Source organism: Candidatus Binatia bacterium, assembly GCA_029243485.1.
Lineage (GTDB): Bacteria > Desulfobacterota > Binatia > UBA12015 > UBA12015 > VGTG01.
Genome location: JAQWRY010000088.1, coordinates 115344 through 172504 on the forward strand (window position 1 = coordinate 115344; position 57161 = coordinate 172504).

Genomic DNA, 57161 nt, shown 5'->3' on the forward strand with positions numbered 1-57161 from the left:
CAGCCGGGACGGTATGGCCCAGACCATGAATTCCTCCCACATGCGCTTCACTCGTCCGTTTCTCGGGTTGGACGCAGGTCAGTAGCCCCTGCTCTAGGGACATCGGCCCCCGGATCCCTGGGGATGAGCGAAAACGGCGTCTTCAGGCGGGCGGGGGGAGGAGAACCCAATAGAGCTTCTTATGCCGTCCGCCTCCCGGGGGGTCGGCCTTGATGTACACGCGGGTCTTCTTCTTCAAGCGGGCGAGCTTCTTGGCTTCGGCGCGGCAGACGACGGCCACGAGCCCGGATTCGCCGACGACGAGGCCGTCGGGCGCTTCGCACTTCACCCAGGAATGCGTGGACAGGAAGGAAAGAATTCCGTTCTTGCCGCGCGACACGTCGTACGTGAGCGTCGCGTGGGCCACGAGGTCGGTCGGCGGTGAGGGGATCACGGTCGTGAGGATGTGCTGTTCGTCGGTGATCTCGCTACCCTCGGGAACACCCGCCTCGGGGTTCCATTCTGCGTTGGTCAGCGTAGCCGGCCCCTCGGTGCCGGCGGGTGCCGTCGCTACCGCGGTCAAGAGGAGGAGCCCTGCGGCGAGGGTCGTACGGATCCATCGGTTCATGTGTTCTCCAGAGGGTCTGTGATTCCGTGCACGATGAAGTGCCGGTCGCTCACGACTTCGGTCGTCAGGTTGCTGAGCCCGGCGTCGGCAAGCTGCTCGGTCACTTCGTCGACGCGGTAGGCGGCGTGCAGGGAGTTCTCGAAGTCGCGCTTCAAGATCTCAGGCTCGTCCCTCGCGTATCGTTCGACGAGATCTCGGACCGTCGCGGAATCGCGCGGCCGAAGGAGGTCCATCACGAACACCGCGCTGCCCGTGTAGGGGCCGTGTGCGAGCGTGCCCCAAAGAGCCGACGGTGCATCGAGATGGTGCAGGAGGCTGTTCGATACGATCGCGTCGAACGGACCTTCCGGTAGGTCATCGCTCGGGAGGTAGCCGGTACGAAACTCGATCCGGTCGGCCAGGCCGGCACTTCGGTTGCGTTCCCGTCCGGCGGCGATCATCGCGGGTGCACCGTCGATTCCGGAAACATGGCAGGCGGGAAACGCGCGGGCGACACGGCGAGAGATGTCACCCGGGCCGCAGCCCAGGTCCAGGATTCCTCGGGGGTGGAGATGCGGAAACCGCTTTCGGAAGAGCTCCACGAAGTGGTCGTGCGGAGCCGAGAAGTCCGCGTCGGCGTAGGCGTCCACCTGCGTCGCGTCGTTCATGATCTCCGGTTCGCGCGTTCGTTCCATCCACGCTCGTATAACCACGAAGTCAAATCGGCGCCATGCCGTCTGGTTCGTGTCGGAGCGAACCGATAGGGGAGGGCCATGGCGGCCCCGCAAGAGATGAGCGACGAATCGGTCGCCGCCGCCGGGCCGAGCGGTTCGAGTCGCCGAACGGTGGCCTGGGCGTACGCCGCCGTGGCGACGACGATCTCGATGTGGGGCTACAGCGCCGTCGCCATCAAGATGCTCTCGTCGGACGGGCTCGTCGTCGCCTTCTACCGGCTGTGGTTCGCGATTCCACTCCTCTGGCTTTCGGCGCTCGTGGTTCCGTCGATGCGTCGCCGGCTCGGCCGGAAGTGGTTCTTCGGCTGCCTGGTGGGGGGCGCGTTCTTCGGCCTGCACCAGATTCTGTTCTTCAACGCGATCAAGATGACGAGTGTCGCGAACGTGACGATCATCGGTGCCTTGCAGCCTGTGCTGGTGTTGCTGGTCGCGGGTCCGATGTTCGGAGAATACCTGCGTCGCGCGGCGGCGGGCTGGGCGGTCGTTGCGCTGGCCGGCACCGGCCTCGTGGTCGTCGGCTCGGCGGGTGCCCCGGAGGTCTCGCCGATGGGGGATCTTCTCGCCTTCGGAAACCTCTTCGCGTTCACCGGCTACTTCCTCGTGTCGCGCCGAGTGCGCGCGCATGTCGGCCCCTGGGAGTACGTGGTCGGGATGACGACCGTGTCAGGTCTGGTGATCACGACGACGGTCGCCGTCGTACAGCCGGACCTCGGCTCGCCGGCGGGGTGGGACTGGTTGGTTCTGCTGACCCTCGCGGTGTTCCCGGGGACGATCGGCCACGTGCTGACGAACTGGGCCCATGCGCACGTGGCCGCCTTCTCGATCTCGATGATGTTCCTCGCGGCGCCGATCGTCTCGTCGGCGTCGGCCTTGGCCTTTCTCGGGGAGACGGTCAACGGAATGCAGATCGTCGGGGGCCTCATCGTGTTGGTCGCGATCGGTGCGACGGTGGCCCAGGCAGGCGAGTCCACCGGGGGGGAATTGGCCGAGAGCGCGGCCGAGACCGACGCGCCTTGACTCGCCCGGCGCGGAGCCGGCCCGCCCTGAGCCGGCCCGCCCTGACCCGGCGCGCTCTGGCGTGGTATCCCTCCCGCGATCATGGCGTTTTCGCGTATCGCTCGGGGCCTGTTGCTCGTCCTCTTACCGGTGCTGGTGTTCCTCGCCCTGGGTGAGGTGGCCCTGCGGGTCTTCCTCACACAGCGAATCTTCTACGACGTCGAGATGGCGCGATACGCCCAGCTCTTGAAGATCGAGTCTCCCAACCCCCGGATCGGACACGTGCACCGCCCAAACGCATCGGCGCACCTGATGGGTGTCGACGTCGAGATCAACTCGGAAGGACTGCGGGACGACGAGCCCCGGAGCGACGACGGCGATCTCCGCCGGATCGTCTTTCTCGGCGACTCTCTCACCTTCGCGTGGGGGGTAGAGGCGCAGAGTAGCTTCGCCCACCTCCTCGAAGAGGCGCTCGACGCCGAGCGCCCGACCGAAGTGCGCAACTTCGGCACCGGAAACTACAACACGACCCAGGAAGTCGAACTCTTCATCGAGAAGGGACTCGCGCGCGCTCCGCAGAAAGTTGTCGTCTTCTACTTCATCAACGACGCGGAGCCGGTCCCGCAAAAGTCGAAGTACGCGTTCTTGGCAAATTTCCGGATCGTGACGTTCTACTGGTCACGGCTGAAGCAGCTCTCGGCTCGGCTGTTTCCGGGGCAGACCTTCCGCGGGTACTACTCCGACCTGTACGACGAGCAACAACAGGGTTGGGTCGAGACCCGCGCGGCCTTTGTGCGACTCGCCGAAATCTGCCGGGAGCGGGGGATCGCCTTGCAGGTCGTTCTCCTGCCAGAGCTGCACCGGCTGGACGAATACCCTTTCGAACGCGAATATCGTCAGGTGGCCGACTTCCTTCGTAGTCAGGACATCGAGGTCCTGGACGTCACTCCGGCATTCGCCGATGTGACGGATCCGCAATCGCTGTGGGTCTCGGCCGACGACGCACATCCGAACGCGGCCGCACATGCGCGGATCGCCGAAGCTTCGCGCGACTTCATCTCTGAAACAGGAGCCTCACGGTGATCGCTTTCCTGAAGAGGTACCGCTGGTACCTGGTCGTCTCCGTCCTCGTGTACGCCGCGGTCTCCGTGTGGCTGTTCCTGGCCACCGAGTCGCCGCAAGCGACGCCGTTCGAATACCAGATCTTCTGAGAGCGGGATCGGCAGGGATGTTCCTTAATCTCGGCTCGTTGCTCAATCGTCACTCTTGTCGCGCCTCGTCGGCGGGCGCCTTCGGTGATTCGTCCTGACCTTCGGCGCTCCCAGGCGGTTTTACTGATTTCGGCCGACAGCGACTCCCGCGCCCCGACCGTGCAGATCATCCCGCGTCTCACGAGGACCACGTGGAACCGGTTAGTGGCTCCCGCGCCCCGATCGGAGTTGCAGGGGGACTCAGGCTACGGGGATGAGCCGGCCGGCGAAGTTCCCTCGCAGCACGACCTTGCCACTGTTTACCAGCTGGGTCACCGTCGCGAGAACCTCGCTCTCGCTGTCGGTGAGGTCGGTGACCGTGTTGACGAGGTCGAGGAGGGTGGTTTCGATCTGAATCGGCATGATGAGTCTTCTCAACGCAACGGTCGTGCCACTGTGTGAGACGACCACCCTTGCGAGCCGCCAGCGCAAACCACAACGACTCGTCTGCGTCGGGTGCTGGAACGGGGAGCGTTTTGCCCGGCGTCTGCCGCATGGTGTGTGGCGAGAAGTCGACCGAGCGGGAACGCGTTCGCGCTGGCGGGGTGTGTGGCGAGTGCTCGATTGGGCTGAAAGAGCTCGAAAAAATGGGCCGTTTCGACCGCGCCCAGCAGGGGCCGGTACGCTGGAGTGAGCGAGTCTGTGAGGCGGCTGCCGCGCGGCAAGGATTTCCCGTCCGGGTACCGCACACGTCGTCTCCGATCCATGCGTTTGGGTCACACTAGCCCCGGTCCGTGCCCGGATGCGAGATATCGCGTCGCGCGCGACGCGCGCTCGCTGCCGCAAGAGCGAGCGATGCGGGAGACTGAGGGCCGCGAAGTTCACGCGGGTGACATGGCGTCGTTGCAACCGCGCGCGTTCCGCGTCTCGGCGGCTCAGCCGCGGTAACGCATCAGGCGCAGAGCGTTCGCGACGACGGCCAGAGTGCTTCCCTCGTGGAGGACGATCGCGGTGCCGATTCCGGCGATGCCCAATACCGAAGAGGGCACCAGGATCGCGACGACGCCCAGAGCAACGACCAGGTTCTGGGTGATGACCCGACGGGTCTTGCGCCCGAGCCCGATCGCGAACGGCAGAACACTCAGGTCGTCGGCCATGAGGGCGACATCCGCCGTCTCCAGCGCGACATCGGTGCCGGCGGCCCCCATGGCGATTCCGACCGAGGCCCGGGCGAGTGCCGGGGCGTCGTTCACGCCGTCACCGAGCATGCCCACGTCGCCGACTCGGGCCGTGAGTTCTTCGATGGCGGCGAGCTTGTCCTCGGGCAACAGTCCGGCGCGGTAGTCCTCGAGGCCGACCTCGGCGGCGATCGCTCCCGCGACGCGCGGATTGTCGCCGGTCAGCATCACGAGTTCGCTCACGCCGAGGCCGCGGAGGCGGTCGAGGGTCTCGCGCGCGTTCGAGCGGGGACGGTCGGCTACAGCGATGGTTCCGAGCAGTTCGGCACCTCGCCCGACCAGGATCACGGTCTTGCCCTCCGCCTCGAGGCTCTCGGCTTCGGCGATCTGGTCGGCCGACGGCCCGTTGCCGGCTTCGGCAAGTAGGGCTGGTGTGCCGACCGCGACGTGGTCCGCTCCGAGCTGAGCGCGCAGTCCCTTACCTGGAACCGTTTCGACCGCCTGCGCGGTGCCCAGCTCGAGCGCGCGCTCCCGCGCTGCGTCGACGATTGCCCGTGCAAGCGGATGCGTGGACGCTTCTTCGACCGCGGCCGCCGTGGCCAGTAGGTCGGCTTCGGTAGAGGCGGCCGTGGGTCGGATGTCGGTGACCTGCGGCGTTCCGCGCGTGATCGTTCCGGTCTTGTCGAAGGCCACGGCTTCGAGTCGTCCGAGGTTTTCGAGATGAACGCCGCCCTTGATGAGGACCCCGCGTCTCGCCGCGCACGCGATCCCCGACAGGACGGCGGCCGGCGTGGCGATGGCGAGTGCGCACGGGGAGGCCGAGACCAGGACGGCCATGGAGCGAAGGAACGCATCGGACCAGGTGAGCCAGCCGAATAGAGGAGGGACTACCCACACGATGCCGACGGTGACGAGCGTCGCCGGCACGAAGAAGCCGGCGATTCGGTCGACCGTCATCTGCGTCGGCGATTTCTGGGTCTCGGCCTCGGAGACGAGGGCGACGACGCGCGCGAGAGTCGAGTCGGACGCGAGTTTCGTCACCTCGACGTCGAGAGTGCCGTCGCCGTTCACCGAGCCGGCGTAGACGTCATCGCCGGCCGCCTTCTCTACAGGGAGACTTTCGCCGGTGAGGGCGCTTTCGTCGATGGAGGACCGCCCGGCTTGCACGGTACCGTCGACCGGGATCCGTTCTCCGGCGCGGACGACGACGATGTCGTCTCGCAGCAGCTCCTCGACGGGAACTTCCGTAGTATGCCCGCCTCGCCGTACGCGTGCGGTCTTTGGCGAAAGATCTCCGAGGGCTGTGATCGCTCCGCGCGCGCGGTCCATCGCTTCCTCTTCGAGCGAGTGCCCGAGGCTGAAGAGGAAGAGAAGCAGACCACCCTCCGCCCACTCCCCGAGAATGGCCGCTCCGCCCGCTGCGACGGTCATGAGAAGGTCGATCGTGAAGCGGCCCTTCGCGAGTGCCTTCAGTCCGTGGCGAGCGATGTCGTATCCGCCGAGGAGGTACGAGACCCCGTAGACAGGTAGCACGAGCGCCAGGCCGAGCCCGCCCTTCTCGAGGCCGAAGCCGAGCGCGAGCACGATGCCCGCCGCGACCGATCGCGCGAGCTCGGCGTGCTGTGCGAGCCACGTCTTCGGCGCTTCGGTCTCGTCGTGGACCTCGAAGCCCATCGAGGCGACGCGGGCGGAGATTTGTTCGCGCGAGACGCTCGTGGAGTCGTACTCCACGCGCATCTTTTCGGCGGCGTAGCTCACCGAAACCTGGAGGACGCCGTCCATGCGCCGCACCACGTGTTCGATGCTCTGCGCACAGTCGCCGCAATCCATGCTCGTGATGAGCAAGGCCTCGTGACGGTATCGGCGCGTGAGTTCGGCGCCGGTGTCGCGGGCGAGTCGCTCGACCTGCGCGAGGGCGACGAGGTTGGGGTCGTAGTGGAGGCAGAGACGCGCCTCCGGCTCCTCTTCGTCCAGGTGGGCGGTCGTGATGCCTCGGAGCCCTTCGAGTCGCTCGACGAGACGGCCGATACACTGGTCGTCCTGGCCGTTGACCTCGGGGAGGACGACGGGGAGTTCGAGTGAGACGCGGGGTTCACCGCGATGTGAGTCAGGGGTCTGAGGCGAGGGCATCGATGTATCCGAAATATTGTCGCAAAGCCGGATTCGTCACAAGGGCGTGCCGCCTTTCTCTCCACGGCCGTAGCGGATACGTACACGCGCGGATGTCGAAGCGGGAGAATCGCCGCGGGGAAGCGACGTGTGGTTGATGTACGCCCTCCAGGCCAGTCCGTGGAACCTGTTCGACGCGAACTCGTTCTATCCGGCGCCGTAGTCGCTGGCCTACTTCGAGTACTATCTCGGGCAAGTCCCGGCGTTCGCGCCGACCTACCTTTGGACCGGGAATCCGATCCTCGCGACCAACGTGCTGATCCTGCTCATGCACGGGCTGTCGGGGCTCGGCGTGTTTCTCCTGACGCGACGCTTCGTCTCGGCACCGGCGGCTCTCGTGGGGGGGATGCTCTACACCTTCTACCCGACCCGGGTCGAACACCCCGGCCACTACTACATGCTGGCGACGGGTTACCTTCCGCTGGCCGTCTACTTCACGGAGCGTTGGCTCGATGAAGTGCGGAACCGAGATGCCGCCCTCATCACCGTGACGTTCGGGCTGCAGCTCTTGTGATCCTTCTACCTTGCCTACGCGGCTGCGCTCGGGGTTGCGCGCACTCCGTTCCTTCTCTCGAGCCTTCCCTACCTGCTTCTGCGTCGGTGAGGACTCATCCCCGAGTACGTGGGCCTAGAAAGCAGGGGCGCCCGTGCTCGCCCCGGAGGTGACGCGAATGCACGTCCAGGCGCATCCCCTCGGAAGGGGGCTCGGCATCGCTGGTGGGGTGGTGGCGTTGCTGGCGCTGGTTCCTCCCTGGCGCGGTGAGCGCGCCCCCGCCGCTGGGGCTCACCAAGGCGGCGCAGTTCGGAGAGGACCTGGTCGTGCGGGTCGCCCGGGAGGTCGTGAGCGATCCGGAGGCGCGACTCTTCGACCCGGACGTGACCCTCGGTGGTGTGCCCCTCGAAGCCGTCGGGCCGAAATGCCCGGGGACGATCGAGCTACGGTCCGTGATTGCGCCCTTACAGCCACTCGGCGGCAAGCTTCGGTTGGAGGTGCTCGTCCAGAATCACGGGGCGTGGCGGAGCACCACGCTCTCGGATTGCGCCGGCGGGTACCACAACCACGACGGTCACCTCGTCTGTCGCTCGACCTGAGTCTTCTGGTAATCGGTGGGCCTTGGCGGGTAGGCTCCTCGGATGACTGGCCGAACCCTCCTTCTGGCTTTCGTACTGCTGGCCTCGACCACATCCGGTTTCGCGGTGGGGCCGGATCCGTATTCGACCCGTATTCAGATCACGGATGGCGCCGTGGGGGCGGGCACGTCGTTCACCTTCGCGTTCCATGGGACGCAGAAGTCGGCGAAGAAGGTCGGTGAGATCGTGATCGCGCTCCCGCCAGGCTCCGGAGTGAACGCGAGTGCGTTTCGACGCACCTGCACGCTCGAGGGAACTGGTCCGAAGTCGGGTGAGGTCTGCGGATCGAAGTTCCGCGACGCTCGGGTCGGTGAGGGCACGATGACCGTCGAGATGCTCGGCATGCACACCGTCACTGCCGACGCGTATCTCGTCGATGGAGCACCGGACGGAGCGAATCTGCTCTTCTTCTTCGGTGCGGGGCAGGTGTTCGGCGTGGGCGCGCAGTCGATCCTCGGTACGATCTCTCTTGCCGAGGCCGAGCCGGTGCGCGTGCGGATCGCCGACATCCAGGGCCAGCTCGATCTCCCGTTCGGTGCGACGGCGGAGCTCGAGAAGGGAAGTTTCACGTTCACGGGCGAGTCCGGGAAGCATGGGTTCAGGAATCCGGCGGAAGGCTCGATCTCCGACTGGATGTTCGAGATCGGGTTGTCGTGGTCCGGCGGCAAGCAATCGCAGAAGGTACGTGCGACCGCGCTGAAGTAGCGCGGCGAGCCGGGAGAAACGAATGGGAATCAAGATCGGCATCGGTTTCAGCCTCACGCGCACGAACATGGCATCGGCGGATCAGATCTGCGCTTTCGCGGACCGGGTCGAAGACCTCGGCATCGACTCCATCTGGCCGAGTGATCACACCGTCTCTCGGCAGCCGAGCATCGACGTGCACTGCCTGATGGCCTTGTTCGCCGGCCGGACGAAGCGCGTGAAGATGGGGCCGAGCGTTCTCTCGATGCCCGCGCGCGATCCGATTCACATGGCGAAGACGTACGCGTCTCTCGATCATCTCACTGGCGGGCGGCGGCGGATCATCTGCGCCGTCGGCCTAGGTGGGGACGCTCGCGAGTGCGATGTCGTCGGGATCCCGCGCAAGGAGCGCGGGGCTCGGATGCGCGAAGGCGTCGAGGTGATGCGGAAGCTCTGGTCCGGACCGAACGTCACGCACGACGGGAAGTTCTATCGCTTCGAAGACGTCTCGATCGAGCCGCGCCCCGTCGGTGGGCCACTCGACGTGTGGATCGGCGGCAACAGCGATCTCGCACTGAAGCGGGTCGCTCGCTACGGCGACGGCTGGATGCCCTCCTTCATTACTCCGGGGGAGTTCTCGGAGGGGATGACGAAGCTCGCCGGGTTCACCAAGGAGACCGGCCGCAAGGTGGATGCCGACGAAGCCGGAGTGCTGATCCTCGCGCACGTCGGCCGGGACGCTAGCGCAGCTCGTGCGGTGGCGGACCGCTTCCTCAAGCGTGCACCGATCCCGCCCGAGGCATTTCGGGAACGGTCGGCCATCGGAACCGTCACCGAGGTTCGCGAGCGTATTCAGGCGTACGTGGATGCCGGATGCGACAAGTTCGTTCTGTTCCCGGTCGCCGGCGGTGAGGAACTGCTAGAGCAGGTCGACGCGATCGGCACCCAGATCATTCCACACTTCAACTCAGGCTGCTGACCAGACCCGACTCAGGAGAATTTCATGCTCGATCTGACCCGCGAGGGCCCCGTTTTCGTACTGCGCTTCGATCACGGTGAGAACCGCTTCGATCCCGCTCTCATCTCCGAACTCGGCAAGACGCTCGACGAGATCGCCGGGAATGACGCTCCCGCCGCGCTGGTCACGACCGGCACCGGGAAGTTCTACTCCAACGGCCTGGACGTCGAGCACATGGGCGGGCTCGCACCGGCCGAGGTAGGCGAGTACGTGACGGCGGTCATGCGGCTGATCTGTCGGGTTCTCACGTTTCCGATGGCGACGGTCGCGGCCGTGAACGGTCACGCCTTCGGTGCGGGGGCACAGATTTCAGTGGCGCACGACTTCCAGATCATGCGGGCGGAGCGCGGGTACTACTGCATGCCGGAGGTCGACATGAAGGTGCCGCTACACCCGGCGATGACGGCGATCCTGCAGGCGCGGCTCCCGGTTCGGACTGTTCATCAGGTGATCGCCACGGGGAAACGGTTCGGAGGGGGCGAGGCCGCATCGCTGCAGATCGTCGACCGTGCGGTTCCCGAAGCCGAGGTCCTTCCGACGGCCATTGCCACGGCCGCCGACCTGGCGGCGAAGGCGCACCCGGCGATGGGGGTCCTGAAACGCGACATGTACCTCGGTGTGATCGAGGCGGTCGAGAAGCCTCTGCCGGGGCTCTAGTGCTCTAGGGGCTACTTCCCCATCTGGGAGAGGTACTCGATCGTGAACATATTGTCCGCCAGGTCCTCGTTGTAGTCGATGTTCTGGAGTTCGACGCGGGTGAGATAGCCGTCGGACGGGCTCTCCATCTCGACGAGAACGATCGAGGGGATGCCCTCGATGTCCTCGGTCTTCTTCACCCTCATGACCTTCAGCAGTCCGTCGCGAAAGAATTCGACGCGAACCGGAAGCAAGGTCTTCGTATCGACGAAGGTCCGGAGCCGCTCGTAGGCAAAGGTCCCTTCGTCGAGGACGCTGTCGACCACGAAGCACTCGCCCCCGTCACACGGCTTTGTGCCCTCCAGTGTGTGCGTTCCGGCGTAGTCTAGGAAGAAGACGGCGATCAGATCCTCGTAGGTGAACATGCTGCCCTGGAAGTTCTCCCTCCGGATCGACGGCGGCACCCGACGCACGCGACGCTGTCCGGGAAAGTAGACCCACAGTGAATCGGCTTCTGTCCCGTTCTGCCACGCGAGGAATCCGGTTCCTTGGAGGTCGAGCGGCGTTTCGAAGATCCACAGGACTTTCCGTGCGTCCGCGTCGTGCTTCTCGTAGCCTTGGAGGGTCTTCACCCGTTCTCCGCCGCCGGGTGCGATGACCCGCATGGTGACCTTCATCGTCTTGTCGCGAATCGGGGAGAGAACTTCTCGAGCCGCCTTCAGGACTTGATCGCCGGTCTCCGGGGCCGCCAGGCACGTCGCCGGCAGTAGGAGGAAGGGTATCAGGAGGAGGACGGCTGTCGTCGGGCCCATCGAGGGGGAACGCTATAGCAGTGGTTCACGGCAGGGAAGCGTTCCAATGACTTGACGCTCGAATGGTTCGAGCGCTCGACCGTGTCGGTTGGGCCTTACCGCCCGGTAAGGCCCCGAGGAGGCGCGTTTTGGTCAGCCGGCGGGCCCGGCCGATTCGAAGACCGTTGAGTCTTCGGATTCGTCCACCGCTGCCCGGAGGCAGCGTGCGTGCGCGGTGTAGTGGTCGAGGCCGATTTCCTCGAAGAGGGCGAGCCGGCGCTGCCGTGCTCGCGTGCGAGATCGGACTCGGGGTGTGCCGTCGCCAGTCCAGCGAGGCCCAGGGGCGAGTTCGGCAAGGTGGAGCGCTTCGGGGTGGGGGGGCTCGCCGACGGCCACCAGAGCCTCGATTATGAGATCCATGTTGATTGCGAGATCTCCACTCGTGAGGAGTCCGCGCTGCATCGCTTCGCCCAGCCCATGGCGCCCTCGGACTGTGCCCAAACGAAGTAGATGGTCGCGAGACCCGCCGTACTTCCGCACTGGGTGCAACGCGCACCCATGAGCTTGTGTCTCGGCGCGCTCTGCGTCAACTGTGGCTGCAGCGAGGGGGAGTTTGGAATGCCACGAACCTGGAAACGGATGTGGGCCGGAATCGCAGTCGTCGCGGCACTTTGCGCCGGTACGCCGGTGGCTGCAGCCGAGCGTGAGTTCAAAGTCGGGATTCTGACGCCACTCGACAACACGACGTGGGACGAGATCTCGCGCGTGTGGGCGAAGATCGAGCAGCTGGGGTTCGACAGCGCGTGGGTGAACGATCATCTGCTCGGGCCGCCGCCGGCCGCGTCCGCCGACGATCCTCAGCTCGAGGGCTGGACGACGCTCGCCGCGCTCGCTGCCGTCACGCCACGAATTGAGGTCGGAACGCTCGTGACCGGAGTGACCTATCGGAACCCCGCACTGCTCGCGAAGATGGCGACGACCGTCGACCAGATCAGCGGTGGACGCCTGGCACTCGGCATGGGTTCGGGGTGGTTTGAAGAGGAGCACGTCGACTACGGCTTCCGGTTCGGAACGGCCCGCGAGCGCGCCGAGAAGCTGGAGGAAGCCCTGCAGGTCATCTCGAAGCTCTGGAGCGGGGAAGACGAAGTCAGCTTTGATGGAAAATACTACACCCTTACGGATGCCCCCTTCGCTCCGTCGAACGTGCAGAAGCCGCGACCGCCGCTGATCGTCGGCGGTCAGGGGAAGAAGTGGATCGTTCCTCTCGTTGGCCGGTGGGCGGACGGCTGGAACGCGAGCGACAAGGTGTCACCCGAGGGCTTCCGGGAGCGGGTCGAGATCATCCAGGCAGAGTGCGCCAAGGTCGGGCGTGATCCGTGCCCGACGAGGTTCTCGAAGATGTTGGCGCTGATCGACCTGCCTCGCATTCCGGGCACGAGCGCCGTCGTGCGGTTCGGCGCGCGGTTGGTGATGGGCGACGGTGCGAGCTCGATCCTCACCGGAACGACGGACAGCATGGCCGAAGGCATTCGTGACTTTCTCGACGCCGGCGCGACCGAAGTGATCATCGCGATCCTACCCCCGTACGACGATGACACGATGGAGCTCCTCGAGACTCTGAAGAACGAAGTCCTGCCGAAGGTGGACGAAGAGAACTGAGGCGCCGTCTCAGTTCGGTTGTGTCACGCGCGCCGAGCGGATGATCAAGGCGTCTGCCTCTGCGGTGACCACGTCGCCCGTGCGAATCTCCGCGTGTACGGTGCGCTTCTTGCTCTCGTCTTCGCGGGGGTCGGCCCACGCGTGCAACACGAGACGCGTCTCGAGCGGAGTCGGTTTGCGAAAGCGGACCGTCATGTTCGCCGTGACGCCGGCGACCCCGATACTTTGACCGGCGGAGGCGAGCAGTTGGTCCATGATTCCCGCGACCACGCCGCCATGCGCCGCGCCCGGAGGCCCGATGTACGGCTTTCCGAGAGTGACGTTGCCGAAGACTTCGCTGTTCTCGAAGCGCATCTTGAGCGGCGGAGCGATGGGGTTGAAGCGCCCGGCCCACGGACTCAGCGGCACAGAGAGGCTCGGTTCCGTGTGGTCGATCGGTCCGCGGCCGAGGAGCCCCGAATAGACGCCTCCGTGCTGGTGCGCGCAGAGGCGCTCTGTGAGAGTCGCGAGGGCAGCACCGATTTCGTCGATCTCCTCGGGGTCGACGTCGCACCGGACTGTCGCATCGATCAGTTCGCGTACGCCGCCGGTGAGCTTCTCGAGCGACGCACGGCGCGCGGCACGCCTCGCGAGTCGCTCCGGGCTTGGTTCGGTTTCTCCCATCGACCAAGGCTATCCAAGCGGGCTTCCGTTGCAACTCTCAGGTCGAACTCTCGGTAGGGACGTTCGTTAGTCTCGGGGTTTTGTTTAATCGTCACCCTTGTCGCGCCGCGTCTTGAGGTGCCTTCGGTGGTGGGTCTCGATCTCCCGCGCCCTACGGTTGCCTCGGGGCCCCGGCATCGTCTCCTTCTACGGGGGGGCCTGGTTTCGGCCTGGAGGCTCCCGTGCCCCGATCGTGCACAATCAGCCCGCGTCTCGCGTTGGGGCGACCGAGTTGCAGGGGCTTGGGGCGTGGGTTCGGGCGGTCGGCCACGTCGCGCGCAGGATGCTAGTAGATCGGTCCATGTCGCGTTTTCAAGAGAAGGTCACTTTCGTCACCGGAGCTGCCTCCGGTATTGGTCGGTCCACCTGTCTTCGTCTGGGCTCCGAAGGCGCCCAGGTTTACGGCGTCGACGTCGACGCGGAGGGGCTCGCTGAGACGGCTCGTCTCGTCGCGGCTGCCGGGGGGACGGTCGAAACTTCCATCTGCAACGTGACGAACCGCGCGGGGTGTTTCGAATCAATCGCGGCGTGCGTCGCGAAGTTCGGCAAGCTCGACGTGTTGGCGAACGTCGCCGGTGTGGTCCGCTTCTCGCACGCGACGGAGACGTCGGAAGACGAGTGGAACCTGTTGCTGGCCGTCAATCTCTCGGGGCCGTTCTTCCTGAGCCAGGCGGCGATCCCGCACCTTCTCGAAACGAAGGGGAACATCGTCAACATTGCCTCGAACGCGGGCTTGATGGGCCAAGCCTACACGGTCGGTTACTGCGCGAGTAAGGCGGGACTGATCAATATGAGCAAGGCTCTCGCGATGGAGTTCGTGAAGAGCGATATCCGGATCAACTGCGTGGCGCCTTCGGGAACCGCAACGAGCCTGGTGGCGAACGTTCAGTTCCCCAGCGACCCCGATGGTTCGTTGATAGATCGCTATCGTGGCTTTCGCGCGATGAGCCAGCCGGAAGACATCGTGAACGTCGTTGCGTTCCTCGCCTCGGACGAGGCCAAGGCGGTGCACGGCGCCGTATGGGCCGCAGACCAGGCCGTCTCGGCGGGCTGAAGGGAGCACGTCATGAGCACCTCGCTCTTCGATCGTTATCAGGTCATCGACATCGACACGCATCTGACGGAGCCGGCCGACGTCTGGACGTCGCGGCTTTCCACGAAGTGGGGCGATCGGGTCCCGCACGTGCGTCGCGTCGACGGCACCGATCTCTGGTTCGCCGGGGATACGCCCGTCGGTATGCCCGGGGCGTACTCGATGGCGGGTCACGACGGCACGCCGCCGGATTTCCGGAAGAACTACGACGAGATTCCCGCTTCAATGTACGACGCGAAAGCGCGACTCGCGTTCATGGACGAAGAGAAGATCTACGCGCAGGTGCTGTACCCGAACGTTGGTGGCTTCGGTTCGGCAAACTTTCGCCGTCTGGATGACGCGGAATTGGTTCTGGACTGCGTGCGCGCCTACAACGACTTCCTTCTCGATTTTTGTGCGATCAATCCGAATCGTTTGATCCCGGTGATGGCGACGCCCTTCTGGGACGTCGCCGAATCGGTGAAGGAAATCGAGCGCTGCGCCCGCCTCGGGTACAAGGCCGTGCTGATGTGCAACACGCCGGAGGCGCACGATCAGCCCGTCCTACGCGACCGGCATTGGGACCCGATCTGGGCGGCGGCCCAGCGGAACGGCATGAACGTCAGCTTCCACGTGGGCGGCGGCGATCTCGCAGAGTTGATGAAGGACGACGCGAACATCGGTTGGAAGGCTAATTTCGCGAGGGTGTCCGTCCTCGCCTTCATCGACAACGCCCGGTGTTTGACCGAGATCGTGTTCGGCGGGGTCTGTCATCGCTTTCCGGACCTGAAGATGGTCTCCGTCGAGTCCGGTGCGAGCTGGATCCCGTTCGTGGTCGAGGCCATGGACTGGCAGTGGCACAATTCGGGGGTCCGGTCGGAGCATCCCGAGTACGACTTGCTCCCGAGTGAGTATTTCCGCCGGCAGATCTACGCGAGCTTCTGGTTCGAGGAAGACGGCATCGCGACGGCCCTGAAGAAATTTCCGGACAACATTCTCTACGAGACCGACTACCCCCACCCGACGTGTCAGGCGCCGGGGCCGGTGAGCTCGGGGACGCATCCTCGGCTGTACGCGGAGAAGGTTCTCGCGGGCCTACCCGAGGAGACGATCCGCAAGGTGCTCCATGACACCGCGGCGGAGTTATACGGCGTTCTGCCCACGAGCTGAGACCGCATCGACGCGATGAGCACTCAACCACTCCGGAGAGACGAGCACATGAGAATGAACGTGGTGACCCGTGTGGTCGGCGCGGCCTTACTGTTGGCGACGCTGGGTTGTACGGGTGTCGACCGTCTGAACAACGAGATCGAGGGCGGGTCCAGGTCGCCCGCGGCGGTCGAGGAGCAGCGCGAGCAGGTACGATCGGCGGCGACTGGCCTAGCGGGGAAGGCGGGCGCGGCTCGCCCGCTCCCCGCGAAGCAGATCCTCTTCGGCGACCTGCACGTGCACACGACCTACTCGCCGGATGCGTTCGCGTTGGCGTTGCCGGTGATGGGCGGGCAGGGCGCGCATACGCTCTCCGACGCCTGCGACTTTGCTCGCTACTGTGCAGAGCTGGATTTTTTCAGCCACAACGATCACGCCGAGGCGCTGATTCCCGCTCACTGGGCCGCGACGAAGGACGCCGTGCGTGCCTGCAACGAGCGCGCGGGAGACCCGAAGGATCAGGACCTCATGGTCTTCGCCGGATGGGAATGGACGCAGGTCGGCCTGACGCCGGAGACGCACTGGGGGCACAAGAATGTGATCTTCTTGGGCCAGGAAGAAGACGAGTTGCCCGTTCGACCCATCAACTCCCGTCCCTACGGTGCGGACATTGGTCTGTTCAAGACGACCCGGGCCGCGGCGCAGGCGCGCTTCATCGACCCGATGAATTGGAGCCAGTACAACGATCTGGAGTGGTTGGTGGATCAGGCGGAGGCCTGGCCGGAGTGTCCGATCGGCGTCGACACGCGTGAGTTGTCGCCCGACTGCCATGAGAATGCTCCGTCGCCCGACGTTCTCTACGAGAAGCTCGACCAGTGGGGCTTCGACACCCTGGTGATTCCCCACGGCACCGCGTGGGGCTCCTATACGCCGCCCGAGACCTCTTGGGACAAGGCGCTCGCAACCGAGTACCACGACGAGGACAAGGTTCGCCTGATCGAAGTGATGTCCGGGCACGGCAACAGCGAGGAGTATCGGTCGTGGCGGAACTTCCGAGAGGAAGACGGCGAGCGGATCTGTCCGGAGCCCACCGCGGACTTCTTGCCTTGCTGCTGGCAGGCGGGTGAGATCATGCGCGGTCGCTGCGGGGACCTTCCCGCCGAGGAATGTGATCGCCGAGTCAAAGAAGCCAAGCAGCTCGCGATGCGCGCGAACGTCTCTCCCGTTTACGTGTTCCCCGACACGGACGCGGAGGAGTGGCTCGACTGCGATCAGTGCCGCGACTGTTTCAAGCCTTCTTTCAACTACCGGCCGAGAGAATCCGTTCAGTACGCCATGGCGCTCACGAGCCCGACCGAGACGGATTCCGAAGGGCGCCCGCTCCGATTTCGGTTTGGCTTCATCGCGTCCACCGACGATCACACCTCCCGACCGGGAACCGGCTACAAGCAGTACGCGCGAAAGAAGATGACGTTTTCGCCGGGCCTTCAGACCGACTTCCTGACGGCTCGCTCGACGCTGCCCGACGTCGTCGATCCTCAGCGAGCGCAGGCGGTCGATGTTCCCGCGCGCGCAATGGATTCGGAACGCGTGACGAGCTTCACCTATCCGGGTGGCATCGTTGCCGTTCACGCGCCCGGTCGGACACGTGAAGCGGTTTGGAAGGCGATGAAGGATCGCGAGGTCTACGGGACGAGCGGGCCGAAGATCTTGCTGTGGTTCGATCTTCTGAACGGTCCGGGCGGGCCGGCGCCGATGGGCTCCGATGTCGATCTGTCCGAGGCGCCGCGGTTTGAGGTGCGGGCGGCCGGCTCGTTCGTGCAGAAGCCGGGCTGCCCGGAGGCGTCGCAGCAGGCGCTTTCTGCCGAGCGGCTCGAGGCTCTCTGCGCCGGAGAGTGCGACAATCCGAGCGACGTGCGGCATCCCATCGAGGCGATCGAGATCGTGCGGATCCGGCCACGTACGGCTCCGTCGGAGGATCCGGCGGATCTCATCGAGGACCCGTGGAAGCGCTTCGAGTGCGACCCGGACCCGGTGGGTTGTTCGTTTCAGTTCACGGACGACGACTTCGTGGGTACAGCGCGCGACGCGTTATACTACGCGCGGGCGATCCAGCCCCCGACCGCCGCGATCAACGGTGATTTGTTGCGGACGACATACGACGAGAACGGCAACGCCCTCTCCACGCGGCCGTGCTACGGCGACTTCCGGGTAGACCTGGACGACGACTGTCTCGCGGAAGCTCGCGAGCGCGCATGGTCTTCGCCCATCTTCGTAAACCACCGATCGGCGCTTCCGCCGCCGGTCCTCGCGGCTCCTCTGTTGGGATCGTGAGCGACGACGCGACCCGGCGGCTGGTCGACGGTACGGCGTGGGACGAGTTCTGCGATCGGCTGAAGAGTGCGGGGCATGAGGTGCTCGACGCGGCATCGGAAGATCCCTTCGAGCGGGCCGAGGGCCTGCGTTATCTCACGCGACTCACCCGGAACTTTCTGAAAGCCGCCGTCGAGGAATCGGACCCCGCTGCGCCGGTCCTCTCGACCGAGAACCCGAAGATCGGGCTCGACAACCCGGACTACGTTTATGCGCGCGCCCGGATCTCATCGCGCTACGAGTATCGCCTCCGGGGCCACACGGGGGATACGCAGATGATATCGTTCGGTGCATTCTCCGGTGCGCTTGGCACGCCGCAGGGGCTCATCCGCGACGGATATGTGACGACGGACGAGCTGGACATCGCGGACGACGGTTCATTCGAGATCGTTCTGTCGAGCGAAGAGCACGCTTCCAACTGGCTTCCGGTGGGGCCCGACACCAATGCGCTGCAGATCCGCCAGACCCTCCTCGCGCGCCATCGGCAGCGGCCGAGCCCGATGGAGTTGGTCCGTGTCGATGGTGGCGCACCTCCGCCTCCGCTCGACCCGGTTGCATTCTCGCGGGCGCTGGACCGTGTCGGTGTGGCCGTTGCGGGGACGGTGGGTGTTTTCCTCGGATGGACAGAGAGCTTCCGTGCGCACCTCCACCAGATCCGCCCGATCGATCCGAAGCTCCTGGCGTTCGCGCAGGGCGATCCCAACACGAGCTACAACTACGGCTACTGGGAGCTCGGTCCAGGCGATGCGTTCGTGATCGAGTTCACGCCGCCGTCGTGTGAGTACTGGAACCTTCAGATCGGCAACCACTGGCTCGAGTCGCTGGACTTCCGCCACCATCGCACGCACGTGAACCACGAGACCGCCGTCGCGGGTCCCGATGGATCGGTGCGTGTAGTCGTGGCGCACCGGGACCCCGGGGTTCCGAACTGGCTCGACACGGCGGGGCACACGAGGGGGGGACTCGCCCTGCGTTTTGTCGGGGCGCGAGAGATCCCCGAGCCGCGGACCGAGGTCGTGCCCGTGGGGCGCCTGGCGTGACGTCGTACCGAGACTCCGAAGGCGCGTTCCACGAAGCCGCCCGCGCATCGACCGGTTCCGAGGACTTCGGAGACGAGGGGTATCTGGACGGTCTTCGCATGCTGCTCGGTTCGCTCGACGACGAAGCCCGCCTGACCGACGTCGGCGATCTCGTGATGCGCGGGATGATCGTCGAAGCGCTGAAGGGGCGCCTGCGCTCGGAGTCGGGCTTTGCGCGCTTTTCCGGGGCCGAGGAGACACCGATCGATCGGCCGATCTTCATCGTCGGCTTGCCGAGGACGGGAACCACGGCGCTTCACCACCTGATGGCCCAGAATCCGGTTCTGCAGGGGCTCGAGATCTGGCTCGCGGGTGCACCTAAGCCCCGGCCGCCGCGGCGGGCGTGGGCAGAGGATCCCGACTTCGTCGCATCGGACAAGCAGATTCGGTCGCTGTACGAGCGGAGCCCCGAGATGAAGGCGATTCATTTCATGTCGGCGGAGCTTCCCGACGAATGTTGGAGGCTCTTTTCGCAGGACTTCGCGCACTCGAGCTGGGAGGCGCAGTCGTACGTGCCGACGTACTCGAAGTGGTGGGCGCAGCACGACATGCGTCCGGCATATCGCCGCCATCGACGGAACTTGGAGCTGATCGGCCATGGAGAACCGTCCCGGCGATGGCTCTTGAAGGACGCGACCCATCTGTTCGCTCTCGACGCTCTTCTCGATGCCTATCCCGACGCCTGTATCGTCCAGACGCACCGCGATCCGGCGAAGTTGATCGGATCCGTCTGCAGCCTTTGCTGGTCGTCCCGGCAGCCGCTGAATCGCGAAGACGACCCGAACGCGTTCGGGTCGGCCACGCTGGCCCTCTGGGAGCGTGCCATAGGATCCACGATGGCCGCCCGGCGGGGTCGCCCGGCGGCGCAGTTCTACGACCTACCGTTTGAGCGTTTCGTCGCCGATCCCGTGCGGATCGTGGGGGAGATCCACCAGTATTTCGGAATCGACTACCCGGCCGAGGCGGCGGCTGCGGTTGCCGGCTTTCGCGAAGTGAATCCGCCGGGTAAGCACGGTGGCCATTCCTATCGCCTCTCGCAGTGGGGGCTCGACGCAGCGAAGATTCGCGAGCGGTTCCAACCCTATGCGCAAGAGTTCGACATCACCCCGGAGGACACATGAACAAGCACTTCAACATCGCAGATCTCTTCGAGCAGGTCGCCGATGCCGTTCCCGAACGCGAAGCGCTGGTCTGTGGCGGCGATCGGCTCAGCTACGCCGCGCTGGACACGCGGGCGAACCGCCTGGCGCACTACCTTTCGGATAAGGGTGTCGGGCCCGGTCAGCACGTCGGGCTCTATCTCTACAACTGCAACGAGTACCTCGAGGCCATGATGGCCTGCTTCAAGATTCGCGCGGTGCCGATCAATGTGAACTACCGGTACGTGCAGGAGGAGCTTCAGTACGTCTTCCAGAACGCAGACCTCGTCGCCTGCGTTCATCAAAAAGAGTTCGTGCCGCACATCGAAGAGATTCGCTCCGAGTTGGGCACACTCCAGACGTTGGTCTACGTAGACGATGAAAGCGACGCGGATCCGTCGTCGCTGGGCTCGGTCGGTTACGAAGAGGCCATCGCCCAGGCGTCGCCCGAGAGGGGTTTCGGAGAGCGGGCGGACGACGATTTTTTCGTGCTGTACACCGGCGGCACGACGGGAATGCCGAAGGGCGTCATGTGGCCGCACAAGGGACTGTTCTTCGCGGCCCTCGGGGGTGCCGGTCACTTCCATCCCGATGGTCCGATCAAGGCACCCGACGAGATCGCGTCGCATGTGTTCCAGGGTGAGATGGCCGGCATGGCGCTCGCCCCGCTGATGCACGGCGCGTGCTGGTGGTACGCGTGCATCATGCTGCTCGGCGGTGCGAAGCTGGTGCTCAATCATCATCGATCGCTCGTGGGCGATCAGGTCTGGGACATCGTCCAGGCCGAAAAGGTGAATGCGCTCTCGATCGTCGGCGATGCGATGGCGATTCCGCTTCTCGACTCGCTCGCCTCGAGCCCGGACAAGTGGGACCTCAGTTCTGTGTTTTCCGTCGGTTCGGGTGGCGCGGTTTTCTCCGATTCGAAACAGGAGCAGTTCCGGAAGTACTTCCCGAACGTGAGGATCACGAACGCCTTTGGATCTTCGGAGTCCGGGCAGATGGGAATGGACAGTGGTCAGAAGAAGACGGCCGCGGGCCTCGGGAACGTGGTGCGTTCCGACTTCATGGACGTGATCATCGACGAGGATGGCGAGTCGCGTCGACATGCCGCTCCTGGCGAGACCGGGATCTTTTCTCGCTCCGGTCACATTCCGGTCGGCTACTACAACGACCCCGAGAAAACGGCGCGCACCTTCGTCGAAGTCGAAGGCAGGGTGTGGCTCCTGACGGGAGACGCGGCCAAGCTCGAGAAGGATGGCGAGAGCATTACGGTGTTCGGCCGTGGTTCCAACTGCATCAACTCAGGTGGAGAGAAGATCTTCCCCGAGGAAGTCGAGCAGGCTTTGAAGCGACACCCGCAGATCTTCGATGCGCTGGTCGTCGGCACACCGAGTGATCGGTGGGGCGAGCAGGTGACGGCTGTCGTGTCCCTTCGAGGCGATGCGGCGGTCACGGTCGCGAGTGCGCAGGACGAGGCTCGCAAGCACGTATCGGGGTACAAGATCCCGCGAGCGGTCCACGTCGTGTCGGAGGTCCCGCGCGCACCTAGCGGCAAGCCGGATTACAAGACCGCAAAGGAGCTCGCGCTCAGCGGTGACCACGCCGTGAGCTGAGGGCTCAGTTCGACGGCGCGAGGTTCTCTTCCGCCAAGCCCGACCAGCGCGTGTCGCAGGCGATGAAGTTGTGCTCGCTCGCGAAGTCGCGCCCGTGGCTCGAGCCCGCTTCGCCTTCGCTCCCGAGGAGCCCGTGTTCGTACAAGAGCCCGCGGCCGAGAGCGGCGGGCGCGCCCCCCGTGGTGGTCGTTGCGCACGGAACCAGGCAGCGGCACCGCGCGGTAAGCGAGCCCCCGCCGTTGAACGGTTCGATGACGGTTTGGACCTGGGACGTCGGTGCGGCGCTTCCGAGAACGTTGTCGAGGGCTTCGTCCCGCATCCGCAGGCGTGGGACGCTCTCCTCTGTCGTGTTGCCGGCATCCTAGTGCCTCGAGAAGAAGGACAAAGTGAACTGCCGCACGGCCGACAAGAATATCTGGGTCAAGTTCAAGCCCAACAAGAAGGAACTGGGGACCTACAAGTACAAGGTCCAGCTCAAGAAGCAGACCATCAACGGGCTGTTCAACGACCCCGTCTCGATCCGGGTCGAGCACGAGAACGGCCTGACGCGCGTCGCCTCGAGCGACGGGTGCCAGCGGGCCGGGGGCCCGATCCTGGCCTGCAAGTAAGTCGTAAGAAAGCCGCCCTTTCCCCGCGGCGCGTGAGCGGATAGGAACGCGCTGCGGGGAGGGGTCGCTCGACGTGAAGACAATTGGAAAGGCGCTCGGCGCGCTTCTGCTGGTCCTGGTGGCCGTTCTGGCGGTGCGTGCGATGCTGGCATCGTCTTCCGCGACGGATGTGGCGCGTGTCGTCGTTGCGGTGGATGAAGGCGCGATCGCGCGGCGCCTCTCCGAGGCCATCCAGATCCAGACCGTCTCGCCCGGGCCGCCGGCGGTCCAGGATCCCGAGCCCTTCGGGCAGTACATCTCGTGGCTCGAGGGGGCGTATCCGGCCGTTCACGGGGCACTCCGACGCGACGTATTGGGCGACCTCAGTGTCCTCTTCACCTGGCCCGGCACCGACCCGGAAGCAGCTCCGGTCCTTTTGACGGCACACTACGATGTCGTTCCCGTCCTTCCCGCAAGCGAGGCCGACTGGGAACACCCGCCCTTCGCGGGCGAGATTGCCGACGGCTACGTGTGGGGACGCGGGGCCCTCGATGACAAGGGCGCGATGATCGCCATCCTCGATGCGGCAACGCTGCTTCTCGACGACGGCTTTCAGCCGACCCAGACGGTCTATCTCGCCTTCGGTCACGACGAAGAGATCGGCGGTCAGAACGGCGCCGGCGCCATCACTGAGCATCTGCGATCGCAGGGGGTTCAGCTCGCGTGGTCGCTCGACGAAGGCTCCTTCGTGATCGAAGGCGTGTATCCCGGTGTCGACGTTCCGGTTGCGAGCATCAACGTCGCGGAGAAGGGCTATCTCACGATCGACCTGGTCGCGAAGGGGGTGGGCGGACACTCTTCGATGCCGCCGCCGGAGACCGCCGTGGGTGTGCTCGCTGCCGCGATCGTCCGCCTCCAGGAGAATCCGATGCCGGGTGGCATCGACGGAGTTACCGCGGAGTCGCTGGACGCGCTCGCGGGCTACATGCCGTTCCTGCCGCGGCTCGTCTTCGCGAAACGCTGGCTATTCGGTGGCCTGCTCGAATCGCAGCTCGCTGCGGGCGGCGCGAGCAACGCGGTTCTGCGCACGACGATCGCGCCCACGATGTTGGAGGGGAGCGTGAAAGAGAACGTTCTTCCAATCGAGGCTGTCGGAACCGTGAACTTCCGCCTCCACCCGCGCGACACGAAGGAAGATGTGATCGCGCACGTCGAGCGTGTCGTGGATGACGAGCGGGTCGAGATTCGGGTGCGGCGCGATGGGAACCCCTCCTCGGAAGTGTCGAGTGCGACTTCGGCCGGCTTCCGCGCGATTGCCCGGGCGATGGGGCAAGTGTTCGGCCCCGTCGCGGTCGTTCCGGGGCTCACCGTCGGCGGTACCGATTCCCGCCACTACGGCCAGATCGCCGACGACGCCTATCGCTTCAATCCCATGGTGGTCACCCAGGCGGACACGGCAGGATTCCACGGCACCAACGAGAGGATTTCCATCGAGAACCTGGCCCAGGGTACCCGCGCGTACGCGCAGATCCTGCGGAACGCAGGCGTGCGACAGCCATAGCCCTTCTGCTTAAGTCCCTCGGTGCCGGAAGCCTGCCCCTCATGTGCCGGAAGTCGGATCACTCCTCGCTGGGCCGTGACCGACCGTCTGTTTCAGACGACGAATGCCCCGTTCGATCTGAAGGAGTGTGAGGATTGTGGGGCGTACTTCCTGTCGCCCCCGCCGCCTCCCGAAGAGCTGGGGAAGTACTACCCCAAGGGCTTCTGGCGAGGGACCGAAGAGGACGAGGACGGTGGCGAGGACCTCCGGGGGCGTCTGACCGAGTGGTACCGACGCCTCATCCTCCGCGACCATGCTCGGTTCGTCGGGAACATTGCTCGTGAGCAGCGCGCCGCCGGCCGCTGGAAGGGCCTGCTCGACGTCGGATGCGGCGACGGCTCGGTCCTCGAAGCGATAGACTGTCGGCCCTGCATCGGCTTTGACACCGCCGACGATGCGGTTCGCTTCGTTTCGGCGCGTGGCTTTCCCGCCGTTCGGGGCGTCCCCGATGCGATGCCGTTCGCGCCGGGCTCGTTCTCGCTGGTGACGATGTTCCATTTCCTGGAGCACGTCCGTCCCGCCGGTCCCCATCTCGAATCCGCACGCCGACTGTTGTCCGACGGCGGTGAACTCGTAGTGCAGGTCCCGAACTCGGGGAGTTGGGGCGCATCCCTCCTGAAGCGGCATTGGGCGGGCTTCGACCCGCCGCGCCACCTCATCAATTACGCACCGAAGTCGCTGCGAATGACGCTCGAGCGTGCCGGCTTCGAGGTCGTCGCCGAGAACCACTTTTGTCTTCGGGATAACCCGGCGACGCTGGCCAATAGCGTTGCTCCGGGATCCTACCCGCCGGCCCGCGTCGCGCGGGGGACGGTCGGTTCGGGCCCCGCCGCGTTACTGGGGGACGTGGGGTACCTTGCACTCACGCTTGCGGCGATTCCGTTCACGCTCCTCGAGAGCGCGGCCGGACACGGCGAATCGATAATGATGCGCTGCCGCGTCGCCGGCTGAAGTTCAACGCACCTCGCCGCGAGCCAGATCGGCGAGCGGTACGCGATCTCGTTTCAAGATCGTGCGCATGCGTGCGCGCCATTCGGGCCCGCATCGTTTCGCGAGTTCTCCGCGCTTCCGCAGCTGCGAGCGGATGCCGGCCCAGCCCGCGAGTTGGGCGCGAAGGACAGCTCGGGTTGCCGAAGAGCGTTCTTCGGCGGAGACCTTTGCCCACGGGCCCGCATCCTTGCGACCTCCCAGCGTGGTGAGCGCGGCGCGCCAGGCCCAAAGCAGCGGGTTCAGCGCAATGAGGTGCCACGGGAAGTACTTGAACGTGAGCCAGATACGGTTCCGCTCGACGAGGAAGAGCTTCGCGGGAGAGTACGCTCCCAGCGTCTGGGAATGGTGATGCTCGACGAGGGCCGTCGGGGCGAGCGCACACTTCCAGCCGGCGAGGCGGAACCGGATGCCGAGATCGGCGTCGTCGGCGTAGGCGAAGAACTCCTCGTCCACGCCGCCGACCTGATTGAACACGTCGCGTCGCCAGAGGCTCGCGCACCCGTCCGGCCATGCGACTTCACTCCGTTCGTCGTAGCGCCCGTCGTCGGGCAGGCCATGGCCGCAGCCGAAGTTTTGGCCGTCGATGCCGATTCGATGGCCGACCTTGTCGAGAATGCCGCCCTGCCGATCCAGGTAGATCTTGCAGGCGCCCATGCCGAAGCGCTCGCTCGCCCGAACCGAGTGCAGCATCTCCTCGAGCCACCTGGGGTCTGCCATGGCGTCGCTGTTCAGCAGGGCCAGCCACTCGCTGGTCGCGGCTTTGACGCCGAGGTTCACGCCACCACCGAAGCCGCGATTCGTCTCACTTCGAACCAGGCGGGCCGTCGGGAACGTGCTCTCGATGGCTTCCCGAGAGCCGTCGGTCGAGGCGTTGTCGACGATGATCACCTCGTCCGCCGGTCGGCTCTGCGCGAAGACGGTCCGGATGCACTCCACGACCTCGGTTCCGCCGTTCCAATTCACGACGACGACGGACACCGACGTCGATTCTCCCCCCTCTCGGGGAGCCACGAAATCTTGGTGCGGGGGGAGCGTCACTGAGATAAGCTCCCGGGATGCGCGCAGGCCTGTCTTTTCGTGGGGTTCGGCCGCTCGGGGCGGTCGTCCTGGCGCTTGTGCTTGCCGCCTGCACGCCGTCGCCCCCGCCCGAGCCTCCGAATTTCGTGTTCGTTCTGATCGACACGTTGCGTGCGGATCACGTCGGCGCCTATGGGTACGAGCGCGACACGACGCCGTTCATCGATTCGCTCGCGAAGAAAGGACTGGTCTTCGAGCACACAATCTCGCAGGCGCCGTGGACCGGTTCGTCGATGGCGAGCCTCTGGACCTCGCGGTACCCGTCCGAAGTCGGAGCCGGTGTGCAGCCCGACGAGACGGGCTCGCGCTTCCTGTCGAAGACGGGCTCGACGAAATTGCGCCGCGATGTCCCGACCGTAGCCGAGCAGCTGTCTGGCGCCGGCTACAAGACGATCGGCATCGTCGCGAACGCCTATGCCGGCGGCTTCTTCGGGCTGCTTCGTGGATTCGAGATGCATGCGCAGAAGCGTCAGGATGCCGCGGCCGTCACGGATGTCGCCATCGAAAAGCTCGACAGTCATCTCGCGAAGGAGCCGGCAGACCCGTTCTTCCTCTACGTCCACTACATCGATGCCCATGAGCCCACCTTTCCGCCCGAGGCGCATCAGGCGCGGTTCCCGTCGGTAAGCGGCAAGCCGCACGAACACGCGCATGCCGGCTGGCAGTTCTCCAAGGGAGAGGTGGGAGACGATTCGGCCTTTCAGACGTTCCGAGAGCACAAGATCGACCTTTACGACGCCTCGATCCATTTTGTCGACGCCCAGGTTGCGCGGCTGGCGCAGCATCTCGAAGCGGTCGGCATGCGGGATTCCACCGTGTTCATCGTGGCCTCGGATCACGGCGAGGAGTTCTGGGATCATACCGACTTCGAGAAAGAGACGCATCTCGACCCCCGGGGAATCGCGGGTGTGGGCCACGGCCAGTCGCTGTTTGGTGAATTGACCGACGTGCCGCTCATCGTGTCGGGGCCGGGGGTCCCGGCCGGGCGGGTTTCGGAGCTCGTTCGGAACCTGGATGTCGCCCCGACGGTCCTGGCGCTGGCCCAGGCCGAGACCACGGGGCTCGGCCTTCGGGGGATCGATCTCGTCGGGGCGGTGAAGGCGGGGAAGGTGGCTCCGCTCGACGGCTTCAGTGAGAGCATCGCGTACGGTGTTGAGGCGAAGAGCCTCGAGAGCGGTGGTTGGAAGCTCATCCGGTATTCCGGTACGAAGACGGGTCGGACCGACTTCCTGTTCGATCGTCGCCGCGATCGGGGCGAGCACGAGGACCGTTCGAGCGATTCTGCGAAGGAAGCCGATCGGCTGGTGGGTGCCCTGGATGCAACGCTGGCGGGCCTGGATACGATGCGCGGGGAAAAAACCAAATTGGACGCCGACACCCGGTCTCAGCTCAAGGCCATCGGGTACATCGAGTGACCGCATCTCCTGATAGGATCCGGAGCGAGTTGGACGTGAGTTTCGTCCTTCCGTGTCTGAACGAAGCAGAGACGCTCGAGCGGTGTATTCTCGCGGCGCAGAAGTGCATCGCGGACCACGGGTACAAAGGAGAAGTGGTCGTTGCCGACAACGGCAGCGATGACGGCTCTCAGGAGATCGCGGAACGCTGTGGAGCACGCGTCGTCTCGGTGGCCGAGCGCGGATACGGCAGCGCCTTGATGTCCGGCTTCGAGGCCGCCCGAGGCGAGGTCGTGATCATGGGCGACTCCGACTTCTCGTACGACTTCGAGGAGGGCGCGCGGTTCGTCGAGAAGATGCGTGAGGGCTACGATCTGGTCATGGGTTCTCGGTTCCTCGGCGAGATCCAACCCGGCGCGATGCCGCCGCTTCATCGTTGGCTCGGGAACCCGGTGTTGAGCGCCGTCGGCCGGCTGCTCTTCCGTACTTCGGTTTCGGATTTCCATTGCGGGATTCGTGCGCTGCGGCGAAGCGCGTACGAGGGCCTCCACCTTCGGACCACGGGGATGGAATTCGCGAGCGAGATGGTCGTGAAGGCCACGGTTCTCGGTCTTCGGATCGCGGAGGTCCCGGCGACCCTTCGCCCGGACGGCCGCTCTCGCCCGCCGCATCTTCGGACGTGGCACGACGGCTGGCGCCACCTGCGATTCCTGCTGACGCTGTCCCCGCGCTGGACGCTTCTCGCTCCGGGGCTCTTGCTGATGGCGGCCGGGTTCGCGATGTGGATCGGCACGTCCTACGGGCCGGCGCGTGTCCGGTACCACACCCTGGTCGTCGGCAGTCTGCTCGTTCTGGTCGGCTATCAGGCAGTCGGGGCAGCGGTCGCGGCACGGCTGTACGCGTTGGCCGAAGAGTTGGGTCCGCCGTCGTCGATCATGACGCGGCCGATGCGCGGGTTTACCTTGGAGCGCGGATTGATCGGCGCCGGGGTCGTGTTCCTCGTCGGCCTGGGCCTGATCGGCACGGTGGCGTGGTCCTGGATGGAGTCGGGCTTCGGTGTGCTCGATCCGGCCGAGACGCTTCATCCGGTGGTAATCGGGACGACGTTGCTCGCAATTGGCGTTCAGACGTTCTTCTTGTCGTTCGTGTTCCGGATGTTCACGTTGCCGCGTCGCCGGGAGCCGGCGGTGCGGCCGCTAGACGACGCGTAGGCGGGGCCGGCCTACTCGAGGATCGAACGGGCCCACTTGTAGTCGGCCTTCCCGTTCGGCGCGCGTTGGACCTTGTCGACGACGACGACCTTCTTCGGCGCCTTGAACGCCGAGAGCTTCGACTTCGTGAAGCTCCGTAGCTCGGCTTCGCCGATGTCGGAACCATGCGTCACGGATGCGACGGCCGCGACGCACTGGCCGAACTTCTCGTCCGGAATGCCGACGACCAGACAATCGACCACGGACTCGTGACGCTTGATCGCCTCTTCCACTTCTTCGGGGTAGATCTTCTCGCCGGCGGAATTGATGCACTGCGAGCCGCGGCCCAGAAGATTGAGCGTACCGTCGGCTTCGATCGTCGCCCAGTCGCCGGGGAAGGAGTAGCGCACGCCGTCGATCGTCTTGAAGGTCGCGGCGCTCTTCTTCTCGTCTTTGTAGTAGCCGATCGGCACGTTGCCGCCGGCGGCGACCATTCCGGTTTCGCCGGAGCCCGGCTCCACCAGGCGCCCGTCCTCGGTGAAGACCTTCGTGGTCGGCGCCATGGCAAACTTGGCCGTCTCTCCGAGATTCCCGCGCGTGGTGATCTGGTTGCCCATCGAGCCTTCGCTCGAGCCCATCGCGTCGAAAAGGATGAAGTCGCCCCACTCGAGGAGCTGCGCCTTTACTTCGGTCGTCCACATGACCCCGGAGGACACGAGGAGCCTCACGGGTGAAGTGTCGTACGGTGTGCCGGCCTCCTTGGCCTCCTCGAGCGCCTTCACCATGGGGCGACTGAATGCGTCGCCGACGATGACGACCTGATTCGCCTGCTCGCGCCCGGCGGTGGTCCAGAGCTCATGCGCGTCGAAGGAGCGCTTCTCGAGGGCGACGACGGTCGCGCCCGCACAGTGAGGCATCATCGTTCCGACCCAACCGCCGGTGCCGTGCATCATCGGACACGCGGGGATGGACACGATGCCCTTGCCCTCGTCACACGCTTGCTTCACCAGGCCCGCGGTCTCCTCGGGTCGGGAGGGCAGCCCGAGTCCGAGAACCGGGAACGACGAAGCCAGGAAGCTCTGCGCCATTCCGCCCATGTTGTACATGACGCCCTTGGGCATGCCGGTCGTGCCGCCGGTGTACAGCATGTAGAGATCGTCCTCGGATCGCTGAATCCGCGGGGCTGGATCGTGCGAGGTGATCATGTCCTCGTACGGAACTGTTCCGTCGATGGATTCGCCGCCGTCGTCGACTTCGATCCACAGCTTCACCTTGGGGCAGCGCGACATGACGCGCGCGACGCGCTCGCCGAGACTGGAATGGAAGACGAGCGCTTCGGAGTCCGAGTTCTCGAGGAGATAGTGCAACTCGTCGTCGAGGTACCGATAGTTGATGTTGATCGGGACCTGTCGCCCCTTGAACGCCGCGAACTGCGTCTCGGTGTATTCGATCCCGTTGTAGAGATAGAGCCCGATTTTGGTGTGGGGCGCGAGGCCGGCAGCGGTGAATGCTGTGGCGAGCCGTGCGCTTCGGTGTTCCCATTGTTGCCAGGTCACCCGCGCTTCGCCGCACACCACTGCCGCGCGATCGGGGAGGACGTCCGCGATGGATTCCCAGAGGGTTCCGAAGTGCCATTCCGTCATGCGGATAGGAGTACGACTGGCGGGCGGAGGAGATCAAGGACGATCGGCACGCCGGGGCCCGATCTCGACAATCGGCAGCCGTAGTGCCACTAATTCGGGTGGGCCGGCGACCGCCGGCTCTCTTTCCTGAAGGAGGTCCATCGATGGATTCGCTCGAGAGTTTTCGGCAGGAGATCCAGTCCTGGCTGGAGCAGAATTGCCCTGTCTCGCAACGGCAGCTGAGGGAGGGCGAGGAGGCCGTCCCGTGGGGATCTCCCCAGTTCGGCGAGGAGGCCCAGCAATGGCTCGATCGCTGTGCAGCCAAGGGCTTCACCTGCCCGAGCTGGCCGAAGGAGTACGGGGGCGGTGGCCTCTCGAAAGAACAGGAGAGAGTCCTGCGCCAGGAAATCGGGACGATTGGTGCGCAGGTCCCCGGCGGCAGCTTCGGCACGCACATGCTCGGCCCCGTTCTTCTCGAGCTCGGCAGCCACGAGCAGAAGCTGCGCTTCCTACCGGACATCGCGGCCGGCCGGACAGTCTGGGCGCAGGGTTATAGTGAGCCCGGGGCCGGTTCCGATCTCGCGGGTCTCCAGACTCGCGCCGTGCGCAACGGCGATGAGTACGTCATCAACGGATCGAAGATCTGGACGACGGGTGCAAACAATGCCGACTGGATGTTCTGTCTGGTTCGAACCGATCCCGAGGCAGCCAAGCACGACGGCATCAGCTTCATCCTCTTTAATCTGAAGAGCCCCGGCGTCACGATTTCCCCGATCGAGCTGATCAGTGGCGCGTCCGAGTTCTGCGAAGTCTTCTTCGAGGATGTCCGCGCGAAGGCGGAGAACCTCATCGGCGAGAAGAACAAGGGCTGGGCCATCGCGAAGCGTCTCCTTCAGTTCGAGCGCACGATGATCTCTGGCTTCGGCGCGGGGCCGGGCGGAAAGCGCTCCGGCAAGAAGAAGCGGGTCGCGAAGGTGTATCGCGCGATGGCGGATATGGCGCTTCAGTACCAGCCGCAGAAGGATGGGAAGCTCGCGAATGTCACTCTGCGCGACCAGCTCACGCAGAACGAGATGGACACGATTTGCTTCACGCTCTCGACGAAGCGCGCGGGTGAGGAAGCAAAGGCGGGGGCGGGCCCCGGCCATACTGCTTCGATGTTCAAGTGGTACGCCACCGAACTCAACAAGCGTCGCCAAGAGCTGATTATGACATCACTCGGAAGCAAGGCTCTGGGTTGGGAAGGCGAGGGCTTCGAGCCGCACGAATTGGCGCAGACGCGCGCCTGGCTCCGGTCGAAGGGCAATTCGATCGAGGGCGGAACGTCGGAAGTGCAGATGAACGTGATCGCAAAGCGCGTTCTCGGTCTGCCGGACTGAGCGAGGAATTCCATGGCACTGGCATTGACCGAAGAGCAGCAGATTCTGCAGAGCACGGCGCGGGAGTTCATCGCGGCGAATGCGCCCGTCACGCACCTTCGAGGTTTGCGGGATGGCAAGGACGCCACGGGGTTCTCGCGAGATCTCTGGGCCGAGATGGCGAAGCTCGGTTGGGCGGGTTTGATCGAAGACGAAGCGAACGGGGGAAGTGCCCTCGGGTTCGGCGAACTGGCGGTGCTCTTCGAAGAGTGCGGCCGCAAACTGGCGCCGTCTCCGTTCCTAGCATCGGTCGTTCTCGCCGGAGGCTGCGTGCGCGCCGGCGCGCCCGCGGAGCTTCGTAATCCCATCCTCTCGGGTGTCGCCCGTGGCGAGACGCTGCTTGCCCTTGCTCTGGACGAAGGCGCGACGTTCGCTCCTTACGCAGTGACGGCCAAGGCGGAGAAATCCGGTGACGGCTGGGTTCTGACGGGGGAGAAGACGTTCGTTCTCGATGGTCACGTCGCCGACCGGCTGGTCGTCGTCGCCCGGACGTCGGGCTCGTCGGGCGATCGAGACGGATTGACCTTGTTCCTCGTCGACGCACCCGCGAAGGGTCTCACCATCACGCGCACCACGATGGTCGACAATCGGAACGCGGCGACTGTGAAGTTAGATGGCGTCGCAGCGGAGGTGGTGCTCGGTACCGTCGACCAGGGCGCAGATGTTCTGGATCCGGTTCTCGATCGCGCCACGGCGGTTTTTTGCGCGGAGATGCTCGGTCTCATGACCGAAGCCTTCGAACATACCATCGAGTACCTGAAGACCCGTGAGCAGTTCGGCGTGAAGATCGGAACGTTCCAGGGACTGAAGCACCGGGCCGCGGCGATGTTCGCCGAGCTCGAGCTCTCGCGGTCCGTCGTGCGTGAGACGGTGAGTGCGATCGACGACGATGGCCCCGATGTGCCGACACTCGTGTGCGTGGCGAAGGCGCGCTGCTCGGACGCCGTAAGTCTGATCGCGCGGGAGATGCTGCAGATGCACGGCGGGATCGGCATGACCGACGAGGCCGACATCGGGTTCTACCTGAAGCGGGCTCGTGTTCAGGAGCTCACCTTCGGCGACGCGAGCTACCACCGGGATCGCTTCGCGACGTTGCAGGGGTACTGATCTGTTCGCGTCCGGTCCCTCCCGGGGCCGGGCGCGACCTTCGCTACTGGCGCCCTCGTCGTACGCGGGCGAGGTCCTCTCGCGCGTGCGCGTTGCCGGGCTGCGGGGTCAAGACCGCCGAGACGAGACTTCGGCGTCCGCGTGGTGGAGATTCAGGACTGGTTGAAGACGGGCTTGCGCTTCTCGAGGAAGGCCAGGATCCCTTCGTTCTGGTCGGCCGTCCCGGAGTTGGCGTGCACCGCCGCGCGCTCGTCCCGAAGCGACTCTTCGAGCGTTTTAGTTTCGCTGCCGACGAGGCAGTCGAGGATCGCTTTCACGGCGAGTCTCGGTTGCGCAGCGAGTTCCTCGCCGAGTGCGATGGCGCGGTCCTTGAGTTCGGCGTTGGGCCAGACCTCCGTGACGAGCCCGATGTGGAGCGCCTCGGGCCCGGAAATCTTCTTCCCGCGTAGGATCATGTCGATCGCGTGATCCCGTCCCACGCAGCGCACGAGTCGGGCGCTGCCTCCCCACGCCGGGACCGTTCCGAGGTCCATCTCGGGGAGGCCGATCTTCGCGCCTTCTTCCGCCGCGAGACGGAAGTGACATCCGAGCGGCAGCTCGAGCCCGCCTCCGAGGCAGTAGCCGTAAAGCGTCGCGATCCAGGGCTTGCCCATGTTTTCGATCGCAGCGATGACGCGCAGCCGTTGGTTGAAGACGGCGTCGGCGCTGCCCTTCTCCTTGATGCCCTGCGGGAGCTGCTTCAAGTTCATCCCGACCGAGAAGTTTTGGTCGCCGTCTCCCGTGATCACGACGGCGCGGACGGATTCGTCGGCTGCGATCGTCGCGACGAGCCGCTCCAACTCGTCCATGAAGGCGAGAGACATCCGGTTGTACGGAGCGTCGTTGATCGTGAGGATCGTGACGGCGTCGCGGCGCTCGATGAGGATCGGTGCATTGCTCATGTGGAGGCTTAACGTCCCCTGGGGGATCCGCGCCAGCCGGGGCAGGTGCCAAACGCTTTGATGCGATCCGGGGGGCGGTGCACTAGAGTCTCCGGCATGCCAGATGATCACGGTCACGACGAAAAGGGCTCGGTAGCGACGGGAGGTTCGGTGGGCGCGGAGACTCCCGTCCCGCAGCCCGCGCCTGAGGCAGCAGTAGCGACGGACGGTTCGGCGGCTGCGGAGACTCCCGTCCCCGAGACCACGCTTGAGCCGGCGCCCGAGACCATGCCTGAGCCGGCGCCCGAGACCACGCCTGAGCCGGCGCCCGAGCCCGAGGCCGAAGAGGACTTCGCCGCGATGTTCGCTCAGAGCGAGTCCAAGGAGACCAAGCAGGCCCGGCTCGAGGTCGGCGCGCTCGTGAAGGGCCGTGTCGTCGCAGTTGGCCCGGAAACGGCATTCGTGGCTCTCGGCGGCAAGGCCGAGGCGGCCATCGGTCTCGGCGAGTTTCGCGACGAGGAGACCGGAGAGCACACGCTGTCTATCGGCGACACCGTCGAGGCGACGATCACCGATGACGGAAGCCAATCCGGCTCGATCGTCCTCAAACGGACGTTCGGGCGCGGCGGTCGCGTGCCGGGCGAACTCGAACAAGCCCTCGAGCACGCGATCGCGATCGAGGGCGTCGTGACCGGTCGGAACAAGGGTGGGTTCGATGTGCAGGTCGCCGGGCAGCGCGCGTTCTGTCCCGCATCCCAGATGGACCGTCGTCGAGGCGACGGTGACCCCGACGCGTGGATCGGTCAGCGTCTGCGCTTCCGCGTCACCAAGATCGAGTCCGGAGGACGGAACATCGTCGTCTCGCGTCGCGACCTCCTCGAAGAGGAGATGGCGGCACAAGCGGCGATTACCTGGGAGCGCCTGGAGGTTGGTGCCGTCGTCCAGGGCGAGGTGACTTCGATCCGGGAATTTGGCGCCTTCGTAGACGTTGGTGGTGTCGAGGGGCTCGTTCACATCAGCCAGCTGGGGCACGCGCGGGTCGAGCATCCCTCCGAAGTTCTCGAGGTCGGACAGAAGGTCGAGACGCAGGTCGTGAAGATCGAGGCGGCGAAGGACGGTGGTCGCGCCAAGATCGGTCTTTCGATTCGTGCGCTCGCGGCCGACCCGTGGAGCACGGCGGCCGAGCGTTACCCCGCCGGCCTCACAGCGCGCGGCAAGGTGCGTAAGGTCGAAGCCTTCGGCGCTTTCGTGGAACTGGAGCCGGGGCTCGACGGGTTGGTGCACGTCTCGGCGATGTCCCTCGACCGCCGCGTGGCCCACCCGCGCGAAGTCGTGAAGGTCGGAGACGAGATCGACGTGACGGTCGTGAATGTCGATCCGAACAAGAGACGACTCGGGTTGTCGATGGTCGAAGGCGCGCGCCAGAAGCGCGATGAGGAAGATGCACAGGACCGGCGCGAGGCCCAGGTGGTCGTCGACAATTTGAACCGCGGGAGCGGTCTCGGAACGTTCGGGGATCTGCTCAAGAGGAAGAAGTAGGAATGGTGCGGTCGAAGCGCGACGAGCACGATCCGGGCGAGGACATTCCGGAAGGGCTACGGCTCCTTCCGCTGGACCCGGTGTTTCGCGAGCGACCGCACGAGGTTCTGAAGGAGCTGCGCGAGAAGTGCCCGGTCCATCGCGACCGGACGTTCGACCGGGTCGTGCTTTCCCGTCACACGGATGTCGAGGACGTTCTGCGTGCGCGGAACTACTGGGTCGACCCGCGAAAGTCGTTGCCCGATGATCCCGTCCGACGATTCGCGGACGACGATCAAGAGCCGTCCATGTTGTTCCTGGACGCCCCGGATCATCAGCGGCTTCGCAACCTCGTGAGCCGGTCGTTCACGCCGCGGCGGTCAGAGGAATGGCGCCCGGTCGTGCGGGAGGTCGCGGCGGAGCTGCTCGACGCCGTTGATCGAGCGGGCGAGCGCGAGTTCGATCTCGTGAAGGCGTTGGCGGCACCGCTCCCGGCGATTGCGATCGCACGGATCCTGGGTGTCGACCCTGCGCGGCAGGAGAGCTTCAAGGCGTGGTCCGAGGCATCGAGTGCCGCGTTCTTCAATCCGTTCGCCAGCGAGGAAGCGCAGCGGCTGGGAGAGGAGGGATACGCGGCCCTCGAAGAGTGCTTCCTTCGAGAGATCGCCAGCCGCCGCGAAACTCCCGCCGACGATCTGATCGGGCGCCTCGTCGCCGCCGAGGAAGATGGAGATCGTCTCAGTGAGCAAGAGCTGGTGACGATGTGCAACCTGCTCCTCATCGCAGGCAATGTGACGACGTCCGACCTGATCGGCAATGGCACCCGCGTTCTCTTGCAACACCCCGAAGCGCTCGCGCAGATCCGTGCCGCCCCGACCCGAATCACGAACGCGGTGGAGGAGATGCTGCGTTTCGATCCACCGGTCACGGTCTCCGGTCGAATCGCGTCTGAGGACACCGAGATCGATGGCGTCGAGATCGGCGCTCGCGAGTCGGTGACGACGCTGCTCGCCTCGGCAAACCGCGACCCCGCGGGCCACCCGGATCCGGACCGCTTCGACATCGACCGGCAGGACATTCGCCTCCTCTCGTTCGGCGGGGGCGCCCATCTGTGCCTCGGAGCTCACCTCGCCCGCGTCGAGGCCCAGGAGGCGATCGGTGCGCTGATCGCGCGCTACCCGAACCTTCGAGCGGCGGAAAGCGAAGAGGTCTGGAAACAGGTCCCCGGCTTCCGTGGCCTCGCGGAGTTCCGCGTCCGGATCGACTAGGGGGTCGGCCGGGGACCGGTCCACCGGGGGCTTCGGAGGACCGGTCCGTGAAGACCTTCCCCTTGCGCCTCATGAGTTTGTTGAGTCCCTTCGCGATCTGGCTCGAAAGGCCCTGCATTCCACGCGAGAGCGCAGTTTCGTCTTGGGCCTCGACGATCAGATGAAGATGGTTCCCCATCATGGTGTACTCGATGACCCCAGCCGCGAGGCTGGAGAGGAGGAGGACGCCTCCCGACCTCACTCGCTCGGCTTCTTGGTGAGATCCCGGAACGGGACCTCGCGGTCTTCACGGGTTTCACGCGGTAGACCGAGAACGCGCTCACCGATCCCGTTTCGGTGCACCTCGACGGTTCCACCGCCGATCAGGCCCTGGTAGCGATCGAGCATCTGGTTCTGCCAGAAACCGGCGCGGTAGGCGTCGGTGCCATCGAGCAAAGCGTCGGCGCCCAGGATCTCCAAGGCGACGTCGCTCCTGCGGGCCCGGCTTTCGGCCCATAGGATCTTCAGAACCGACCCATCGACGTCGGGGGCGTGGCCGTCGAGCACCGCTGTGCGGATCCGCTCGCCGAGCCATCCAAGGATCTGCTCCTCGATGTGCGCGGCCGCGACGGCGTCGCGGACCGGTGGCTCCTTGAGGCGTCCGCGTTCGCGCGCGAGTCGTACGAGGTCCTCGGCGCTGTCGCGGTTGGGGCCGCTGGTTCCGATCGAGACGGACTCGCTCGCGAGTACGAGTCGCGTCACGCCCCACCCCTGATCGATCCCTCCGACGATCTGGGAGAGCGGGACGCGGACGTCGGTGAAGAAGACCTCGTTGAAGTGCCGACTTCCGGTGATCGTCGGGAGGGGACGGACGTCGACGCCGGGACTCCTCATGTCCAGAAGCAGGAAGCTGATTCCGGCGTGCTTCGGTGCCTCGGGATTCGTGCGGGCGAGAAGGAAGCCCCACTCGCAGAACTGCGCGCTCGACGTCCAGAGTTTCTGGCCGTTCACGAGGAGTTCGTCCCCATCGACGACGGCGCTACAGCGAAGGCCTGCGAGATCACTTCCCGCCTCGGGTTCGCTGAAGAGCTGGCACCAGGCCTCGTCTCCCCGGAGGGCCGGGGCGAGGAATCGTGCCTGTTGCTCGCTGCTCCCGAAGGTGAGCAGCGCGGGGACGATGAGTGCGAGGCTGGCACCGACGAACCCGGCGGTGACCTGGTGCCGCGCGGCTTCCTCCTCGAAGAGGATGCGGTACGGGACCGAGAGCCCCCGGCCACCGACTTCGGTCGGAAGAGTGAGGGCGGCCCAGCCGCCGTCGTAGAGCGTACGCTGCCAGGCCCGGCAGTGCTCGAACCAAACGCGTTCGGCCTCTGGGGTGTGCTTCTGCCCGAAGCCAATCGCTTCGGCCTCGGCGCGCCACGCGAGGCCGTGCGCTTCGAGCCAGGCTCGCGCCTCCGCGCGAAACCTGGCCTCGTCCGTCGTGTCGGCGCGTCGAGTCACGGGTGGATTGTCTCCAACTCGAGCGCGACGCGCTCTCGGTGGAACGCCGGACTTCCGAGAAAGTCGGCATTGAATTGGGCCCGCCGGAGGTAGAGATGCGCGTCGACTTCCCAGGTGAACCCGCTGCCGCCGTGGATCTGAATGTTCTCGAATGCAGCGTCACGGTAGGCATCAGCTACGTAGCTCTTGGCGATACTCGCGACGAAGGGGGCTCGAGCTTCCCCGCGGACGAGGCTCGCGATGGCCTCGTCGGTTGCCGTGCGCGAACCTTCGAACAGGATCCAGAGATCCGCGAGCTTGTGTTTGATCGCCTGGAACGAGCCGATGGCGCGTCCGAACTGAGTACGCTCGCGGGCAAAGGCAACGGCGGCTTCGACGACAGCGCCGAAGCCGCCCACACTTTCGGCGCAAAGCACGGCCGCGGCCTCCGCGAGCGTCGCCGCGAGTGCGTCGCGCGCGCTCGGGTCGATCTCGATCGTGGGTGCTCGGTGGAAGTCCACCGTCGCGAGACGGCGGGTGCGGTCGAGGGTCTGGAGCCTGCGGCGCGTAACCTCGGGAGCGCTGGGATCGACCGCAACGAGTTGCAGCCGGCCTTCGGGCCCGCCGCGAACGATCACGAGGAGCCGGTCCGCCGAGTGCCCGTCCAGGACAAAGGTCTTCGTTCCCGTCACGGTGCCGCTCTCTTCGTCGCGTGTCATGCAGACCGCGTCGAGATCGAAGCTCCCGTGAGGCTCGACCCAAGCGAGCGTCGCTGTCGTGCCGCGCGCGATCTCAGACAGGAGCTCGTCTCTCGCGCGCCCCGCCGGCGCGTGGGTCACGGCGCGAGCGGTTAGGATTCCACTTGCGAAGTACGGAGTCGGCGTCAGTGCTCGGCCCAGCTCCTCGGCGACGATCGCAACCTCCGCAATGCCGAAGCCCTGGCCGCCGAGGTCCTCGGGGACGGCCAGGCCCGGCAGCGCCATCTCGTTGCACAGTTGCTCCCAGAGTTCCGCACTGAAGCCGTCGTCCGTTTCCATGCAGCTTCGGACCGCGGGTGGTGGAGCCTCCTTTGCGAGAAAACGACGCAGGGTGTTCCGGAACTCCCTCTGCTCGACCGTTAGGCCCGCGGCTTCGGTCGCTGTGAACGGTGAGCGGGACACTCAGACGTTCACGGCCGAGCCACCGGCGAAGGGAATGATCTGCCCCGTGATGAAGTTGCTGTTCTCGCTCGCGAGAAAGAGGGCAAGTTCTGCGCTCTCGCTGCCTTCTGCGAATCGCTCGGTGGGGCAGAGACTTTTCAGGAACGCCTGGAAGCCCTCGCCGTCGACCTTGTCCTCGGGGTAGTAGTCGGGGTTCTTCACGAAGTTCTGAGCGACCGCGTTGATCTGTACGTTGTGTGACGCCGCCTCGAGGCCGGCGTGCTGTAGGAATACGTGCTGGGCGCCCCGTGCGGAAGCGTAGGCCGAGACGGGACCGATCGGGCGGAGCGGCGTCGCGCTCGTGATCGCCACGATCTTCCCGGCGCGGCGTTCCATCATCTGCGGGAGGACGGCCCGCACGAGGCGCATGAGTGGGTGCACCATGCCGTCGAACGCACCAACCCAGGCTTCGTCCTGGATCTCGACGACAGGCTGGAGGTCGGCCGGTGTCGAGAGGTTTGCGATCAGGATGTCGACGTGGCCGGCTTCGAGAATGAGCGTGGCGGGTGCCGCGGCGTCGGTCAGATCGCGCTCGTCCGCGACGACATCCGCACCCTCCTCGCGAAAGAGCGTACAGATGGCCGGTCCCATGTAGTCGCCGGCGCACGTGACGACGGCTCGCTTGCCCGCAAGGCGCTCTCCCATGAGGGTGCGTCTACCACGAAGAGGGTGGGGGAGGGGAAGGGCGACGGCGAAGGATTAGGGCCGCAGGCCTTGAAGTAGTTTCTCGCTGCCCGGCTCGGGGACGATTCCGACCAGGACCGCGTGCGTGCCGAGCACATCGACGGAGACGTTCATCCGGTGGGCCTGCGAGTCCACCGTGATCGCCGCTTCGGCCTTCGCCTCCAGGGCGAGTTCATCGGTGCTAATCGGCGCGTCGGACGGCTCGGTCGGCAGGTACGAACTGAACGACGCCAGGCCGGACACGCCGCGGGCCGCATTCTCGAGCGCCGAGCGCTCCTCGCCGTTCTTCACCCAGCCGACCAGATAGGCGTGCCCGCCGAAGACGTAAGGGGAGATGGAAAGGGCGGTGACGGGATCCGCCTCGACGAGTGCCCTGCGCAGCGAGGTCCGCAGCATCTTGTCATGGACGAATGCGAGCGGCTGCTCGGGGTTTCGCGCCGCTTGAAGCATCCTCCGGTAGGGGAGAAATCCGATCGCCGGAGAGACGCCTGCGGTGAGCAGCATCGTGACCACCATGGCCCCACTCGCGATGATCCGTGTCCAATCGCTCGTCCTGCCGTGCCGCCCCCTCGAAGCCGTTCCGGCCCTGATAGCCGAGGTCGAGATACGGCTGGAGGGCTGAGCTCAGGGCCTCGAGCTCGGAGTTCTCGAGGATGACGAACCTGTACTCCCGATAGTGGGCAAGCTGTTCTTCGGTGGAGTCCATTCGCGGTTCGAGTTTACTCCCGCCGCGAGACGGATGTTACGGCGCTGCGCTAGAGGAGCCCGAGTGTGACTTCGCGGCGACGGGTTGTGATGGTTTCCGGAGACTCCGGTTCGAAGCGCTCATCCGGCTCGATCTTGAAGATCGGCTGGCCTTTGGCCACGACCGTCGCGTCCTGATCTACCATGAGGTTCTTCGTGATGGTTCCGGAGAACGGCACGGAGACCTTGTTGAACATCTTCATCACCTCGATGATGAAGAGCGGCTCACCGGCCTCGAAGTGATCTCCCACGTCGATGAGCTGAGGCATGTGCGGAGCCTCGCGCGCGTAGAAAGTGCCACCCATCGGCGTCACGATCTCATCGGCGCTTGCCTGCGGCGGCGGTGCCAGCGCCCGGAGATTCGGAACCATGGCTTCTTCGTCGAGGAATCGCTCCGGGAACACAGGGACGAGGTCGTCGCCGACGGTGATCTCGAGAAAGCCCGAGTGCGCCCCGATTCGAGGGATGAGGAGCATAAGATCGAGTCCGACCTGGAATCCGCGGTGGGCGGCGACAGCGCGCTTCCACAACTCGTCGTCACCTTCGGTCAGCTTCTTGGACGGCTTCTCCGAAAAGAGTTTCTCGAGCTCGGCCGCCGTCCGTGCGCCCGTGCGCTTCTCGACCTCGGCATAGAACGCGAGCGCCGAGTCCATGATGTCCTGATCGTGGTCCCAGATGCGCTCGGAGGGCGGCTTCGCGCCGACGTGCTCGAGGTCGAGGAATTGGTAGAGCCGTTCGAGGAAGTGCACTGGGTTGTCGACAAATCGGACTTCGCCATCGCCGTGGGCGAACAGGTCGCCGTCGTATCGGCCGAGGAAGCCTCCAAGGACGTGTGAGTTCTCGAGGAGCTTCGCAATCGGGCGCAGAAGCAGGGTTTGCTTCGTTGCCAGAATCTTGCGCGCCTCGGCATCGGGCTGCTTCTTCACCAGCTCTGCGACGGCGATGTCGAGATCCACGTCGTCGACGATCTTCTGCAGCGAGCCGACGGCGGCGAGGAAGGGCTGCATGAACCCGGTGGTCGGTTCGGCCATCACGCCCTTGCCGAGGAACCACTGCACCAGTCCGTAGTGCACCGGGAGGTTCGTCTGCAGGTCATCGCCTCGCAGGGAGGTGCGGCGAAGAACTTCGGCCATTCGTTCGTAGTTGTCGCGCCGGTTCGTGCCGTCGGTGAGGACGAGCGCGACGTTCGAGTCGTACGCACCGGCGAGCCGGTAGAAGATGAACGCGCCCGTGTCCGGGTTCCGCGTGCCGATCCCCTGATCGAAGCGGATCTCGCCGGCGATCGGCGGCGACCACGAGCGGATCATGCCGCCGGCGTGCGGCTGTAGTGCTTGGTTGGTCGCGTTGATGCGGACCTCGAGACCGGAGACGTTTCGCACCGTGCGTTCGGGCTTGGGCATGCGATCGCCATGTGACGCGAGCAGGCACATCGCTTCGATCAGGTCCTCGACGTAGTACGATTCCCCGGCATCGTCGGGATTCGTGAACTTCAGCCGGTAGGCGAGCTCGGTCACGACGTGCTCGACCTGGATCCGGGTGTTCATCTCCATGAAGAAGTGGTCGAAGCCCGAGATGATGCACTCGAAGGTGGAGACCGAGTTGAGGCCGGTGGCTTCACCGAAGCGCTCGCCCTCTTTCTCCATGCGATCGAGGCAGCCTTTGTCGCCCGTGAGGATCTCGACGGCCTTCTTCTGGCTCGCTGCGCTCGCGAGCGCGATCTCGGCATCGAGGAGTTCGGCCGTGAGCGAGACTTCCAACAGTTTCTGCTCGTGCATTTGCACCGAGCAATCGCGTCCGCCGAGGGCGACGCACCAGGAGCCGTTGCCGATGAGCTGGATCTCGTTGTGGCGGGTGCTCTCGATGTTGAGCTCGACCAGGAAGTTCCGATTCGAGCCGGGCTCGACGACCTTGGATTCGGCGAGCACATCCATCACGGCCGCATCGATCTCATCGGGCGACGAGACGACGCGCTGGCCCTTCCCGCCGCCGCCGCCGATGTGCTTGAAGCGGATGCGGTAGCCGGCGTGGCTCTCCCACATCTCGGCGCTGATCGTCGCGGCCATCGCCTGGAGTTCGGCAATTGTGACGAGCTCGACCGTCGCGCCGTAGGCCTCCTGGAGGAGGTTCTCGCCGTTCTCTTCGACCGTCTGGTCGCCGTCCCACTTGAAGGTGAGATTGTGCCTTTTCGCGAGCTTCTCGAGGCCGCCTTTGTCCTTCGCGGTCTTGGCGAGTGCGCGCGAGCTGATGTCGTCGACGCCCGGAATGATGGCGTTCCCGAGGCTGCGGGCGAGCTTCTTGGCTTCGTCCTTGGCGCCGGCTCGGCGCGCGACTTGGGAAGACGGACCTACGAAGCCGAGTCCGGCCTTCTCGATGGCCTCGATGAACTCGGCGTCCTCGGCCATGAATCCGTAGCCGGCGAAGAGGTGCGTGTATCCGCGGCTCTTTGCGATTTCGATGATCTCATCGATGCGCTCGAGCTTCTCTTCTTGGCCGCTGCCCATGTAGTCCGCGACCCGATGGACATTGGAAGGGAAGCGAAGGCTGCGGAGTTCCGGGGCAAGGCAGCGCGCGTACGTGACCGAGTCTTTCTCGGAAAGCAGCATGCCGTACTCGCCGACACCGATCCGGTCGAAGACCTCGAAGGCTTCCTGACGGACCGGGCCGCGGCAGACGACGAGGATCTTCATCTCCGCGAGGGAGAACGAATCGATCCAGCTGGAACCGGCGTTGCCGGGGGCGATGGGTTCGAGCTTTCGATCCAACACGTGCAGGCTCCCTTTACTCGAACTCGCGCTGCGGGCCGCTCATCGCCGTGGGCGTGTACGTCCTCATGAGAAAATCCAGGTTCTTCGCCAGCACCCGGCGGCTCGTGCCCGGCATGACGATTCGCGAGATGGAGCCGAGGGACAGCGCTTCCTTCGGGTTCATCAATTCGCGTTCGTAACGATTGGTTAGTTCGGCCAGCGCGGCGTCGCGTTCGGCGGCCGCCTCCTCCTGGGAGGCGCCGCCCGCGACGGCCTTCTTGTAGGCGGCTTCCGCGGCGCGCATCTCGTTCTTGTAGACAAATTCCTTGCCGCCGCCGGGCCCCATGACCGCGACGCGTGCATGCGGCATGGTGAAGACGGTGTTAGCGCCGACGAAGTGGGAGTTGTAGCTCGCGTACGCGCCGCCGAACGCGTTGCGAATGATCAACGTCATCGACGGGGTGCGGAGGTCGATGATCGAGTCCAGGAACTTCCGACCCTCGAGGACGATGCCGCGGGATTCCTGCTCACTGCCGGGCAGGAAGCCCGTCGTATCCTCGAGAAAGATCATCGGGATGTTGTAGACGTTGCAGAACCGGATGAATCGGGTGCCCTTCCGTGCGGCGTGGACGTCGATCTGGCCGGACGAGACGTGCGAGTTGTTGGCCACGAACCCGACGACGTGGCCACCAATACGGCCGAACGCGGTGACGAGGTTGCGCGCGCGAGCCTCCTGCAGCTCAAAGTACTCGCCGTGATCGCAGATCTGCTGCATGAACAGCGTGATGTCGAGCGGAGCGTTCATGCCCGCGGGCGAGTTGAACGTCTTCCGGAAGAGGATGTCCTCTTCGACCGTGAAGCGATCGATGGGGTCGGAGGTCGGCGCGAAGGGTGCGGCGGTGTGATTGTTGTCGGGCAGGTAACCGAGGAGTCGGATCGCCGTTCGGAGCGAGCCCAGCTCGTCGTTCGTCGTGACGTCGCAGACACCGTTCATTCCGTGGATGCCCGGTCCGCCGAGGTCCTCGGCGGAGACGTCTTCTCCCAGAGCGCTCTTCACGACGCCGGGACCGGTCAGCCCGATGAAGGTATCTTCGCACTGGATCATGAACGATCCCTGGCGAGGCAGGTAGGAGCCGCCGCCGGCGTTGTAGCCGAACATGAGACTGATGCTCGGCACGACGCCGCTGATCCGGCGTAGCGCAGTGAACGCTTCGCTGTAGCCGTCGAGCCCGCCGACGCCTGCGGGAACGAACGCGCCCGCGGAGTCGTTCATGCCGATCAGCGGAATGCCGCGCTCACCGGCCATGTAGATGAGGCGAGCGAGCTTCGCGCCGTTCGTCGCGTCCATCGAGCCGGCGCGCAGAGTGAAGTCGTGTCCGTAGACGGCGACGTCGCGGCCGCCGATGTCGAGGATGCCGCAGACCAGCGAGGCGCCGTCGAGGTTCGGGCCCCAGTTCTGCCAGAACAGGTTCGGTTCTTTCTCGGTCAGCACTTTGATGCGCTCGAAGACCGTCATCCGGTCCTTGGAGTGCTGAACGCGGATGCGGGCGAGGCCGCCGCCGTCCATGGGCTTGTCGAGGAGCTCCTGCCCGAGGCTGAGGGCCGCGTCGTACACCGTGCCTCCCGTGTGGACGGGACCCGTGGGGGCAGGGGGCGGCGCGAAGGGATTGTCCAGCGAATAGGTCGGGTTTGTGGCTTCCATGGGTCTCCGATCGGTTCGAGCCCCTCCCTTTAACAAAAGATGCGGGGAAGCCATCCGAATCCGGACCGGCTCTGTAAGCATCTGAAACTACAGGGAATTCGGACGTCTTTTCATCTCTGGCCGGTGGTGCGAAGGTCGCCCGATGGCATCCCATGAATTCATCGAGGTCGACGAGGCCGCCCCGGGGGTCTGTCGGATCACCCTCAGCCGCCCCGAGAAGCGCAACGCCATCAACAACGCGATGCGCGGCGAGCTCCTCGCCGCTCTGCAGGCGGCGGATCGAGACGACGCGGTCCGGGTCTCGATCCTGCGTGGGGCGGGGACCTGCTTCTCGTCGGGCTACGACATCAAGTCGGACCTGGGTGCGGACCAGCCGTACTTCACCGCCGACGTCGGCATGCAATGGGCGCGGCATGTGGCGGAGGGCTGGATGTCGTTGTGGGATCTGGCGAAGCCGGTCATCGCGCAAGTCCATGGCTACGCTCTCGCGGGCGGGTTGGAACTCGTGGGCGCGTGCGATCTCGCGTACGCCGCCCGTGATGCGCGCTTTGCCCACCCGGTCCTTCGTGTCGCCGGAGTCCCGGACTTCGCGTGGTTTCCGGTCGCCATGGCCCCGCGGCACGCGATGGAGCTGCACGTGGCCGGGCGCGAGTACGACGGCGACGAGGCCGAGCGGGTCGGCATGATCAACCAGGCGTTCCCGCCCGAAGAGCTCGAAGCGCGGGTTCTCCAGATTGCGCAACGAATTACCGAGGTTCCGCCGGCGGTGGTGACGGTGAACAAGCGACTCGTTCACTCCGCCGTCGAGGCGCGCGGCGGTCGGAGCGTGATCCGCACCGCGGCGGACCTCCAGGCGGGGCCGCACATGCAGGCGCTCGGCCAGATGAGCGGCGCCGCTCTCAGCGATCAGGTGAAGAAGGCATAGGGCGAGCGGCGCTTGACCGCACTTCGGCGACCGCACTAGCACTTGGAGTGATGTCGGATGAGCGCCATCGGCACTTTCGGTTGAGATACCCAATTCCCGTTCGACCCCCGATCGAGATCGACGGAAACGTGTTCTCGGTAGTCAATCTCTCCGAGAGGGGCCTCAGGTTTCACGCGAGTCGGAGCACGTACCTGGCGACGGGGACGAACGTCGCCAGGAGGATCAGGTCCTCGACCTGGTGCCTGCCGTACCGGTGTTCGCCGCAGAGGTTCTGCGGACGGCTGCCGGGGAACCCGTCGCGGCGAGGGTTCTCCTCACTCGGCGCCCGGCGCTCGCCTTCGATCGCATCGACTTCGCGCTCTTCGAACCGGTCGAGATCGCGTACGAGTTTCTCCCGCGACTGGGGCAGACGTCCGACGCGAAGCTCGTCCTGTCTCCGTGAGTCGCGGGCAGCAGGTCAGTCGACCGCGCCCTGGTTCACGCGAACCTTCTTTACCGAGGCTCGCACCACGGGGATCTCGTCGTCGGCCAGTGCCGGTAGGACCGTCTTGCGCTCGAGCGCCGCTCGGACGTAGGGCTCGAGTTCCTCGGCTTTCGCTCGTTCCCGCGCGCCACGATCCGCGGCGAACGGTCCCATGAGCTTGGAGGCGAAGAGTTCCAGCGATTCGCAGATGTGCTCGTGTCGGTTCCGGCCCGCTTGCTGCATGAAGATGATCTGATCGACTCCCGCCTCGCGGTACTCCGTCAGATGGGCGCGCATATCGTCGGGCGTCCCAATGCCGGCGCCGTCATACCCGGCGGCTGAGGCGGCCTCGATGAGATCCTCCGTGCGATTGCCGCGGAGGCGTTTGAAATCCTCCCACAGCGTCGTTCGTCCGGGCACGGAGTCCGCGGTGACGAGGTTCGAGAGTGCGTACCCGAAGAACTCGAAGCCCTCTCGTCCCCGCCGAATCGCTTCGGCCCGATCGTGGTGGATCGAGAAGCTCGACACCATGGCGATGTTGGCGTTCACGGTGTGGCCGATGGGAACACATTCGTCGGACTTGATGATCGAGTAGTAGACGTCGACCCAGGCCTTGGCCTCCTGGGGGTCTACGAACGAGAACGCGAGTGCGCCGAGGCCGAGGCGCGCCGCCACTTTGATCGTGTCGCGGTTCGTGCACGCCATCCACATCGGTGGGTGGGGCTTCTGGAGCGGCTTCGGCAGCACGTTGCGGCAGGGCATCGAGAAGTGCTCGCCCTCGAAGCCGGGGTACGGCTCCATCACCATCATGTTCGCAATCTGCTCGGCCGCCTCGAGGCTCATCGCTCGCTTCTTCTTCGCGGGGATCCCGAAGCCGCCGAGTTCGAGGCGTGTTGCGCCCTCGCCGATGCCGAACTGCGCGCGGCCGTTCGAGACGAGGTCGAGAGTCGCGATGCCCTCAGCGCTGCGCGCCGGGTGGTTGTAGTTGGGGATCACCTGGCGGATGCCGTGGCCGAGTCGAATTCGCTCGGTCCGACCGGCGGCGCAGGCGAGGAATACTTCGGGCGAGGAGCAATGCGAGTACTCGTCGAGGAAGTGGTGCTCCACCGCCCACGCGTAGTCGAACCCGAGTCGGTCGGCGAGGGCGACCTGATCGAGGGCCTCATGAAAGAGACGGTGTTCATCGCCCTCGCGCCAGGGCTTGGGTAGCTGAAGTTCGTAAAACACGCCGAATCGCATTGGATCGCCTCCGAGTCAGAATCCTATCCGGACAGGATTCTGGGAAACTACGCTCCGGATCGAACTTCGCCAACCTAAACGGTCGGGTCTCGGTGGAATGCCGCCCGCGCGGTGCAACGAGAAGAGACGAGCCGCGTTGCCGCGAGCCGTTGATCCTCTCGGCTGCCGTATTGAGGCAGGGAATCTTCTGATAGCACTCGGTCCCCGTCGAGAGGGCGTCGAAGATGTACTCGACGTTGAAGTTGCCGGGCGGCCCGAGTGCGCACAGGCCGGAGGGCTCTCCATTCGTGCCCTGGTTTGGTGTTGCCAGGTACTGCGTGTAGGCAGCCGTGCAGCCGGTGATGGTCGAAGCATCGGTTGCGCCCGCCGTCGGGACGGCCGTGGTGCTCACAGGGAAGCGGACAATGTCGAGGTTCTCGATTCGTGGGTTCGGGGTCGTCTAGACGAAGTCGTAGTGCGGGAGTGAGTTCGAGAAAACGTAGGCCCAGGTCGAGTCACATTGTGCTTTGACGCACGGGTCCGGCTCCGGGCCGTCGTTGTCGATCTTGTTCGAGTCCTCGAGCTTCTGGCAGGAGTGGCGCCTTCATGCGCTTGTCGAGGTAGACCCGCGTTGCTTTCCCAGCGTACGTGATCTGGCACTTTCAGACGTCGGTCTTGTCGCCCTCGACCGGCGGTGCGGAGCCGTACGCGGTGTCGGCGGCGCCGGTTGCTGCGCTGGTGGCGCGGCAGGCGAGGCAGTTCGCCACGCCGTCGTAGGTCGAGATGCTGGGGACGGTCACATCGCACGGAGCCGGGCAGCTCGCGTACCCGGCTGCTCCCGGGGAAGATGCCGCTGTGCACGCAGAGGTCGTCTTGCTGAGGCGCGACGCGGCGGCCTTGGTGATTTTAGTGGAGCCCTTCGCCGGGAAGCAGGCGATCGGTCGGATCGTTGCAATCGACGCCGGCGGCGATGTCGTCCGGCAGACTCAGGGGCGCGGGGCGGAGAACCGGCGATCACTCAAGAAGCGGACGTCGGTGAGGCTTTCGAGGAAGTCGAGAAGGTCGGCCTTCTCCTCTTTCGTCAGGACGAATCCGACGATGAACTCGCTTCGTAGAGGGCTGTCGGAGCCACGGCCGGCATTCGGGCCCGTTGTGAGGGTGCGCCCGCCGCCGGAATAGTGATCGATCACCTCCTCCAGCGTGGTGATGCTGCCGTCGTGCATGTAGGGGCTGGTGACCGCGACGTTGCGCAGGGTCGGTGCCTTGAACTGACCCATGTGGTCGGGCTTGGCGGTGATCCGGTGAAGGCCCGTGTCCTCCGCCGGGTATCCGCCGCGACCGTCCACGTTGTAGAGGCCGGTGTTGTGGAAGCCGAGCCCGGTGCGCGGTGTGCGGTCGTGATCGACGCTATCGCTGAAGTTGAATCCGCCGTGGCAGTGGAAGCACGCCAGGCGTTCGGAGAAGAAGAGGTCCATCCCGCGAATGGCGCCGGGGGTGAGTGCGGTTTCGTCACCCTGCACGTAGCGGTCGTACGGCGCATCCCCGGAGATGAGCATGCGTTCGAAGCTCGCGATGGCGTCGAGGATTCGACGGATCTGCACGGGATCGTCGTCATCGGGGAAGGCCTCGCGGAATCGCGTCACGGTTTCCGGGTCGGACCGGAGTCGAGCGAGCATTTCCGTGTCGTGCCCGCCCAGCCCCATCTCCGTGGGCCGCTCGCTGAACAGGGCCATCCGCGCCTGCTCCTCGAGTGAATTCAGGTGAGGATGCGACCAGGTGAGCCTCGAGCTGTACGCGACGTTCGCGAGCGACATCGCGTTTCGCGTATGCACTTCGCCCGTCGCGCCGATGGCGCGGGGGCGGCCGTCTGTGAAGGCCAGTCGCTGCACGTGGCAGGTGCCGCAGCTCGTCTCGCCGTTCACCGAGAGGCGTTCGTCGTAGAAGAGGTGACGTCCCAGCTCGACCTTCTGCGGCGTGAGCGCGTTTTCGGGGGGGACGCTCGGCACGGGGAAGTGCTCGGGGTGCCACGGGGGAGGGGGGCGGCGCTCGCAGGCGCTGAGGGCCACTGTGAGAAGCACGAGGCCTCCGAAGACGATCGCGCGCGAGGTCCCGGGGCGGGGCGTGTGAGAGGTAAGGCGTTGGATCATGGAAGTCGGCCTACCTCCCGCTGCGCCTCTAGGAGATCGGCGCGCGTAAAGTGGAAGCTGGAGAGCGCGAGTCCGGCGGCGCCGTAGAACGCGGCCGGGAACCACGAGTACATCCAGACCAGCCACCACTTGACCGTCTCCGTTTGTTCGACGCCCGGTTCGTAGCCGACGTGTTCGAGAACCTGGAGCGCTACGAAGCCGGTAATGGCGGCGCCGAGCTTCGTCGCGAAGGCCCAGATCGCGAAGTAGGAGCCCTCTCTGCGTCGGCCGGTGCGCGCCTCGTCCCAATCGATGATGTCGGCGACCATGGCCGGCGGCAGCGACAATGTGTTCCCGAACGCGGCACCGCCGATCATGAGGATCACGGAAAAGTACAAGACGGACCCATCGGTGAGCTGCGTGCACGCGAGGCTCGTCGTGCTCGCCATCACGATCGCGATCGTCCACGTGTTGCGCTTCCCGAGCACGGCCGCGACCCGGTTCCAGAACGGAAGCGAGAGCACTCCACTCGAGAAGTACAGTAGGAGGTAATACGACCAGGTGGGCATCCACCCCGGAACCGCGGCCGTCCACCAATGCGGTGTTCCGATGACGTAGATCGAGATGTAGATGACGAGAACCGCGGGCACGGCGCCCGCCACAGCCGAAAGGGAGAACGCGAGCAGGAGCGGTCGGAAGTGTGGGTTTTTCAGGGTCGCGAGCCAGCCGGCGTATGGGTTCATCGGAGCACGGCCCTGGAATTCGGGGCGTTCGTGGCACGCGATTGCGGACACGATCAGGGTGATCGCGGTTCCCGCTCCGAGGATCGCTCCCATGAAGGAATAGCCCACCAGCCCGCCGTAGACGTGGATGAGGTAGGCGGGGGAGATCGTCGCGAGCAGCAGTCCGGCGAGAGCGCACGCCTCGCGGACGGTGATGAGCTTCACGCGCTCCTGGTAGTCGTCGGTCAGTTCGGCGCCGAGGCTGAAGTAGGGCACGGCCCCGATCGTCCAGAAGAGATACGTGAGGATGTACAGCGTCAGCATGTACGCGAGCATCCGGACCTGGCCCCCTTCGCCGTCGGTCACTGCCGGCGGCGTGAAGAGGAAGTAGAACGCCACCGCGAGGGGGATGGCCGTCCCGAGAAAGTACGGCCGGCGTCTGCCGAACCGGGTGTGGGTGCGGTCGGACAAGTACCCCATGAGGGGATCCGTCACGCTGTCGAACACCTTCGCGAACAGAAGCGACCAGGCGACGAGGCCGGCGGACAGCCCGACGTAGTCGGTGTAGAAGAACTGCAGGTTGACAGTGATCACGAGCCCGAGCAGCGCGAACGCGAAATTGCCTGAGCCGTAGGCCACCATCGACGCGATGGAGAGCCCCGCGCGGCGAACGGAGGTGGCTGGGTCGAGCGATGGGGGCACCATGTGCGCGAACCCTACCGTCAGCGGAGGGCGGGCGGAAGAACCTCGCGGATGGTTCGTTCGCCCAAACGAATCGGGGGCACGGTCGACGATGTCGTCCGTGCCCCCGTTTCTCCGGCAAGGTCAGAGACCCAACGCTATCTTCCTCCGCCCACGAGGAGAGATTCGTGCGGCGCCGTGGACATGGGGTTCATGGATTGTCGCCGAGGGGCGGCAAGGGATGAGCCCCACGTCCACGGTGGTGAACTAGTTCATCTTCACCCGCCAGCCCTTCTTGTTGGGCTGCCAGGTGGCCGAACGCTCGAAGGCCTCGTTGCCGACAACGACCTGGACCGCTATTGCGGCCTCGTTTTTCAGGCCGGCAAGCGGTGTCCCGATCGAGTTGGGTTGCCAAAAGGCGTTGTCCAGGATGAAGAGCACCTCGGCCGGGTAGTCGGGCGGAATCTGGGGGAGGGTATTGCCCGTTGCGATTCCGTTGTTGATGTCGACGCAGGGCGCCTCGCGGTTCGGAGGCCTGCTGTCGCTCTGGATGTTGAACGTGCCGGCGCAGCCGACGTTCCGGGGCTCATAACTGGGTGGGACATTCCGGGAATATCCAAGCGTTCGATCGAAACAATGTGCGTGCCGCCTATTTCGAAATACAAACATTCGAAACTAGGGATTGGCTTCGCGTCAGGAAGGATCACTGGCCGAACGTCAAGTGGCGCGACGATGCGTCAGCGGAGGCTCGTCTGTCTACTCTTGAGGCAGATCGTGCGGAGTGCCTGGGAGCCGTGCCAGGAAAGCGTGCAGGTCCGGGGCAAGCGGCGCCTTGATATCGAGCACGCGGCCGGTCGTTGGGTGCGGGAGGTTGAGGCGGCGCGCGTGCAAGAATAATCGAGGGAGCCCGTACAAATCTCGAAGACGTTGGTTGATGCGTCCCTTGCCGTACCGCGTGTCACCGATGATCTGGTGCGCAAGGTGCGCGAGATGTCGTCGGATCTGATGGCGCCTGCCCGTGTGAAGCCGGACTTCGAGAAGGGAGCAGCGACTCATCTCTGCGAGCCGACGGAACTCGGTCCACGCTTCTTGGGGCCGTCCCGCCTCGGAATGCAGAGGGCGCCGGCTCTCGAACGCTTCCTCGGTCGAGCCGCGCACCAGGGCAAGGTACGTCTTCCTCGTCTCGGGCCCAGTGATGCAGGCCTGCGCCGCCGCAGCCGCTTCCTTGTCGAGGGCGAAGAGAACGACGCCGGATGCGGCACGGTCCAGGCGGTGGACCGGGTAGATGTACGCCCCGATCTGGTCGCGCACGAGCTGGAGGAGGGCGGTGGAATCACTCGCCTCGGCGCTGCGGTGGACGAGGAGCCCCCCGGGCTTGTCGACCGCAACGAAGCGGTCGTCGCGATACAGGACCGGGATCAATTACCTGGAGGTGACCAGCGGCCAGATCTCTCCGCCATGGTCGCCCTGAACGGCATCCCCGAGCTCTTCGGCCCATTCGTCGGCGAGCCCGAACTCGGCGCGCCACGCCCACAGTCGTCGGGTCGAAAAGTGAAGCGAATGCTCGTAGGTGAAGCCGATCGCCCCGTGGACCTGGTGGGCGATTCGGGGGCCTAGCTCGGCGGCGTCGCCGACGACGACCTTGGCGCAGGCGATCTCGAACGCGGGGTCTCCGGCGGTCCCGACCCGCCCTTGGATCCCCGCGTGCGCTTCGGTCGCCGCGCGGAACGCGATCTCGGTAGCGGTAGTCGCCTCCGCGACCTGGCCGGCGAGGCGGGCGAGCTCCTGCTGGATGATTTGGAAGTTTCCGATGGGTCGCCCGAACTGTACGCGCTCGGTGGCGTAGAGCACGGACTGGTCGAGGATGCGCTCGAGGGCGCCAGTCATCTGTCCGGCGCGAAGCAGGGCTCCGTAAGTACGAACCGTGTTCGCCGCGAGATCGCACGGCCCGAGGACCGGCGCTTGGTTACCGAGGGTAAGGGTGTCGCGCGGATCGAGGGCCAGGTTGTGCCCCTCGGTGACCGCGAGCCCGGAGCGCGGGAGGCACGCGACTCGGGCGACGCCTTCGCCGCCGGCGACGAGGCCGACCAAGTGACCGGCGGCGCGTCCCCACGGTACGCGTTCGAGCTGCGCGCCGACCTCGGCTTGGAAGGGTACCGGTACGAGGCCGAGCGGACCGCTCGGGATCTCGAGTCCGCTGCGCTCGAGCAGCCACGTTGCCAGAATCGTCTCGACGAGCGGCAGGGGAACGGAGTGACGTCCCGCAGCTCGCGCGATCTCGAAGACGTCGAGCCAGTCCCCGTCTGCGCCGCCGTTGTCGGCTCGAAGCAGCGCGCGCGTGAGGCCCGTCTCTTCGACGGCGTCCCACAGATGGTTAGGCCAGGAGCCGCTCTCGGCCTCGGCAAGGCTCTCGGCATCGATGGAATCGGCGAAGAGACGTTCGACGGTCTCCGCGATCATGCTGCGAGCTTCACTCATCGCAGCCCGAGCCCCCGCGCGATGATGCCCCGGAGAACCTCGCGGGTACCACCGCGAAGGGAGAAGGAGGGGGCGTTCTGCATGAGATGGGCGAGGAGCTGCTGGGTGGCTTCGGCGCCGTCGTCCGTTCGCGGTTCCTCACCGAGGAGCCGCTGGACGATGCCGGGTAGGTCTTGCTCGAACACTCCACCCAGGTCCTTGGTGACGGCGGCCTCGAGTGCCGGGTTCTCTCCGCGGTCGAGCAGTCCGGCGAGACTCAGGGTCATTTGGCGCAAGGTTGAGAGGTGCGCGACTTGCCGTCCGATGGTGGTGCGTGCGGCCGGCCCGGCGTCGTCGCCGAGATGTCGCGCGATCTCCGCGAGAAGGGGTTGGCAGGAGAGATAGCGCTCGGGCCCGCTGCGCTCGTAAGCGAGCTCGGCCATGACCTGGCTCCAGCCCTCGCCTTCGTCTCCGATGAGGGCGTCGTCGCTCACGAGCGCGTCTTCGAACGTGACCTCGCAAAAGTGGTCGTTGCCGGCGAGGTCGCGGATGGGTCGAATGGTGATCCCGTCGCGCCCGTCGAGGGGGACGAGGAACTGTGAGAGCCCTTGGTGCTTCTTCTCGGCGACCGTCGTTCGAACGAGCGCGATCATGTAGTGGCAGTGCGCGGCGCCGGACGTCCAGAGTTTTGTGCCGTTGATGCGCCAGCCGTCGCTGGTACGCTCGGCGCGGGTGCGCACCGAGGCCAGGTCGGAACCCGAGTCGGGCTCGCTCATACCGATGCAGAAGAAGGTTTCGCCTCGGCAGATTCGGGGGAGGATTTCGTTCCGCTGCTCCTCGGTCCCGTACTTCATGAGGAGCGGCCCACTCTGTCGATCGGCAATCCAGTGCGCCGCGACCGGCGCCCCAGCGGCGAGCATTTCTTCGAGCATGACGTAGCGCTCGAAGCTGCTGCGTTCTCCGCCGCCGTACTGCTTCGGCCACGTCATGCCGATCCAGCCCCGCTCACCCATCTTGCGGCTGAACGCGGGATCGCTGCCCATCCAGGTATAGGCCCGGCGCCACGTTGGGAAGTCGGCGAGATGCTCGGCGAGGAACGCACGGATCTCTCCGCGCAACGCGGTGGTTTCGGCGGGCAGACGACAGGGGTCGAGGCGGAAGCGCGACACGGATCTTGCGATACTGGCGGGTCTCCGCGGTTGCAACGTGCCGGCCAAGGGGCGAGAACCCGCTTCGGAGGGCAGAAATGAAGATTGCCGTGACGATCGGGGGACCCGCCTCGGGCCGAGGCGACTGGGAGGAACAGGTGGAGTACGCGGTCGAAGCCGAGAAGCTCGGCGTCGACTCGATCTGGTCCGCCGAAGCATGGGGCATGGACGCCGTTACGACGCTCGCGTTCCTCGCCGCGCGTACGCGCTCCGTCGCTCTCGGGACGGGGATCATGCAGATCAGCGCCCGTGCGCCCGCGATGACGGCGATGACCGCGCTCACCATGGCCGCGATCTCAAAGGATCGGTTTCGCCTCGGGTTGGGGGCGAGTGGTCCCCAGGTCGTGGAGGGGCTGCATGGGCAATCGTTCGCGGATCCGGTGGGGCGAATGCGCGAGACGATCGAGATTGCACGCCTTGCCTTCGCCGGTGAGAAGCTGGCGCATCCGGGGAAGCACCACCTGCTGCCTCGGCCGGGTGGGGAGGGGAAAGCGCTGCGGCTCTCGCAGCCGGCCAATCCGGCGATTCCAATCTATCTCGCGACGCTCTCGCCGAAAGCCCTGCGCCTCACGGGCGAGCTCGCAGACGGCTGGCTCGGCACGTCGTTCATCCCCACGCAGGCCGACGCGCACCTCGCGCACATCGCCGCGGGGGCCGCGGCGGCGGGGCGATCGCTCGCCGACCTCGACATCGGCGCATCAGCGACGGCGGCCGTGACGGACGACCCCGCGAAGGTCATCGCGGCGATGAAGCCGCAAGTGGCGTTCGTCTTGGGCGCGATGGGCTCCCCAAAGACGAATTTTTACAACGCGGCGTTTCGCCGCGCGGGCTACGAGGACGCCGCAGTAGAAGTGCAGAAGCTGTGGGTCGACGGCAAGCGCGCCGAAGCGGTCGATCGGGTGCCGGACGAGATGGTTCACGCCGGCAACCTGATCGGTGATGCTGCGATGATTCGTTCCCGAGTGCAGGTCTATCGCGATGCGGGCGTGAACACGCTGATGGCGGCTCCCTCCGGCCGGAGTCTCGAGGAGCGCCTTTCGACCCTGGGCGCCGTCGTCGACATCATCCGGGGGTAGGCCGAGGCGCGGCCTACTAGCGGGGCTAGGCCTCGTGGAGATGCTGACGGCCATTGTATAGGAAAGCAGCAGCTGGGCTCGCGTGGACTTTATTCGCCGATGGCCCGCAGGAGGTAGGTCATGGGATACGATCTCGTAGTTCGCGGTGGTCGCGTGGTGGACGGAACAGGGATGCCGGGCTTCTCTGCCGACGTGGCGGTACAGGATGGCCGGATCGCGCGCATCGGTCGGATCGACGAGTCGGGAACACGGGAGATCGACGCCGCGGGGTGTGTCGTCGCGCCGGGCTTCATCGACGTACACACGCACTACGACGTGCAGCTCGATTGGGATCCGCTCGCCTCTCCGTCGTGTTGGCATGGCGTTACGTCCGTTCTCACAGGGAATTGTGGGTTCACGCTGGCGCCGGCGAAGCCGGAGGATGTCTCCTGGCTGGCTGCGATGTTGTCGCGGGTCGAGGGTATGTCGAAGCAGGCGCTCGCCGAGGGCTTCCAGTTTGCCGGCGGGAGCTTCGGTGAGTTCTGGGGTCGCCTCGAGGGACGGCTCGGTGTGAACGCCGGCGGGTACGTCGGCCATAGCGCTGTTCGCAGGTGGGTCCTCGGTGACGATGCCTCCGAACGGACTGCGACCGACGACGAGATCGAGCAGATGAAGGAGCTCGTCCGGGCTGCGATGCGGGAGGGGGCCATCGGGTTTTCGACCTCGCAGATCGACATCCACGTGGGGGATGACGGGCGCGAGGTGCCTTCGAACCACGCCACCCCCGAAGAGATCCTCGCCCTCGCGTCGGTCCTCTCCGAGTTCGACCACGGCGCGATCGAGATCATTCCGCGCAGCTTCGCCGAGGGGTACGACGAAAAAGACCGAGCGTTGCTGCTGGGCCTGTACCGGGTGTCGGGGAAGCCGGTCGAGCTCAACATCCTCACGCCGACGCCGCAGCATCCGATGGGCTGGCAGAACATGTTGGAGTTCTGCAACGAGGCGTTCGCGCAAGGTGCGCGGCTCCATCCCCAGTTCACGACGAACCGGTTGGAGCTCCACCTGAAGATCGCCGACACATTCGTGTTCGACGAAATGCCGGTTTGGCGCGAGATCCTGACCACCGCGGAGCCGGAGCGTTCCCGCCGCCTTGCGGACCCGGACTGGCGGAGCCGCATGCAAGCC

General features: G+C 65.5%; 54 protein-coding genes (2 of these 54 cut by a window edge). 28 read left to right on the top strand and 26 right to left on the bottom strand.

Annotated elements, in window-relative coordinates; genetic code table 11:
- The 3 genes from P8R42_28950 to P8R42_28960 all read right to left on the bottom strand — a co-directional run.
- A protein-coding gene (locus P8R42_28950; GenBank protein ID MDG2308626.1) for a response regulator crosses the window boundary here: on the bottom strand, positions 1–27 show its 5' end (the start). 2211 nt of this gene lie to the left of the window's left edge; 27 of the gene's 2238 nt are visible here — the first part of the coding sequence; its start codon is at positions 25–27; its stop codon lies beyond the left edge, outside the window.
- A 115-nt stretch (positions 28–142) separates the two neighbouring features.
- Positions 143–607: a hypothetical protein gene (locus P8R42_28955; GenBank protein ID MDG2308627.1), complete on the bottom strand. Its 465-nt coding sequence runs from the start codon at positions 605–607 to the stop codon at positions 143–145.
- Positions 604–1281, bottom strand: coding sequence for a class I SAM-dependent methyltransferase (locus P8R42_28960; protein ID MDG2308628.1), 678 nt, complete (start codon positions 1279–1281; stop codon positions 604–606). Before P8R42_28960 ends, P8R42_28955 begins: the two co-directional genes overlap by 4 nt.
- A gap of 78 nt (positions 1282–1359) precedes the next feature.
- Here P8R42_28960 and P8R42_28965 point away from each other — a divergent pair, with 78 nt between their 5' ends.
- The 3 genes from P8R42_28965 to P8R42_28975 all read left to right on the top strand — a co-directional run bounded on the left by P8R42_28965 (position 1360) and on the right by P8R42_28975 (position 3527).
- Positions 1360–2337, top strand: coding sequence for a DMT family transporter (locus tag P8R42_28965; protein ID MDG2308629.1), 978 nt, complete (start codon positions 1360–1362; stop codon positions 2335–2337).
- An 81-nt stretch (positions 2338–2418) separates the two neighbouring features.
- Positions 2419–3399 (top strand): SGNH/GDSL hydrolase family protein, encoded by a 981-nt coding sequence (locus tag P8R42_28970; protein ID MDG2308630.1) that lies wholly within the window; start codon positions 2419–2421, stop codon positions 3397–3399.
- Entirely contained in the window at positions 3396–3527 is a 132-nt protein-coding gene (locus P8R42_28975) for a hypothetical protein (protein ID MDG2308631.1), read from the top strand. The genes P8R42_28970 and P8R42_28975 overlap by 4 nt, the downstream gene beginning before the upstream one ends.
- Positions 3528–3767: 240 nt before the next feature.
- Here P8R42_28975 and P8R42_28980 read toward each other — a convergent pair whose 3' ends face one another.
- Positions 3768–3929: a hypothetical protein gene (locus P8R42_28980; GenBank protein ID MDG2308632.1), complete on the bottom strand. Its 162-nt coding sequence runs from the start codon at positions 3927–3929 to the stop codon at positions 3768–3770.
- A gap of 512 nt (positions 3930–4441) precedes the next feature.
- Positions 4442–6814: a cation-translocating P-type ATPase gene (locus P8R42_28985; GenBank protein MDG2308633.1), complete on the bottom strand. Its 2373-nt coding sequence runs from the start codon at positions 6812–6814 to the stop codon at positions 4442–4444.
- A 292-nt stretch (positions 6815–7106) separates the two neighbouring features.
- Between P8R42_28985 and P8R42_28990 the strand changes: the two genes are divergently transcribed.
- The 5 genes from P8R42_28990 (at position 7107) to P8R42_29010 (ending at position 10343) form a co-directional block, all read left to right on the top strand.
- On the top strand, positions 7107–7367 hold the full coding sequence (locus P8R42_28990) for a hypothetical protein (GenBank protein MDG2308634.1): 261 nt from the start codon (positions 7107–7109) through the stop codon (positions 7365–7367).
- 245 nt (positions 7368–7612) lie between these two features.
- On the top strand, positions 7613–7945 hold the full coding sequence (locus tag P8R42_28995; GenBank protein MDG2308635.1) for a hypothetical protein: 333 nt from the start codon (positions 7613–7615) through the stop codon (positions 7943–7945).
- A gap of 42 nt (positions 7946–7987) precedes the next feature.
- Entirely contained in the window at positions 7988–8689 is a 702-nt protein-coding gene (locus P8R42_29000) for a hypothetical protein (GenBank protein ID MDG2308636.1), read from the top strand.
- A gap of 22 nt (positions 8690–8711) precedes the next feature.
- Positions 8712–9647, top strand: coding sequence for an LLM class flavin-dependent oxidoreductase (locus P8R42_29005; protein MDG2308637.1), 936 nt, complete (start codon positions 8712–8714; stop codon positions 9645–9647).
- Positions 9648–9671: 24 nt separating this feature from the next.
- Positions 9672–10343, top strand: a complete 672-nt coding sequence (locus tag P8R42_29010; protein MDG2308638.1) for an enoyl-CoA hydratase/isomerase family protein — start codon at positions 9672–9674, stop codon at positions 10341–10343.
- Positions 10344–10354: 11 nt separating this feature from the next.
- On the opposite strand, the gene P8R42_29015 is transcribed toward P8R42_29010, so the two are convergent.
- Positions 10355–11134: an outer membrane lipoprotein-sorting protein gene (locus P8R42_29015; protein MDG2308639.1), complete on the bottom strand. Its 780-nt coding sequence runs from the start codon at positions 11132–11134 to the stop codon at positions 10355–10357.
- 132 nt (positions 11135–11266) lie between these two features.
- Entirely contained in the window at positions 11267–11575 is a 309-nt protein-coding gene (locus P8R42_29020; protein MDG2308640.1) for a hypothetical protein, read from the bottom strand.
- 156 nt (positions 11576–11731) lie between these two features.
- On the opposite strand from P8R42_29020, the gene P8R42_29025 reads away from it, so the two are divergent.
- Complete coding sequence (locus P8R42_29025) at positions 11732–12772, top strand: TIGR03560 family F420-dependent LLM class oxidoreductase (GenBank protein MDG2308641.1); 1041 nt, start codon at positions 11732–11734, stop codon at positions 12770–12772.
- A gap of 9 nt (positions 12773–12781) precedes the next feature.
- On the opposite strand, the gene P8R42_29030 is transcribed toward P8R42_29025, so the two are convergent.
- A complete protein-coding gene (locus P8R42_29030) occupies positions 12782–13435 on the bottom strand; it encodes a hotdog domain-containing protein (protein MDG2308642.1) in 654 nt (217 codons plus the stop codon).
- A 340-nt stretch (positions 13436–13775) separates the two neighbouring features.
- On the opposite strand from P8R42_29030, the gene P8R42_29035 reads away from it, so the two are divergent.
- The 6 genes from P8R42_29035 to P8R42_29060 are packed head-to-tail and all read left to right on the top strand — an operon-like array spanning position 13776 to position 21899.
- Positions 13776–14528 carry an SDR family NAD(P)-dependent oxidoreductase gene (locus P8R42_29035; protein MDG2308643.1) on the top strand — a complete coding sequence of 251 codons (753 nt, stop codon included), beginning with the start codon at positions 13776–13778 and terminating at the stop codon, positions 14526–14528.
- 12 nt (positions 14529–14540) lie between these two features.
- Positions 14541–15716 (top strand): amidohydrolase family protein, encoded by a 1176-nt coding sequence (locus P8R42_29040; protein MDG2308644.1) that lies wholly within the window; start codon positions 14541–14543, stop codon positions 15714–15716.
- A 48-nt stretch (positions 15717–15764) separates the two neighbouring features.
- Positions 15765–18029 carry a DUF3604 domain-containing protein gene (locus P8R42_29045; GenBank protein ID MDG2308645.1) on the top strand — a complete coding sequence of 755 codons (2265 nt, stop codon included), beginning with the start codon at positions 15765–15767 and terminating at the stop codon, positions 18027–18029.
- Complete coding sequence (locus P8R42_29050; protein MDG2308646.1) at positions 18026–19108, top strand: DUF1214 domain-containing protein; 1083 nt, start codon at positions 18026–18028, stop codon at positions 19106–19108. The genes P8R42_29045 and P8R42_29050 overlap by 4 nt, the downstream gene beginning before the upstream one ends.
- On the top strand, positions 19105–20268 hold the full coding sequence (locus P8R42_29055) for a sulfotransferase (GenBank protein ID MDG2308647.1): 1164 nt from the start codon (positions 19105–19107) through the stop codon (positions 20266–20268). The genes P8R42_29050 and P8R42_29055 overlap by 4 nt, the downstream gene beginning before the upstream one ends.
- Complete coding sequence (locus tag P8R42_29060; protein MDG2308648.1) at positions 20265–21899, top strand: acyl-CoA synthetase; 1635 nt, start codon at positions 20265–20267, stop codon at positions 21897–21899. The genes P8R42_29055 and P8R42_29060 overlap by 4 nt, the downstream gene beginning before the upstream one ends.
- A gap of 4 nt (positions 21900–21903) precedes the next feature.
- Here the strand turns inward: P8R42_29060 and P8R42_29065 are convergent, their stop codons facing one another.
- Positions 21904–22218 carry a hypothetical protein gene (locus P8R42_29065; protein MDG2308649.1) on the bottom strand — a complete coding sequence of 105 codons (315 nt, stop codon included), beginning with the start codon at positions 22216–22218 and terminating at the stop codon, positions 21904–21906.
- Positions 22219–22285: 67 nt separating this feature from the next.
- Here P8R42_29065 and P8R42_29070 point away from each other — a divergent pair, with 67 nt between their 5' ends.
- From P8R42_29070 to P8R42_29080, 3 genes are all read left to right on the top strand, one after another.
- Positions 22286–22507, top strand: coding sequence for a hypothetical protein (locus tag P8R42_29070; GenBank protein ID MDG2308650.1), 222 nt, complete (start codon positions 22286–22288; stop codon positions 22505–22507).
- Between the two features lie 73 nt (positions 22508–22580).
- Entirely contained in the window at positions 22581–24047 is a 1467-nt protein-coding gene (locus tag P8R42_29075; GenBank protein MDG2308651.1) for a M20 family peptidase, read from the top strand.
- 75 nt (positions 24048–24122) lie between these two features.
- Positions 24123–25037, top strand: a complete 915-nt coding sequence (locus tag P8R42_29080) for a class I SAM-dependent methyltransferase (GenBank protein MDG2308652.1) — start codon at positions 24123–24125, stop codon at positions 25035–25037.
- Positions 25038–25040: 3 nt separating this feature from the next.
- Here the strand turns inward: P8R42_29080 and P8R42_29085 are convergent, their stop codons facing one another.
- Positions 25041–26054 (bottom strand): glycosyltransferase family 2 protein, encoded by a 1014-nt coding sequence (locus tag P8R42_29085; protein ID MDG2308653.1) that lies wholly within the window; start codon positions 26052–26054, stop codon positions 25041–25043.
- Between the two features lie 77 nt (positions 26055–26131).
- Here P8R42_29085 and P8R42_29090 point away from each other — a divergent pair, with 77 nt between their 5' ends.
- Together P8R42_29090 and P8R42_29095 are read left to right on the top strand one after the other, a co-directional pair.
- Positions 26132–27568, top strand: coding sequence for a sulfatase (locus P8R42_29090; GenBank protein ID MDG2308654.1), 1437 nt, complete (start codon positions 26132–26134; stop codon positions 27566–27568).
- Between the two features lie 29 nt (positions 27569–27597).
- Positions 27598–28758 carry a glycosyltransferase family 2 protein gene (locus P8R42_29095; GenBank protein MDG2308655.1) on the top strand — a complete coding sequence of 387 codons (1161 nt, stop codon included), beginning with the start codon at positions 27598–27600 and terminating at the stop codon, positions 28756–28758.
- A gap of 11 nt (positions 28759–28769) precedes the next feature.
- Here the strand turns inward: P8R42_29095 and P8R42_29100 are convergent, their stop codons facing one another.
- Positions 28770–30380: an acyl-CoA synthetase gene (locus P8R42_29100; GenBank protein MDG2308656.1), complete on the bottom strand. Its 1611-nt coding sequence runs from the start codon at positions 30378–30380 to the stop codon at positions 28770–28772.
- Between the two features lie 143 nt (positions 30381–30523).
- Between P8R42_29100 and P8R42_29105 the strand changes: the two genes are divergently transcribed.
- Positions 30524–31738 (top strand): acyl-CoA dehydrogenase family protein, encoded by a 1215-nt coding sequence (locus P8R42_29105; GenBank protein MDG2308657.1) that lies wholly within the window; start codon positions 30524–30526, stop codon positions 31736–31738.
- A 12-nt stretch (positions 31739–31750) separates the two neighbouring features.
- Positions 31751–32884 carry an acyl-CoA dehydrogenase gene (locus tag P8R42_29110; GenBank protein MDG2308658.1) on the top strand — a complete coding sequence of 378 codons (1134 nt, stop codon included), beginning with the start codon at positions 31751–31753 and terminating at the stop codon, positions 32882–32884.
- 152 nt (positions 32885–33036) lie between these two features.
- Here the strand turns inward: P8R42_29110 and P8R42_29115 are convergent, their stop codons facing one another.
- Positions 33037–33825 carry an enoyl-CoA hydratase-related protein gene (locus P8R42_29115; GenBank protein ID MDG2308659.1) on the bottom strand — a complete coding sequence of 263 codons (789 nt, stop codon included), beginning with the start codon at positions 33823–33825 and terminating at the stop codon, positions 33037–33039.
- Positions 33826–33921: 96 nt separating this feature from the next.
- Here P8R42_29115 and P8R42_29120 point away from each other — a divergent pair, with 96 nt between their 5' ends.
- The gene (locus tag P8R42_29120) at positions 33922–35343 is read left to right on the top strand and encodes a S1 RNA-binding domain-containing protein (protein MDG2308660.1); all 1422 of its coding nucleotides are present in this window, start codon (positions 33922–33924) and stop codon (positions 35341–35343) included.
- Positions 35344–35345: 2 nt separating this feature from the next.
- Positions 35346–36590, top strand: coding sequence for a cytochrome P450 (locus P8R42_29125; GenBank protein MDG2308661.1), 1245 nt, complete (start codon positions 35346–35348; stop codon positions 36588–36590).
- 237 nt (positions 36591–36827) lie between these two features.
- Here P8R42_29125 and P8R42_29130 read toward each other — a convergent pair whose 3' ends face one another.
- The 6 genes from P8R42_29130 to P8R42_29155 form a co-directional block, all read right to left on the bottom strand.
- Positions 36828–38069 carry an acyl-CoA dehydrogenase family protein gene (locus P8R42_29130; protein ID MDG2308662.1) on the bottom strand — a complete coding sequence of 414 codons (1242 nt, stop codon included), beginning with the start codon at positions 38067–38069 and terminating at the stop codon, positions 36828–36830.
- Complete coding sequence (locus tag P8R42_29135; protein MDG2308663.1) at positions 38066–39208, bottom strand: acyl-CoA/acyl-ACP dehydrogenase; 1143 nt, start codon at positions 39206–39208, stop codon at positions 38066–38068. The genes P8R42_29130 and P8R42_29135 overlap by 4 nt, the downstream gene beginning before the upstream one ends.
- On the bottom strand, positions 39209–39892 hold the full coding sequence (locus P8R42_29140) for an SDR family oxidoreductase (protein MDG2308664.1): 684 nt from the start codon (positions 39890–39892) through the stop codon (positions 39209–39211).
- Between the two features lie 54 nt (positions 39893–39946).
- Entirely contained in the window at positions 39947–40447 is a 501-nt protein-coding gene (locus P8R42_29145) for a BON domain-containing protein (GenBank protein MDG2308665.1), read from the bottom strand.
- 239 nt (positions 40448–40686) lie between these two features.
- On the bottom strand, positions 40687–43362 hold the full coding sequence (locus tag P8R42_29150; GenBank protein MDG2308666.1) for a biotin carboxylase N-terminal domain-containing protein: 2676 nt from the start codon (positions 43360–43362) through the stop codon (positions 40687–40689).
- A gap of 91 nt (positions 43363–43453) precedes the next feature.
- Positions 43454–44986, bottom strand: coding sequence for a carboxyl transferase domain-containing protein (locus tag P8R42_29155; protein ID MDG2308667.1), 1533 nt, complete (start codon positions 44984–44986; stop codon positions 43454–43456).
- A gap of 277 nt (positions 44987–45263) precedes the next feature.
- On the opposite strand from P8R42_29155, the gene P8R42_29160 reads away from it, so the two are divergent.
- Together P8R42_29160 and P8R42_29165 are read left to right on the top strand one after the other, a co-directional pair.
- Complete coding sequence (locus tag P8R42_29160) at positions 45264–46046, top strand: enoyl-CoA hydratase-related protein (GenBank protein ID MDG2308668.1); 783 nt, start codon at positions 45264–45266, stop codon at positions 46044–46046.
- Positions 46047–46284: 238 nt separating this feature from the next.
- Positions 46285–46488, top strand: coding sequence for a hypothetical protein (locus P8R42_29165; protein MDG2308669.1), 204 nt, complete (start codon positions 46285–46287; stop codon positions 46486–46488).
- Between the two features lie 15 nt (positions 46489–46503).
- On the opposite strand, the gene P8R42_29170 is transcribed toward P8R42_29165, so the two are convergent.
- The 8 genes from P8R42_29170 to P8R42_29205 form a co-directional block, all read right to left on the bottom strand.
- A complete protein-coding gene (locus P8R42_29170; protein ID MDG2308670.1) occupies positions 46504–47748 on the bottom strand; it encodes an LLM class flavin-dependent oxidoreductase in 1245 nt (414 codons plus the stop codon).
- A gap of 641 nt (positions 47749–48389) precedes the next feature.
- Positions 48390–48527 (bottom strand): hypothetical protein, encoded by a 138-nt coding sequence (locus tag P8R42_29175; GenBank protein ID MDG2308671.1) that lies wholly within the window; start codon positions 48525–48527, stop codon positions 48390–48392.
- Between the two features lie 186 nt (positions 48528–48713).
- Entirely contained in the window at positions 48714–49874 is a 1161-nt protein-coding gene (locus P8R42_29180) for a di-heme enzyme (GenBank protein MDG2308672.1), read from the bottom strand.
- Positions 49871–51280, bottom strand: coding sequence for an MFS transporter (locus P8R42_29185; protein ID MDG2308673.1), 1410 nt, complete (start codon positions 51278–51280; stop codon positions 49871–49873). The genes P8R42_29180 and P8R42_29185 overlap by 4 nt, the downstream gene beginning before the upstream one ends.
- A 243-nt stretch (positions 51281–51523) precedes the next feature.
- The gene (locus tag P8R42_29190; protein ID MDG2308674.1) at positions 51524–51925 is read right to left on the bottom strand and encodes a hypothetical protein; all 402 of its coding nucleotides are present in this window, start codon (positions 51923–51925) and stop codon (positions 51524–51526) included.
- Between the two features lie 87 nt (positions 51926–52012).
- Positions 52013–52678, bottom strand: coding sequence for a pseudouridine synthase (locus tag P8R42_29195; protein ID MDG2308675.1), 666 nt, complete (start codon positions 52676–52678; stop codon positions 52013–52015).
- Entirely contained in the window at positions 52679–53734 is a 1056-nt protein-coding gene (locus P8R42_29200; protein ID MDG2308676.1) for an acyl-CoA dehydrogenase, read from the bottom strand.
- Entirely contained in the window at positions 53731–54882 is a 1152-nt protein-coding gene (locus P8R42_29205; protein ID MDG2308677.1) for an acyl-CoA dehydrogenase family protein, read from the bottom strand. The genes P8R42_29200 and P8R42_29205 overlap by 4 nt, the downstream gene beginning before the upstream one ends.
- A gap of 77 nt (positions 54883–54959) precedes the next feature.
- Here P8R42_29205 and P8R42_29210 point away from each other — a divergent pair, with 77 nt between their 5' ends.
- On the top strand, positions 54960–55997 hold the full coding sequence (locus P8R42_29210; protein ID MDG2308678.1) for an LLM class flavin-dependent oxidoreductase: 1038 nt from the start codon (positions 54960–54962) through the stop codon (positions 55995–55997).
- A 120-nt stretch (positions 55998–56117) separates the two neighbouring features.
- A protein-coding gene (locus P8R42_29215; protein ID MDG2308679.1) for an amidohydrolase family protein crosses the window boundary here: on the top strand, positions 56118–57161 show its 5' portion. The gene runs 645 nt beyond the window's last position; the window shows 1044 of its 1689 coding nt (coding positions 1–1044); its start codon is at positions 56118–56120; its stop codon lies off the right edge, out of view.

Coding starts and splice junctions, on each gene's coding strand:
- P8R42_28955 (MDG2308627.1), bottom strand. CDS start 607: ATGAACCGATGGATCCGTACGACCCTCGCCGCAGGGCTCCTCCTCTTG.
- P8R42_28960 (MDG2308628.1), bottom strand. CDS start 1,281: ATGGAACGAACGCGCGAACCGGAGATCATGAACGACGCGACGCAGGTG.
- P8R42_28965 (MDG2308629.1), top strand. CDS start 1,360: ATGGCGGCCCCGCAAGAGATGAGCGACGAATCGGTCGCCGCCGCCGGG.
- P8R42_28970 (MDG2308630.1), top strand. CDS start 2,419: ATGGCGTTTTCGCGTATCGCTCGGGGCCTGTTGCTCGTCCTCTTACCG.
- P8R42_28980 (MDG2308632.1), bottom strand. CDS start 3,929: ATGCCGATTCAGATCGAAACCACCCTCCTCGACCTCGTCAACACGGTC.
- P8R42_28985 (MDG2308633.1), bottom strand. CDS start 6,814: ATGCCCTCGCCTCAGACCCCTGACTCACATCGCGGTGAACCCCGCGTC.
- P8R42_29000 (MDG2308636.1), top strand. CDS start 7,988: ATGACTGGCCGAACCCTCCTTCTGGCTTTCGTACTGCTGGCCTCGACC.
- P8R42_29005 (MDG2308637.1), top strand. CDS start 8,712: ATGGGAATCAAGATCGGCATCGGTTTCAGCCTCACGCGCACGAACATG.
- P8R42_29010 (MDG2308638.1), top strand. CDS start 9,672: ATGCTCGATCTGACCCGCGAGGGCCCCGTTTTCGTACTGCGCTTCGAT.
- P8R42_29015 (MDG2308639.1), bottom strand. CDS start 11,134: ATGGGCCCGACGACAGCCGTCCTCCTCCTGATACCCTTCCTCCTACTG.
- P8R42_29020 (MDG2308640.1), bottom strand. CDS start 11,575: ATGCAGCGCGGACTCCTCACGAGTGGAGATCTCGCAATCAACATGGAT.
- P8R42_29025 (MDG2308641.1), top strand. CDS start 11,732: ATGCCACGAACCTGGAAACGGATGTGGGCCGGAATCGCAGTCGTCGCG.
- P8R42_29030 (MDG2308642.1), bottom strand. CDS start 13,435: ATGGGAGAAACCGAACCAAGCCCGGAGCGACTCGCGAGGCGTGCCGCG.
- P8R42_29035 (MDG2308643.1), top strand. CDS start 13,776: ATGTCGCGTTTTCAAGAGAAGGTCACTTTCGTCACCGGAGCTGCCTCC.
- P8R42_29040 (MDG2308644.1), top strand. CDS start 14,541: ATGAGCACCTCGCTCTTCGATCGTTATCAGGTCATCGACATCGACACG.
- P8R42_29045 (MDG2308645.1), top strand. CDS start 15,765: ATGAGAATGAACGTGGTGACCCGTGTGGTCGGCGCGGCCTTACTGTTG.
- P8R42_29060 (MDG2308648.1), top strand. CDS start 20,265: ATGAACAAGCACTTCAACATCGCAGATCTCTTCGAGCAGGTCGCCGAT.
- P8R42_29065 (MDG2308649.1), bottom strand. CDS start 22,218: ATGCGGGACGAAGCCCTCGACAACGTTCTCGGAAGCGCCGCACCGACG.
- P8R42_29090 (MDG2308654.1), top strand. CDS start 26,132: ATGCGCGCAGGCCTGTCTTTTCGTGGGGTTCGGCCGCTCGGGGCGGTC.
- P8R42_29100 (MDG2308656.1), bottom strand. CDS start 30,380: ATGACGGAATGGCACTTCGGAACCCTCTGGGAATCCATCGCGGACGTC.
- P8R42_29105 (MDG2308657.1), top strand. CDS start 30,524: ATGGATTCGCTCGAGAGTTTTCGGCAGGAGATCCAGTCCTGGCTGGAG.
- P8R42_29110 (MDG2308658.1), top strand. CDS start 31,751: ATGGCACTGGCATTGACCGAAGAGCAGCAGATTCTGCAGAGCACGGCG.
- P8R42_29115 (MDG2308659.1), bottom strand. CDS start 33,825: ATGAGCAATGCACCGATCCTCATCGAGCGCCGCGACGCCGTCACGATC.
- P8R42_29120 (MDG2308660.1), top strand. CDS start 33,922: ATGCCAGATGATCACGGTCACGACGAAAAGGGCTCGGTAGCGACGGGA.
- P8R42_29125 (MDG2308661.1), top strand. CDS start 35,346: ATGGTGCGGTCGAAGCGCGACGAGCACGATCCGGGCGAGGACATTCCG.
- P8R42_29140 (MDG2308664.1), bottom strand. CDS start 39,892: ATGGGAGAGCGCCTTGCGGGCAAGCGAGCCGTCGTCACGTGCGCCGGC.
- P8R42_29145 (MDG2308665.1), bottom strand. CDS start 40,447: ATGGTGGTCACGATGCTGCTCACCGCAGGCGTCTCTCCGGCGATCGGA.
- P8R42_29150 (MDG2308666.1), bottom strand. CDS start 43,362: ATGAAGATCCTCGTCGTCTGCCGCGGCCCGGTCCGTCAGGAAGCCTTC.
- P8R42_29155 (MDG2308667.1), bottom strand. CDS start 44,986: ATGGACGGCGGCGGCCTCGCCCGCATCCGCGTTCAGCACTCCAAGGAC.
- P8R42_29160 (MDG2308668.1), top strand. CDS start 45,264: ATGGCATCCCATGAATTCATCGAGGTCGACGAGGCCGCCCCGGGGGTC.
- P8R42_29170 (MDG2308670.1), bottom strand. CDS start 47,748: ATGCGATTCGGCGTGTTTTACGAACTTCAGCTACCCAAGCCCTGGCGC.
- P8R42_29180 (MDG2308672.1), bottom strand. CDS start 49,874: ATGATCCAACGCCTTACCTCTCACACGCCCCGCCCCGGGACCTCGCGC.
- P8R42_29185 (MDG2308673.1), bottom strand. CDS start 51,280: ATGGTGCCCCCATCGCTCGACCCAGCCACCTCCGTTCGCCGCGCGGGG.
- P8R42_29190 (MDG2308674.1), bottom strand. CDS start 51,925: ATGTTTGTATTTCGAAATAGGCGGCACGCACATTGTTTCGATCGAACG.
- P8R42_29200 (MDG2308676.1), bottom strand. CDS start 53,734: ATGAGTGAAGCTCGCAGCATGATCGCGGAGACCGTCGAACGTCTCTTC.
- P8R42_29210 (MDG2308678.1), top strand. CDS start 54,960: ATGAAGATTGCCGTGACGATCGGGGGACCCGCCTCGGGCCGAGGCGAC.